Source organism: Streptomyces pseudovenezuelae (assembly GCF_029892565.1).
Taxonomy (GTDB): domain Bacteria; phylum Actinomycetota; class Actinomycetes; order Streptomycetales; family Streptomycetaceae; genus Streptomyces; species Streptomyces pseudovenezuelae_A.
In genome coordinates this window covers 56,430-112,411 of sequence record NZ_JARXVH010000004.1, presented here as the reverse complement: position 1 = coordinate 112,411, position 55,982 = coordinate 56,430, and the positions used below count along the sequence as shown (strand labels likewise).

The following is a 55,982-nucleotide window of genomic DNA, read 5'->3' as shown; positions in this document are numbered from 1 at the left end:
GCATCACCTCGGGGAGGACCAGCACTATGGGCGTCACGCTCGCCAAGGGGGGCAATGTCTCCCTGTCCAAGGCCGCACCCAACCTCACGCAGGTACTGGTCGGGCTCGGCTGGGACGCACGTTCCACCACCGGAGCCGACTTCGACCTGGACGCCAGTGCGCTGCTGTGCACCGGCGGGCGGGTGATGGGGGACGAGTGGTTCATCTTCTACAACCAGCTCAAGAGCCCGGACGGCTCCGTCGAGCACACCGGCGACAACCTCACCGGTGAGGGCGAGGGCGACGACGAGTCGATCATCGTCGACCTCCCGAAGGTGCCGCCCGCCTGCGACAAGATCATCTTCCCGGTCTCCATCCACGACGCCGACAACCGCGGCCAGACCTTCGGCCAGGTCAGCAACGCCTTCATCCGCGTCGTCAACCAGGCCGACGGCCAGGAACTGGCCCGCTACGACCTCAGCGAGGACGCGTCCACCGAAACGGCCATGATCTTCGGCGAGCTCTACCGCTACCAGGGCGAGTGGAAGTTCCGCGCCGTGGGCCAGGGGTACGCCTCCGGACTGCGCGGCATCGCCCTGGACTTCGGGGTCAACGTTTCGTAAGGTCCGCCGGGCCACGGCCCGATCCACGACGGCGCCCCCTCCGACCTGCGCCTTCCTCGGCCGGACGCCCCTACTGTTCCGGCTGGAGAGCGAAGCCCTAGACTTCGTGGTCAACAGTGAGTAAAGCCGAGTACGGCGCGGGGGAGACCCGTACATACAGGATTGGGTAGCCAGTGCTTCTGAAAACCTTCGGCTGGTCGTTCGCGATTACCGCGCTCGGCCTGGTCGCGGCGGTCTTCTACGGGGGGTGGGAGGCCTTCGGCATCGTCGCGATCCTCTCCATCCTCGAGATCTCGCTGTCGTTCGACAACGCGGTGGTCAACGCCGGGATCCTGAAGAAGATGTCCGCCTTCTGGCAGAAGATCTTCCTCACGGTCGGCGTCCTCATCGCGGTCTTCGGCATGCGGCTGGTCTTCCCGGTCGTGATCGTCGCCGTCACCGCCAAGATCGGTCCCATCGACGCGGTCGACCTCGCGCTCAACAACAAGGACCACTACCAGGAACTGGTCACCGACGCGCACCCGGCGATCGCCGCCTTCGGTGGCATGTTCCTGCTGATGATCTTCCTCGACTTCATCTTCGAGGACCGCGACATCCAGTGGCTGCGCTGGATCGAACGCCCGCTGGCCAAGCTCGGCAAGGTCGACATGCTGTCGGTCTGCATCGCCCTGATCGTCCTGCTGATCACCGCGTTCACCTTCGCGACCCACGCCCACCAGCACGGCGGCGGGCACGCCGACAAGGCACAGACGGTGCTGATCTCCGGCATCGCGGGCCTGATCACGTACATGGTCGTCGGCGGTCTCTCCGGGTTCTTCGAGGACCGCCTCGAAGCCGAGGAGGAACGCGAGCACGAGCAGGAGGAAGAGGCGGAACGCAGCGGCAAGAAGCGCCCGCCGATCGTCCTCGCCGGCCAGGCCGCGTTCTTCATGTTCCTCTACCTCGAAGTCCTGGACGCCTCGTTCTCCTTCGACGGCGTGATCGGCGCGTTCGCCATCACCAACGACATCGTCCTGATGGCGCTGGGCCTGGGCATCGGCGCGATGTACGTCCGTTCGCTCACCGTCTACCTGGTCCGCCAGGGCACCCTCGACGACTACGTCTACCTGGAGCACGGCGCGCACTACGCGATCGGCGCGCTGGCCGTGATCCTCATGGTCACCATCCAGTACCAGATCAACGAGGTCATCACCGGCCTCGTCGGCGTCGTCCTGATCGGCTGGTCCTTCTGGTCCTCCGTCCGCCGCAACCGAGCCCTGGCAGCGGCAGAGGGAAAAGCGACGGGCACGGACGAGAAGACTGAGGTCTCGTCCGGGGTGTGACACCCCTCAGGGGGCGGGAACGCTCTCAGCGGGGCGGCCGGAAGCCTCCGGCCGCCCCGCCGGTTTTTCCAAGTGAGCGCCGTGAACACGGTGGACGTAGGGGCGGGCGGGAATGGGCTTCTTTGACGGACTCATGGGTGGCCGGAAGGGCGAGTTCGACTCCGGCAGTGCGGCCACGAACGCCATCGAGCTGACCAAACGGCACCACCAGGTCTCCCTCACCAAGCAGGGAGCGGCCACCGGACACCTGCGCGTCAACCTGAACTGGCGCATGCGGACCTCCGACATAGGCGGCTCGCCCCGCGAGTCCCTGCTGCGGCACCCCTTCAAGGCCCTGAAGCCGCCGGAGGTCATGGGCCACAGCCAGAGCATGGTAAACGTCGACCTGGACCTCGGCTGCCTCTACGAACTGATGGACGGCTCCAAGGGTGTCGTACAACCCCTCGGGGGCTACCTCGGGGACACCAACGGACCGCCGTACGTCAAGCTCAGCGGCGACGACCGGTTCGGCTCCGCGTCCGGCGAGACGATCTACATCAACCTCGACCACCGGGATGAGATCAAGCGCCTGCTGGTCTTCGTCTACATCTACGACCAGACCCCGGCGTTCGACCGCACACACGCGAGCGTCACGCTCTACCCGAGCAACGGCCCCCGCATCGAGATCCACCTCGACGAACGCCACCCCCAGGCCCGCTCCTGCGCGGTCGTGATGATCGAGAACATCAAGGGCGAGCTGATCGTGCGCCGCGAGGTGAAGTTCGTCTACGGCTTCCAGGCCGAGCTGGACCGCCTCTACGGGTGGGGACTGCAGTGGGGCCGGGGCTACAAGGCGAAGGCGGAGCGCTAGTCGCCTCGCAGGTCGGGCCGGCACCCGTCCTGCCCCCTGCCTCCCTCGTCAGGGCCGGATGAACTGCGGCCCCTGGGGAGGCAGTCGGACGTCCGGGGCGGGGGCCGTCGTCACCGGGGGCGGATAGCCGTAGCCGCCGTAGGCCGGCTGGCTGGTGGGCTGCGGGTAGCCGTACGCGGGCTGGGTGGCCGGCGGCTGCTGCGGATAGCCGTAGTCCGGCTGGGCCGGGACCGTCGCCGGCCGCTCCGGGGGCAGCGGCTGGGCGGAGACGTCCGGCTGCTGGGGCGCGGACGCCGAGTCCGGCCGCTGCAGGGACGGCTCCGGCGTCGTCTCCGACTCGTCCACCGTGATGCCGTAGTCGGTCGCGAGCCCCCGCAGACCGTTCGAGTAGCCCTCGCCGAGGGCGCGGAACTTCCAGCCCTCTCCGCGGCGGTAGAGCTCGCCGCAGATCAGCACCGTCTCCTTGCCGGTCTCCGGCTTGATGTCGAAGTGGAGCAGCGGCTCGCCGTCCGCGACCGACGCGTCGTACAGCAGGATGCGTAGCCCCTGTACCCGGTCGAAGGTGACGTCCTCCGCCGAAGCGACCAGCAGAATCTGACTGATGGCGGGCTCGACACCGGCCAGATCTGTCTGGATCGTGTCGGTGGGACCCTCGGCGGCACGCTTCTTGCCGAGCCACCAGACCTTCCCGGAAGGGTGCCGGGGCTGGTTGTAGAAGACGAAGTCCTCGTCGGAGCGCGCACGACCGTCGGGGCCGAGGAGCAGCGCGGAGGCATCGACGTCCGGAACTCCCGGCCCGGGCGCCCAGCGCAGCACGGCGCGTACCGTGGTGGCTTCCAGCGGGACGTTCGACCCCTTCAGCATCGCGTGCGTCATGCGGTCATCCTGCCCTCTCGGTCCTGGTCACGACAATGCGGGGGGCCTACAGCCCACCACCGTTGTGCCCGCTGGCGTTACCAGAAATTCATGACCCACGGGAACCCTTGACATGGGTCCATACGTACTATTACCGGCCACCTGTTCTCAGAATCCACAGGCTTACCTTGCGCCACGGGGGAGTTTTATGCGTCATTTCGGGCACATCGCCCCTGGGGTGCGACAGCGCCTCTTCCATCAGGAGCCGTGCGAGTTCACCGCCGACTCCCCGGCCCGGCTGCTCTCCGTGGCCCTGGGCGCCACGCTCTACAGCCCGGCCACCAGGCCGCGACTCGCCGACGACGTCGTCAAGCAGGCGGCACTCGGCGTGGTCTCGATGGTGCTGTGCCTGGAGGACTCGATCGACGACGCGGACGTCGCCGCGGGCGAGGAGAACCTCGTCCGGCAGTTCGCCGACCTCGACGCGCGCACGGACGTGGCCGTCCCGCTGCTGTTCATCAGGGTGCGCACGCCCGAGCAGATCCCCGACCTCGTGGAGCGCATGGGCGCGACCGTCCGGCTGCTGTCCGGATTCGTGTTCCCGAAGTTCACCGAGGAGAGCGGCATCCCCTTCCTGGAGGCGCTGGAGCGGGCCGAGACCGTGAGCGGACGCCGGCTGTTCGCCATGCCCGTCCTGGAGTCGCCCGAGCTGCTCTACCGCGAGTCCCGGGTGGAGACCCTGGAGGGCATCGCCCGCGCCGTCGACAAGTACCGCGACCGGGTCCTCGCGCTGCGCCTGGGCGTCACCGACTTCTGCTCCTCCTACGGCCTGCGCCGCGCCCCCGACATGACGGCCTACGACGTCCAGATCGTCGCCTCCGTGATCTCGGACGTGGTGAACATGCTGGGCCGGGCCGACGGCACCGGATTCACCGTGACCGGGCCGGTGTGGGAGTACTTCCGCGTCCCCGAGCGCATGTTCAAGCCGATGCTCCGCACCAGCCCCTTCCTGGAGGGACAGGCGGTGGAGCTGCGGGTGAAACTGATCGAGCACGCCATGGACGGGCTGCTGCGGGAGATCTCCCTGGACCAGGCCAACGGCCTGATGGGCAAGACCTGCATCCACCCCTCCCACGTCCTGCCCGTGCACGCGCTGTCCGTGGTCAGCCACGAGGAGTTCAGCGACGCCGCGGACATCGCGCGCCCCGGACGGGACGGCGGAGGCGTGCTGAGGTCGGCGTACACGAACAAGATGAACGAGGTGAAGCCGCACCGCGCCTGGGCCGAGCGGACCATGCTGCGGGCCGAGGTCTTCGGCGTAGCGCACGAGGACGTCAGCTTCGTGGACCTGCTCGCCGCGGGCATCCCCGGCTGAGTCTCACCATCCAGGGCCTCACTATCTAGGGAATCGTCATCAACGCAGTGAACAACGGGGTCTGGTCCGGGACCTGGGTCGCCGAGCGGCTCGGGATCGAACTCGTGGGCGACACCAAGCTGACCGACCTGCTGGGGCTGGCCCTGCGCCGCAACCCCAAGCGGGCGCATCTCCTGGTGTCCAACGTGCTCGGCAAGCACGTACCGCAGGCACCGTCCGTCGTCTACGGCTACGGGTTCTCCCTCGGTCGCCGGGTACGGGATCTTCTGGGCGCCGAAGAGGCCCGCGCCGCCGTCGTCCTCGGTTACGCGGAGACGGCGACGGGCCTCGGCCACTCGGTCGCCGACGGCATCGGCCTCGCCCCGTACCTCCACTCCACGCGCCGCCCCGTCGAGGGCGTCGCGGCGGCGGGCGGCTTCGAGGAGGCCCACTCCCACGCCACGTCCCATCTCTTGCTGCCGGAGGATCCCGCGCTGCTGGTCGGCGCGGGGCCGTTGGTACTGGTCGACGACGAGTTCTCCACGGGGAACACGGTCCTGAACACGATCCGGGATCTGCACGAGCGGTATCCGCGGGGGCGGTATGTCGTGGTGGCGCTGGTGGATATGCGGTCGCCCGCCGACGCCGGGCGCCTCTCGGCGTTCGCGCGGGAGATCGGTGCGCGGGTGGATCTGGTGGCGGCGGCTTCAGGCACCGTGAGTCTGCCTGAGGGGGTGTTGGAGAAGGGGCAGGCGTTGGTGGCGCAGTACGAGGCGGAGGGTGCGGCAGCAGGTAGTCAGTCGTCTGCGGCGCCGTCTCGGCTGGTCGCGCAGTTCCCCGCGCCCCTAAAAGATGAGGGCGTTGCACTCGACGCCAACCCGGAGGCCAACCCCCCAGGGGCGCGGGGAACTGCGCGACCAGCCCCCACCGACCCGCACCCGCCCACCGAACCCCTCCTCGGCCGCATAGACCGCGTCGAACTGCTGTGGCCCCGAGGCCTCCCGGACGGTGCAAGACACGGCTTTACCCCCGCCCACCGAGCCCGCCTCGAAAACGCCCTCCCCGCCATGGCGGCCCGCCTGGCCGAGGCACTCCCCGCCGACGCGCGGAGCGTCCTCGTGCTCGGTTTCGAGGAGCTGATGTACACGCCCCTGAGACTCGCCCGCGAACTCGAACAGGTCGCCGACGCCGAGGTCCGCTACTCGACCACCACCCGCTCACCCGTCCTCGCGGTCGACGACCCCGGCTACGCGATACGCAGCCGCATAGTCTTCCCGGCCCACGACACCCCGGCCGACGGCCCGGGCGAGCGGTACGCGTACAACGTCGCCGCCGGCACGAGCACCCCCGGTTTCGACGCCGTCGTCGCCGTCGTCGACTCCACCGCCGACACCCCCGAACTGCACACGCCGGACGGCCTGTTGGCCCAGCTCGCGGCACACGCCCCGCAGATCCTGCTCGTGGTCGTCCCCTCCTACGTACCCGAGCCCCTGTACGTCCCCGAAAGGCCCCCGATGCTGCCCGAGCCCCTCCGCGGCCCCGCCTTCTCCTCGTACCCGCCCGACGAGGTCGGCTGGCTGCTCCAGGACCTCTCGGACGTGACCCTGGAAGCGCCGACCGAGGAGCGCGAGGAGGCCATCCAGAGCGGCGGCGCGCACTACGCGGAGTCGCTGCCGATGGAGTACCAGCCCAGCGAGCAGTACCAGGAGCTGTTCCAGGAAGCACTCAAGACGTCCGCCACCCGGATCGCGCAGGCGGTCGGCGCCGTCACCGAGATCGTGCTCGCCGAGCGGTCGCCCCGCCCGGTCCTCGTCTCGCTGGCCCGCGCCGGCACCCCGGTCGGCGTCCTGATGCGCCGCTGGGCCCAGTTCCGGCACGGCGTCGAACTGCCGCACTACGCCGTCTCGATCGTGCGGGGCCGCGGCATCGACGTCAACGCGCTGCGCTGGCTGGCCGCCCACCACGACCCGGCCGACGTCGTGTTCGTCGACGGCTGGACCGGCAAGGGCGCGATCACCCGCGAACTCGCCCAGGCGGTACGGGAGTTCGAGGCCTCCGACGGAGTCACCGGCTTCGACCCGGAGATCGCGGTACTGGCCGACCCGGGCTCGTGCGTGAAGACCTACGGCACCCGCGCGGACTTCCTCATCCCCTCCGCCTGCCTCAACTCCACCGTGTCCGGGCTCATTTCACGCACCGTCCTGCGCTCCGACCTGGTCGGCCCGCACGACTTCCACGGCGCCAAGTTCTACCGCGAACTCGCGGGCGCGGATGTGTCGGTGGACTTCCTGGACGCCGTCGCCGCCCGCTTCCCCGAGGTCACGGACGCGGTCGACGCCCAGGCCAAGGAGCTGCTCTCCGGCGACCGCACCCCAACCTGGGAGGGCTGGGCGGCAGTTGAGCGGATCAGCGAGGAGTACGGCATCCACGACGTGAACCTCGTCAAGCCCGGCGTCGGCGAGACCACCCGCGTGCTGCTGCGCCGGGTGCCCTGGAAGATCCTCGCCCGGGCCGGCGCGGGTGCCGACCTGGACCACGTACGCCTGCTCGCCGAACAGCGCGGCGTACCGGTCGAGGAGGTCGGCGAACTCCCGTACACCTGCGTGGGGTTGATCCACCCCCGCTTCACCCGCGGGGCGACCGGCGCCGACGGCAAGGCGGTGGCGGTCTGATGCCGGTACTGGTGGCGAGCGACCTCGACCGTACGCTCATCTACTCCGCGGGCGCCCTCGCGCTGACCATGCCCGACGCCCGGGCACCCCGGCTGCTCTGCGTCGAGGTGCACGAGAGCAGACCGCTGTCCTTCATGACGGAGACGGCGGCCGGACTGCTCACCGAACTCGGCGACGCGGCGGTCTTCGTCCCGACGACGACCCGGACCCGTAAGCAGTACCAGCGCATCAACCTGCCCGGCCCCGAACCGAAGTACGCGATCTGCGGCAACGGCGGCCACCTGCTCGTCGACGGCGTCTCCGACCCCGACTGGCATGCCCGCGTGACGGCGCGACTGGCCGACGAGTGCGCCCCGCTGGCGGAGATCGAGGACTACCTCGCGGCTACCGCCGACCCCCTCTGGCTGCGCAAGCAGCGCAACGCCGAGGACCTGTTCGCCTACCTCGTCGTCGAACGCGAACTGCTGCCCGAGGAATGGGTGAAGGAACTCGCGGCCTGGGCGGAGAACCGCGGCTGGACGGTGTCCCTGCAGGGCCGCAAGATCTACGCCGTCCCCAAGCCGCTCACCAAGAGCGCCGCCATGCACGAGGTGGCCCGCCGCACCGGCGCCGAACTGACGCTGGCCGCCGGGGACTCACTCCTCGACGCCGACCTGCTGCTCGCCGCGGATCGCGGCTGGCGCCCGGGACACGGGGAGTTGGCCGAAACCGAGTTCACGGCCCCCGGCATCACCGCCCTGCCCGAGCGAGGTGTCCTGGCCGGGGAGCGGATCCTCCGAGAGTTCTTGAAGGCGTCCGGGGGCGCTCGGCCAACGGCCAACGGCTAACGGCCAATTGCCAACGGTCAGGAGCAGCAGCCCCCACCGCAGCAACCGCCTCCGCCGCCCGTCTGGGGCGCGGGGGCGGACTTGGAGCCGCCGCCCACGGCCACCGTCGACAGCAGCTTCACCGTGTCGTCGTGGCCGGCCGGACAGTCGGCGGGCGCGGCCGACTCGGCCATCGGGCGATTCAGTTCGAACGTGTCGCCGCAGGTACGGCAGCGGTACTCGTAGCGAGGCATGCGCACAGGTTAACCGGCGGCGCGGGATCGACGTAGCCGCATCGGAGACAGCGAGAGAGACAGCCGTACGCACTCCAAGGGAGTCGTACCACTCTCAGTGGACGCCCCCGCGCTCCTCCCGGATCTGCGCGACCACGCGCGCCACCGACTGCCGTACCGCTTCCGTCTCCGTCAGGAAGTGCCAGTAGTCGGGGTGGCGGCCCTCCAGGGTGGTGATCGCGCGATCCAGCCGGGCCACGGCCTCGTCCAGCGGGCGGGCCTGGCGGGGGTCGGGGGTGTTGCGGCCGGTCATGGCCAGGCGCTGGGCGTCCCGGATGGCGAAGCGCGTACGGTCGATCTCCTGCTGCGGATCCTTCTGCACGGCGTTGAGCCGGCGCAGCCGGTCGCCGGCGGCCGAGACCGACTCGTCCGTCGTGTTCAGCAGCGCGCGGACCGTCGACAGCAGCGCGGTCGCGTCCGGCCAGCGCTGGGCGTCCCGCGCCGACTGCGCCTCCTTCAGCTTCAGCTCCGCCTGCCGTACGTTCTCCCCGGCCTGGTCGGGCACGTGCTGGAGGTCCTGCCAGCAGGCCGCGGTGAACCGGCGGCGCAACTCGCTCAGCACCGGATCGACCTGCCCGGCACGGGTGGTCAGCGCCTGCGCGCGCGTGCGCAGCGAGACCAGCCGGTGGTCGATCTCGGCGGCCTTCTCCGGCAGCCGCTCGGCCTCCACCCGGACGCCCTCGGCCTCCCGCGCCACCCGCTCGGCCCGCTCCAGGGTCTCCGGCACGCCGTGCTGCCCCGCGCCCTGGTTGAGCTTGGTCAGCTCGGGGGCGAGGGCGGCGAGCCGGGCGGCGAGGTCGTCGGCGCGCAGCCCCGACTCCCGTACTGCGTCCAGGGCGTTCGACGCGGCGAGCAGGCCCTGCCGGGCCCGTTCGACCGCCGGGGCCAGGCGGGCCAGCTGGGTCTCGGCCTTGCCGATCAGCGGCCCGAGGCTGTCGCCGAAGCGGTCCAGCTCGCGCTTGACGTTCGCCAGCTCGTCCTTGGCCTTGGTCAGCTCGGTCCGCGCGTGGGCCGCGACCGACGCCTCCAGCTCGTCCCGGTCCAGGTCGTGCGCGTCGACAGCCTCGATGTACTGCTGGCTGGCCTCGTCGATGCGCCGCCCCAGCGCCTCGAAGTCAGCGACCACGCGCCGGGCGGCCGGCGAGTCGTCCACGGCCGTGATGGTCTCTATCGAGATCCGCAGATCCCGCTGGGCGGTGTCCAGCTCGTAGAAGGCGGCCGCCGCCGCGTCCTTCGCGGCCTGCGCCTCGGCCCGCTGGCTCTCGGCCCGGCCACCGAACCAGCGCCGCGTACCGCCACCGGCGAACGCGGCGGGCAGCGCGAGAGCGACGACCAGCGGCAGCGCGAGGAGGGTGAGGGTGTCCCGCACCGACGGCGAGTACGGCTTCCCAGGTGTCGCCGTCACATGCCTCTCCCGAGCTGTCATCCGTCCTTACCGTTACCGGTGTCTCGTTTCATTCTCCCACCGGTTAAGGACGAACACACGGGCCGGTTAGTTCGCGGTCTCCAGGGTGACTTTTCCGTCACCGGTGTGGGCGGTCACCACATGCGGGCTGCCGCTGTCGCGGGGCACCGACACGTCCACCGACCCGTCGCCGGTGTCGGTGGTCACACGGTACGAGGCACGCGGCAGCGCGATGGTGACGGAGCCGTCGCCGGAGCGGGACTCCACCAGGTCCGGTACGGCGCCCAGTTCGAGGTGGACGGACCCGTCACCGGTCTGCGTACGCACCCGCCGCGAGGAGACGTCGGCGTGCACGGACCCGTCGCCGGTCCGCAGCTGAAGCGGCCCGCTGGAGTCGGTCACATGCACGGACCCATCACTCGTACGAATATTCAACGCGTCCTGGAACCCACGGGCCCGCACACTCCCGTCCCCGTCCTCGACCTTCACGGCGACCCCGCGCGGCACCTCGATCCGATGCTTGGCCTCACAGTCGGCGACGACCCCGCTGCACGTCATCCTCAGCACCAGCCGGTCACCCTTCATGGACCAGCTCACCTTGGGATCCTTACCGATGGCGACGCTCCCCTGGAACCACCGCGTCACCTCGACCTTCCCCGCCGCGTTCGAGTCCGCCGCGACGATCTCCAACGCCGAGTCGTCGGAATCGACGGTGAGCGTCTTCCCCTCCAACGCGAACGTCCGGTGATCAGGATCCTTGTCGTCCCCGGCGGACGCCCCACAGGCGGTGGCGCCCCCGACCAGAAGAGCGACGGCTCCGATGGCGACGGCGGTACGGGCGGTACGGGTACGGGCGGTGGACATGCGGTCCATGACGGGCTCCCCCTGAGGCAGTTGTGCAGGCTCTACGACCGTACGGAGCGGGGGGCCGAGGGGGGATCCGGGCCGCTCCCGGATCGGGGGTGGGGATAACCCCCGGGTGATCCCTGAGACGCCGATACGCGTTTGCGGGGCAGTGCCTCCGGCAAGGTAGGCTGTCGACTCGTCTTGTCCCGGGTGCGTAGCTCAGTGGTAGAGCGCCTGCCTTACAAGCAGGATGTCGGCGGTTCGAAACCGTCCGCGCCCACATCGGAATGACATGAGAAGGCCCCGACCGTATCGGTCGGGGCCTTCTATGTTCGAGGGCGCGTCAGTTGCTCTCGTCCCCGCGTGCATGCTTCAGCCTCGTCCGTGCCTGGACGCGCTCCCCCTCCGTGATCTCCACCCAGAAGCGGTGGGTGGTGACGAAGACGGCCAGTTCGTGTTCGCGTTGGCGGAGCTTCTCCACCTCGGCCTGTTCGTCGGACGTCCAGCCGGGGGAGGCGGGGCGTTCCACCTTGCGCCAGCCGCCCTCGTCGCTGAAGCCGTCGAGGGGTACGACCGACCAGGGCAGCCGCTTGAGCAGGGCCGACAGCTCGGACCGGACCTGATGCAGCTCCTCCTGACCGGCGAGGAGGTCACTCGGAAAGTCGTAGGTCGTAGCCACGGTGCAATGGTACGCCTGTTCGAATTTGGGATGCGAGTTCCTTCGGCGGGTTCATGCGAACGGGTGTGGCCGTACAGTGGACTGGATAGTCCACTTTTGGGGAGTTGTGGCATGCCCGGTGAGCTGACGGCGAAGGGGAGGGCGACGCGTAGCCGCATCGTCGAGGGGGCCGCGGCGGTGTTGCGGGAGAAGGGCGTGGGCTCGGCGACGCTGGACGACGTCATGGCGCGGACCCGCACCAGCAAGAGCCAGCTGTTCCACTACTTCCCGGCGGGCAAGGACGAACTCCTCGTCGCGGTGGCCCAGTTCGAGGCGGATCGGGTGCTGGAGGACCAGCAGCCGTATCTGGGTTGCCTCGACTCGTGGGAGGCCTGGGGGCGGTGGCGGGACGTGGTGATCGAGCGCTACGAGGCGCAGGGGGAGCAGTGTCCGCTCGGGTCACTGTTTCTTCAGGTCGGGCGTTCGACTCCCGGGATGCGGGCGATCGTGATCGAGCTGACGTGCCGTTGGCAGGAGAGTCTGGCGAGAGGCATCCGGGCGCTGCAGGCCGGTGGCAGGCTGCCCGCCGACCTCGATGTCGACACGAGGGCCGCGGCGCTGCTGGCCGCGATCCAAGGGGGCGTGTCGATCCTGTTGTCGACGGGGCAGTCCACCCACCTGCGGGCCGCTCTTGATCAAGGGATCGCGGATCTGCGGCGCGCGGGCAGTGGCAGTGGCAGTGTCATGGCGTGACCTGGCGGGGTGGGGCGAGGGTGGAGGCGGGGGCGGGCGGCTTCAGTGAAACCGCCCTGCTCCCCGGCGCCCTCGGACCCGTGCCGCGCCTCAGCCCGCGATGACAGCCGCGGTCGTACGACCGCCGTCGACGTCGAGCACGATGCCGTGCACGAATGAAGACTCGTCGGCGGCCAGGTACACAGCCGCGTTCGCGACGGCGTCCGGAGTGCCCATCGCGCCCGCGGGTGTGCCCTTCATCATGATCTCGGCGGGGTGGGCCCGACCCGGCGCGGGCGTCTGCACCACGCCCGGGGAGATCGCGTTCACCCGTACTCCCTGCGGCCCGAACTCCGCCGCCCAGGCCCGGGTCAGCGTCTCCATGGCGCCCTTGGTGGAGCTGTAGAGCGCGCCGATCGGGATGCCCAGGCGGGCGACCCAGGAGCCCAGGTTGATGATCGCCCCGCCGCCGGCCGCCACCATGGCGGGGGCGACGGCCGCGGTCAGGAAGAACGGTGCCTTCACGTTCACGGCGTAGACCTGGTCGAAGGTCTTCTCGTCGGTGGCCGCCGTGGTGTCGCCGGGGTAGATGCCGGCGTTGTTGACCAGAACGTCGATTCGGCCGCCGAGGACCCGCGTCGCCTCCTGGGCCAGCGCCTGTGAGGCGGCGGCGCTGCCGTCCAGGTCGGCCCGTACGAAGTCGGCGCGGCCGCCGCGGGCACGGATGCCGTCGACGACCTCCTCGCCCCGCTCGGCGCTGCGGCCGGATACGGCGACGTGTGCCCCCTGGGCGGCGAAGGCCTCCGCGGTCGCCCGCCCGATGTTGCTGGTCGCTCCGGTCACCAGGGCGGTCTTGCCCGCAAGCCGCATCGACATGTTCCACTCCGTTGCTTGTTCTCCACCGTCAATCCGAACCGGGCCCTGGGTGGTGGGGCGGCCAGGACGCGGGTGCCACTGTGCTTCGGAAAAAATGGACTAGCAAGTCCAGAAGGTGGAGGCGATCAGGGGGAGCGTGGAGCGGCGGCGCATCCCGCGGGGGCCGGAAGCGTCCGGCCCAGGCGTGCGAGTGGGGAGAGCGCCATCAGCACGGGGGAGAGCAGCATTGCCGCAGCCGTCACCAGGAGACTGGTACGCAAGGTCCACTCCTCCGCCAGGAATCCGCCGAGGAGGGAGCCGAGCGGGGTCATCCCCATGCCGGCGAACGTGATCGTCGCGGCCACGCGTGCCTGCATCCCGTCCGGAGTGACCGCCTGCCGGACGGTCATCACCGTGACGTTCACCAACTGGCCGCCGGCCCCGAACACGAAGCCGACCGCGAGGAGCGCGGCAACCGTCAGCGCGGAGGAGCCGTGCAGCGCGGGTACGCACAGGAACGCGCCGTCGCCGAGTGCCGCCGCGGACACAAGCACCGGGCCGTGGCCGAACCGGCGCGGCAGGCGCGCGGCCAGCACCGAGCCCAGGAGCGCGCCCGGTCCCGTCGCCGCGAGCGCCAGGCCGACGGCGGTGCCCGACAGGTGCAACTCCCGTGGGAGGTAGAGCAGGTAGCCGGTCATCGTGGCCGCGAAGGAGAACTGGAAGGCGGCCGAGGCGAGGCATACGGTCCGCAGCGAGGGGTCGCCGATGACGAACCGGAGGCCCTCGTGGATCCGGCACCTTATGCGCGGGGGACGTTGCGTGCGCTCCGGGAGCGATTCGCAGTGCCGGATCCGGCGGATCGACAGGAACGACAGCGCGAAGAACAGCGCGCTGGAGGCGGCGGCGATCGGCGCCGACAGCAGGGACACCAACGTGCCGCCGAGGGCGGGACCGCCGATCTGTGCCGCGGACCGGCTGCCTTCGAGGGCGCTGTTGCCCCGTACCAACTGATCGCGTGTCACCAGCCGTACGAGAGACGCCTGGTAGGCCACGTCGAAGAACACGGACAGGACGCCGACGGCGAAGGCGACCGCGAACAGGGCGGGCAGGCCGAGCAGGCCGAGCATGCCGGTCACGGCGGCGGCGCCCAGTGCCAGGGTCCGGCCGGCATCCGCCAGCACCATCACCGTGCGGGTACGCCAACTGTCCACCCACGCGCCGACGAAGAGCGAGAGCAACAGAATCGGCGCCTGTCCCACCGCGCGGAGGGCACCCAACTGGCCGGCGCCGGCGTCCAGTGTCAGGACGGCAAAGAGCGGAAGCACCAACAGGCTTGTGTGTTCGCCGAGTTGGGAGGCCGTCTGGCCGACCCAGAGGCTGCGGAAGTCGCGGCCCCGCCACAGGCTTGACGGAACAGAGGGAACGGGGGAAGGGGAGGAAGCGGACGGCACGGAGTCCTCGGGTTGCCGACGACGACAGGGGAGAAGGCTGGCTGTGCCGCGACGACAAGGGCAGCACGCGATGACGGGCCGATCACGGCCTACGACGTCAACGCGCGCTCGGACGACCGGGCATGGGTCTTCGCTCCTCGTGGCTCACTCGCCGGATCAGGATCAGAATCAGGACCCTAGACCTCAATCGGGCGGGCAGGAAAGGCGATTAGTGCCGGGACGGACCGCCGAGCGCCTCGTATCGCTCGAACGTCACCGCCGGCGGCAGCGCGGTCCGGTGCGGGCAGGCCTCGAACGCCTGGATCACGAACCCCGCGAAACGGCGGGAGGCGTTGGCCTGGAGGGCGGGCGACGTGGCGTATATCCCCTTGTTGGCCATGAGCATCAGGACGAGGTCGTCGAGCGTGAAGTCGGGCCGCAGGCGCCCCGCTTCCTTGGCTCGCCGAGCCAGTGCGGCGACCGCTTTCAACTGGTACTCACTGCTTTCCGCCACAGCCGTGATGTCCGCTCCCGGCAGCGTCGACATGAAGGCCTCGGTGAACCCCCGGTCGCGCGCGTGCAGTTCGCAGATCTTCTCGATGACCGTACGGAAGCCGCGCCACGGATCGGGGTCGGCGCAGGCCTCGTCGACGATGTCGCGGCAGGCGCGCAGTTGGTCCGCGAAGGCCGCGGTCACGAGCGCCTGCTTGGTCGCGAAATGCCGGTACAGGGTGGCGGGCCCGACCTCGGCGTGCCGGGCGACCTCCCGCATCGGCACGTCCAGGCCCTCGGCGCGGAACAGTGCTCGGGCCGCGTCGAGGATGCGTTCGCGGTTGACCTGCGCGTCGGAGCGCAGCGTGTGAGTCAAATCGTCGGTCACGCTCTCACTTTAGCCAAACGGACGGGGGCGTCCGTTAGCGTCCAAGGCTGTGGGTGCAGCCGCCTCGTGCAACCCGGAACTGGACGGAGACGACGTTGAAGGCCATCGAGATCAAGGCGTTCGGAGGGCCGGAAGGGCTGGCCGTGGTGGATCTTCCGGCACCGGCGCCCGCTGCCGGTCAGGTCCTCGTCTCCGTGGAGGCGGTGGGTGTCGGCGGCGTGGACACCCTGATACGAAGTGGTGCGCTGGCCTCCTATGGCTTCACGGAGGGGTTCGTCCCCGGCGGCGAGGTGGCGGGCACCGTCACCGCGGTCGGGGACGGCGTCGACAGGTCGTGGATCGGGTGGCGGGTGTGGGGGTCTCCCGGCGCGGGCGGCGGCTACGCCGAGCATGTCGTCGCCTCGGCGGAGGGGATCGTTCCGCTCCCCGCGGGTCTGTCCGCCGTCGACGCGGTGACGCTCGGCAGCGCCGGGACCGTCGCCCAATTCGCCCTCGTACACGCCCATTTCGTAGCCGGCGAGACGGTCCTGGTACGCGGCGGGTCCGGCAGCATCGGGCTCATGACCGTACAACTGGCGGCGCGCGGCGGGGCCGCGGCGGTGGCGGTCACGACGTCGTCGGCCGAGCGGGGTGAGCGCCTGCGCTCGCTCGGTGCGACCCACGTCCTGGACCGCTCCGGAAACGGCGGCGAGGGCGCGCCCGCCGGCTACGACGTCATCATCGACATCGTCGCCGGCGCCGACCTGCCCGCGTTCTTCGACAAGCTCAATCCCAACGGCCGCCTCATCGCCGTCGGCGCGGTCGCGGGCCAGCCCCCGGCGGACTTCGGTACGAAGATCATGGCCGCGTTCCAGCGATCGCTGACCTTCGCCACCTTCAGCCTCGCCACGGTGAGCGAGACCGCCCTGCGCGCCGAGCGCAGCGAGCAGTTCGCCGCCGCGAGCCGCGGTGAACTCAAGACGGTGGTCCATGAGGTGCTACCGCTGGACCAGGCCGTATCGGCACACCGGAAGATGGATGCCGGTGAGGTGTTCGGCAGGATCGTGCTGATCCCGTAGACCTTGCTGTGTCCGAGCACTGGGGCGATCACGAGGAGCACACCGGGCACGGCTCGCGCGTGGCCCGACCTCGGGCCGGTGGAAAACGGGGTGCGGGTGCGTGGTGCCGGCGCCTAGCGTGAGCGGTATGCGCGTTGTCTTCACCAAGGGCCCCGGTACGAGTTACGACATCGCGGTGCACCGTGAGACCGGCGCGGCGCTGGCTCCGCGCAACGGTCCCGGCGGGCATCCGTATCTGCCGCACGACCTGGTGCACTTCCTGGTCGAGGCGGAGGCGGGGATCAGGCTCGGGGTGTACGGGCGACTGGCCGCCGGTGACAACGGTCTGTTCTGGCCCGCGGATCCCGCCGAGCGGAACAAGGCGGCCCGCCGCCGCAGGTCCAAGCGGACGACACCGTCCCCGCAGGCGCACGCGGACATGGCACGCTCGGAGGAACTGGCGGCCATCGCGGTTCCTGTCTGGGAGATCCGCCGCGGCCACACGAAGACACTCCCGGCGTATGTGCGCGCCGACGAAGTCCCCCCGGTCGTCGACCACATCGTGGCCCGCTTCGACGCGTACGCGGACCGCTGGCACGCCTTGCCGGTGGGCGGGAGCCTCGAACTCAGCTGGTAGGGCTGGGTCGTTCGACCGTGTGGGCGGTTGCGGAGGTCGGTGTGCCGGCCAGGATCTGCACTCCGGCCGCCTCGTGTCCATTCATCGTGGCGACGGTGACGGGGCGGGTGTCGATGGACGTGAAGTCGGCGGGCAGGTCGGGGAACCAGTCGCTGGGGTGGGGGCAGACGGCGCCGTCGTTGGTGCGGAAGACCCCGTAGGCGCTGCCGTACCGTTCGGCGTGTCTGGTGTAGCGGTCGCGATTGCGCTGGTCGTTCTGCGACAGCAGATCGCTGAGGTAGAGCTGTCCGCGTGGTTTGAGGACGCGGCTCCCCTCGTCGATCAGCCGTCGCTGTGCCTGATCGTCGGGGAGCCCTCAGCCGGTACGCCGTGATCCTCGACTACGGCTGCGCATACGGCCGGACCATGAGCGCCCTCGAACGGCAAGGCTTCGGCAACCTTTCCGGCGTCGACACCTCGCCGGGGATGATCTCCCGCGGCCGCGACCCAGTAGGCGGTCTGATTGTTGAGGTCGGACATGGCAGGCGTCTCCGTCGGTGTCTTCAGCCTGTGAAATCGACGACCATCACAAAAAGGCAGAGGAAGAGGAGTGTGCCGGACCCGACAGCGGACGCCAAAGCCACCTTTCCGTTCGTCACATCTTTGGGCGCCACCACATTGGACGTGTCATTGGGGTCGTAGACCACCTCGATGACACCACCCACCGGGACGGGCGCCCATTCGAAAGGCCCCACACTGGTCTGAAGCCTGATCCCGGCATCCGAAGTGAACTGCACCTGGAGCCAGGTCGACCCGTTTTTGTCTGTCTTGGAGTTGACGCACGTCGCCGGAACGCGAATCCCACGCGTACGCAGCGCGCGGCCTCGTTTGTGGGCCGTGACGGAAAACCACAGGATGAAAGCCGCTATAAGGGCAATAGGGATTGCGGGCCCGCCCATGTCGTTCCCCCTCCATCGCGCAAAAAAGATCAACATCTTGTACCAGCCCACTCGCACACGCGTCAAGGATTCGAGGGGCGCGCAGGACCAGCCGTTCGGCGTAGAGGGTTAACGATTCGTCAGGTGAACAACGTGGGCGGCCCCTCAACCGGGCCGGGATGCATCGCAATACTCAGGCACGCATCCAACTGACCGCCAGGCACAAGCCTGTTCGCGTCGTCGGCCTTCACTGATCAAGGAGTTCCGCTTGCGTATTCGTCGTATGGTGACCAGCGCCCTCGGTGTCACCGCATTCGCCCTCGCCTCGCTGGGAGCGGTGACCGCCACCGCCGGTCCGGCCGCCGCCGACCCGTGCGGTTTCTACGAGACCGGAAGTGACGCCTTCTACAACCACTGCACCTCCGACGGCTCGAACGTCGTCATCAAGGTCAGGGTTGCGATGGGGCCGGACTACGAGCGGTGTGTCGGACCCGGCAGGAGCTGGCTCGGCTCCGCCGGGAGGATCCAGGGGGCCCACTACACGGGCCGTACCTGCTGACGTAACGCTCGCGGTAGTGGCATAACGGTGTCGCGCCCTGCGGTCAGTCGCAGGTGACGCCGACCACGCCTTGGCCGGTGCGTTACGGCCAAGGCGCACGGCTTACTGTCGTCGGCATGACGGAGCCAGTGGCGCAGACGCACACGCACGAGAACGCCCCGGGCGTGGGACGCCTGATCGCTTTGTCGGACGGCATATACGCCATCGCGATGACCCTGCTCGTCATCGACGTGGCGGTGCCCGCGCATCTGAACGACGCCGCCTTCCACCAGGCCCTGAGCGACGCGCTGCCCAGCCTCGGCGCCTTCGCCCTCAGCTTCACCCTCCTCGCCGGCTTCTGGCGTGACCAGCGCCGCATCCTCGCCTCGCTGCCCGTCGAGTCGTTCGTGATCACCCAGTTGATCCTTCTCGGCCTGGGCCTGGTCGCCCTGTTGCCCTTCCCCACCGGGCTCCTGGCCGAATACGCCTCTCAGCCCGAAGCCGTCGCCCTCTACGCCGGTGCCATGGCCGCGATCCACGCGGTGCACACCACCCTGCTGCTGCTCACACAACGCCAGGTGCACCCCTCGCCCGCGTCCCCCGAGGCCGTGGCCCGTCGCCGCTTCACCGCCCAACTCGCCTCCAGCGTGCTGATCTTCTGCCTCTCCATCCCCCTGGCCTTCGTCAACACGGAAGCGGCCATGTGGTTCTGGCTCGCGCTCGTCCCCGCCCACGTCGTCCTCAGGCGATTCCCCCGCCGACTCGCGCCAACGCCGTAACCACCTGGCGGAACCGGGCACGCCCTCATCCTGAGTCGGTCACTCCGCCCGCCCCACCGCCCCGCCCCCAGAGGCTCACCGCCAGCACCGCCATCCCTGTGCTCCCCGCCGCCGCGATCGCGAAGCCGCCCGCCGCGCCGAAGGTATCCACCGCCCTGCCGGAAACCGCCGCCGCGCCCGCCGATCCCGCCGCGCCGGCGGAGTTCAGCCAGGTGAAGGCCTGGGTGAGGACGGCTCGGTGGACGGTGGATTCGGCCAGGACCGAGAGGAGCACCAGGACGGGTGGGATCGCCGCGCCGGTGAGTACGATCACGGATCCCAGGGCCAGTGGTGAGTGGGCCGTGAGGAGGAGCAGGCTGCCGAGTGCCAATCCGGTGGTCGCCACGGCCAGTTGTAGCCGCGGGGTCGCACGCCAGCGCCTCACCCCGTACAGCCAACCGGCCAGCAGGCCACCGCAGTTCGACACCGCGAAGATCGGTGCGGCCGCGGCCGGCGCGTGGTGCTCGACCGCGAAGGCCGTCACCGAGACCTGTACGGCGCCGAAGTACACACCGATGGCGAGGTTGAGGCCGATCACCGCCGCGAATCCGGGGCGTAGGAGCGAGCGTCCTGCGCGGGAGCGCTCGGCGGATCCGGATCCGGAATCAGAATCGGAACCGGATGTCGACGTCAATGACGTTGGCGCGGTGCGGTGTTGGGCAGCGAGGGAGCCGCCGCCGGTCACCACAAGGGCGGCTGCCAGTACGGTGCCCAGTGCCGGATGTCCGTTCGCTCCGAGGACGCTGACCAGGGTCGGGCCGGCGAGGTAGCCCACGGCGTTGCCGAGTGACTCCAGGGAGAAGGCACTGGGCAGTTCCGCCGGTCGCTTCTCGCGCAGCAGCGCCACCCAGCGGGCCGCGGACAGGGCTCCAAGTTGGGGGATGGTGGCGCCGGCGAGTACTCCGCCGATAGCCATGAGTTCGGGTGGGCTACCGGCCGCGACCAGTGCCAGCAGCGCGGTCACCGCCGCGGCGTGGGCCAGCAGGAGGGGTGGCAGTACCCGGGTCTGGCCGAAGTGGTCGATCAGGCGGGCCAGTTGGGGCCCGACCAGGGCCTCGGCCACGGCGAAACCGCCGCTCACCAGACCGGCCGAGGCGTAGGAGCCGGTGCGGCCGTGCACCAGCCAGACGATGCCGAGGCCGGTCATCGCGATGCCGACGCGGCCGACGGTGGCGGTCAGGAAGAAGGCTGCGGCGCCAGGGGTGCGCAGCAGACGGGGATAGGGCGCCGACGACACGGCGAATCCTCTTCGCTGCCCGGCGGGGCGGACCACCCGGGGTCGTCGGCGCCCAGATTCACCGACCCGTGGTCATCACCTGGAACCGTCCAGTGTTGGCGTGGAGCGGGGACACACACCCCACGCCGACTCCATCACCGGGCAGAAATCTCTCGTACGGTCTTGTGCGGTGAGTATCGCAGCCGTCAGACGTCGAAGCGGCGGCGGGCCGCGTCGATGTGGCTGAGGTAGCGGTGGGTCCAGTCGCACATCCCGTCGACCGTGGCGCGTAGGCCCTGGCCCGATTCGGTGAGGGTGTACTCGACCCGGGGCGGCACGGTGGGGTGCACGCGGCGTTCGACCAGGCCGTTGCGCTCCAGCATGCGCAGGTTCTGGGTGAGCATCTTGTGGCTGATGCCCTCGATCTCGTTGCGCAGCTCGGTGAAGCGCAGGGTGCGCTCCCCGAGCGCCTCGATGATGAGGAACGACCACTTGTTGGCGATGTCGGAGAAGATCTCCCGCGCCAAGGAGTCCGCGCGCCTCAGGTCCGCTTCGTCGGGCGAGCCGCTGAACTGCTTGGTCACCATTCGGTTCCCCAGTCACTGAAAAGTGCGTTCTTCCATGTCAGCGGCCACTCTCCTACGGTTCCCGAGTAACCACAAGTGACCTAGAACGAGGTGTGCAACATGGCCATCACCCTGGTGAACCCCGACGGATTGCCGAAGATCCCGGTGTACCGGCAGGTCGCGATCGCGACCGGCTCGAAGCTCGTCTTCGTCGCCGGGCAGGTCGCCTGGGACGCCGACGGCGTCACGGTCGGCCCGGGCGACCTCGCCGCCCAGGTCGAGCGCAGCTACCTCAACGTCGGCACCGCACTGGCCGAGGCCGGCGCCTCCTTCGCCGACGTGGCGAAACTGACGGTCTACGTCGTCGACTGGACCCCCGACAAGATGCCCCTGTTCCTCGACGGAGTCGCCCGGGCCTCCGCGAAGCTGGGGATCACCCCGATCGCACCGGGCACGCTGATCGGGGTGGCGACCCTGGACGTCCCCGAGCATCTGGTCGAGGTCGAAGCCACCGCGATCCTCGACTGACCGAGTCCCTTACCGCTTCAGGAAGCGGTACTTCAGGTGGACGGCGAGGGGAGTGTGGACCACCCTGATCGGCTCGATCGGACGGGGACGCCGTGTTGTGCCCAGGTCCTTGTCCAGCTCCTCGAACAGCCGTAGTCCGTCTCCCAAGAGTGCGGGCACCACGTGCAGTTGGAGCTCGTCGATGAGCCCCTCCCTGAGGTACTGCTGCACCGTGCTCGCCCCGCCCGCGATGTCGACGTTCCTGTCGTCGGCGGCGGCCTTCGCCCGGTCGAGGGCGCTGTGGATGCCGTCGGTGACGAAGGTGAAGGTGGTGCCGCCCTCCTTGACGAGGGTCGGTCGAGGGCGGTGGGTGAGGACGAAGACCGGGGTCCGGAACGGCGGGTTGTCGCCCCAGAACTCCTCGCCGGTGTCGTACATCATCCGGCCCATCACCACCGCCCCCGTGGCGTCGAACCACTCGCGCATCAGCTCGGAGTCCTCGTTGTCCTCTCCGCCGGTCATGCCCTGGCGCTCCCGCCAACTCGCCAGGTTGTGGATCCACTCGAAGAGCGGCTCGGCGCCGTCGCCTCCGGGGTTGTCGGTGGTCACGTTGGTGCCGGCGATGTAGCCGTCGAGGGAGATGGCCATGTCTGCGGTGACGGTCACGGGTGCGGTCACGATGGGGTGCTCCTGATTTCTGGGCATCCTGGAAGTGCTGCCTTCACCGTCACGTCGATCAGGAACCGGCGCATTCGACACGCTTCAGCGCCCGGCTTCCCCCAATGCCCCCGACTCCCTCAACTCCCGTACCAGCCGCGCAGCGACCGGCACGCTCACCCCGTGCCGCTCCGCGGCGCGCAGCAACGCGCCGCCGATGGCGTTCAGTTCGAGCGGGCGGCCCGCCTCCGCGTCGCGTTGCATCGACGACTTGGTGCCGGGCGGGAAGGCGTCGTAGCGGGCCATTGCCTGGGCCGGGTCCGACGGGCCGCCGCAGGCCCGGCTGACGGCGGCCGTCTCCTCGACCAGGGCCGTCAGTTCGGCGCGGTGGCGGGTGCGGGCCTCGCCGAGGGGGAGGGCGTAGCGGGTGGTGAGCAGGGCGAAGGGGGCCAGGAACGACATCTTCGCCCACAGTGTCGCCGTCTCGTCGTCGAGGACGCGGGTGGTGGGGCCGGCGGCGTTCAGCGTCCGCGCGAGGGTGTCGAGCCGCTCGCGGGGGACCGGGTCGCCGGTCAGGTCGATCTCCGCGAACGGGCTCCCGTGCTCGATCACGCCCGGTGCGAGCCGCGTGGACTCGGCGCGGATGACGGCCGGGGCGACCAGGTCGGGTCGGTAGCGGGCGCGCAGGGTCGCCGGGTGTTCGACGCCGTTCAGGAACGGTACGAGGAGCGCGTGGCCCAGGGCGGCGGGCGGTACGCGCTCCAGGGCCGCGTCCAAGGTCGTGTGCTTGACCGCCACCAGACACACATCGACCGGCTCGCGCAGCACCGTGTCCGCCTCGACCCGGGCCGTGAAGTCGCCGAACAGGCCGCTGCGGACCCGGATCCCGTCCGTACGCAGCGTCTCAGTCGTCGCGTCACCGGCCAGGCAGATCACCCGGTGTCCGGCACGGGCCAGCAGCCCCGCCAGCAGGCCGCCGATTCCGCCGGGGCCGAGCACCGCCACCGTGAGTTCGTCGTTCGCCATGATGTTGTCATTCCCTTCGCCGGTCGGCCCCGTCATGGTGGCCGCCTCGGACGGGATCATCGCAGGCCTCGTCGAATCGGGGGAGACCGGAGGAGACTGGTCGCATGTGCCGAAGCATCAAGACACTCCGTCCGCCCGTGTTGCCCGAGGAGGCGACGGAGGAAGAGATAAGGGCCGCGGCCCTGCAGTACGTACGCAAGGTGTCCGGCTTCCGGGCTCCCGCCGCCCACAACCAGGAGGTCTTCGACCAGGCCGTCGACGCGATCGCCGAGGCCACGGCGGAACTGCTCGCGGGGCTCCAGGTACGGGGTCAGGGACAGAAGGCCAGCGCCTAGGCCGGCCGCCGCGGCTACCGGTCTACGACGCCTTCTCCGGCCGCCGCATCACATACGCCGCCCCCGCGCCCGCCCCGAACAACGCCAGCACGGACACCCCGGTGCCCAGCCACGTCGTACCGAGCCAGCGGCCGCCGTAGTAGCCGAGGGCGACGCTGTACGCCGCCCAGGCCAGGCCCGCCAGGGCGGACCAGGGCAGGAACTCGCGGACGCGGCGGTGGGCGGCGCCCGCGCCGAGGGAGACGACCGAGCGGCCGGCCGGGGCGAAGCGGGCGAGGATGACCAGGGCGCCGCCGCCGCGGGCCAGCGCGACGCCGAGACGTTCCTGCGCGGAGGTCAGGCGGCGGGAGCGGGCGATGGCGCGGTCCAGGCGTTCGCCGCCCCGCCAGGCCAGCCGGTACGCCACCAGGTCGCCGAGGACGGAGGCGGTGGCCGCGCAGGAGATCAGCGCCAGGATGTCGGGAACCTGGCTCGGCACCTGTCCGGTCGCCGTCCCCGCGGCGGCCGCTGTCGCGGCCGTGATCACCAGCACTCCGCTCGGCAGCACCGGCAGGAACACATCAAGCAGGACCGACAGCGCGACCATGGCGTAGATCCATGGACTGCCCGTCAGCGTCCCCACACTCTCCAGCACCGCGACTCCCCGTGAACTCCCCCGTGGCCAGACCGTGCCGCATTGTCGCGGGGGAGCGGCAGGGGCGGCCATCAACAGCCATACAGCGTACGCCTGCGGTGTGACAGGAGATTCATGGGGGGCACGTGGGATCGGCACACGACGTTCACCCGGCTGCCGTCCCCCGGCGGGCGCCGGCCGCCGGTGTCCCGTAGCACGGAGTGGGGGCGACCTTCGGCCGCAGCGGCCGTACGACGTGAGGAACGGTACAGATCATGGTGGCAGGTATATGTGCGGGCGCCGTCGCGGCGGCCGTGCTCGCGGCCGGCACCGGCGGTGCCCACGGCTACTCGATGCACACGGACGCGCGGTTCGCGCCGCCCACCGCCTTCGTCCCCTCGGCGGCGGTGACGTACGACTCGAAGCTGGTCCCGGCGGCCTCCTGGATCGAGGTGAGCCAGCGGACGGCCGAGAACGGTGCGACGACCGTGCGGCTGCGGGTCGAGGGGCTGGTGCCTGGGCACGAGTACGGCGTCCACGTGCACCAGAAGCCCTGCGCCGCCGACCCGGCCGCAGCGGGCGGGCACTACCAGCACGAGGTCGGCACGGACGCGGCCCACGTGAACGCGGCCAACGAGGTCTGGCTCGACTTCACCGCCGGTGACAAGGGCGCCGGCGAGGCGAGCGCCCGCCACGACTGGGGCTTCCGGCGGGGCGAGGCGTCCTCGGTCGTCATCCACGACATGCCGGGCACGCACGGCGCCCGCGTGGCCTGCTTCACGGTGCCGTTCGGCTGGGTCACCGGGTGACCGTGTGAGCAGCAGTTGGGCGACCGGCTGATTAGTCGACGCGGGCGAGCTGAGCGCTCGGCCACGGACCGGCCTCCACCTCAGCCTCTTGCCCCGCAGCCTCCGGCCCCACCTCGCCCGCCGCCACCCGCAGCACCGCTCTCGCCACCGCGTCCGCGTCCGCGAGCGTCACCGAGTCCACCCCGGGCCGGGCGCCCGCCGCCGTCACCCAGTGGACGCCCTCCGTCGGCACGCCGAAGGCGAACCGCCGTGCGTGGGCGTGGCCTTGACGGTCCCTCAGGCGGTACGGCCGTTCCGTCACGTCGAGGCCGCCGGTCTCGTAGCCGTCGACGGTGTGCGGTCGGCAGCGGCCCGTCTTGAGCAGTCGGGCGAGGAGGGTGTCGGCGGTGCGGCGCAGGTCCGGTTCCGGGAGGCGGGCCTCTATGAGGGTGGTCACGCGGGTCGTGGAGCCCGGCACCTCGGGGGAGCGGGCCAGCCAGGCGCCGTCCTCCTCGGTGACCTCCAGCCGGGGGCCGAGCACCTCCACCACGCCCGCCTCCACCAGCGCGGCCAGTTCCTCGATGCGACGGCGGGGCGGGCCGATGGAGAGGAAGGCGTTGAGCGGGGTGTACCAGCGGTCCAGGTGGTCGCGGCGGGAGGTGCCGGTCAGGCCGCCGTGGTCGACCACCAGCCGCAGCTCGTTGCGCAGGTCGCGCAGGACGTCGAGGGCCGCCTTGAGGGGGCCGTCCACCGTGCCGAGGGCGGCCTGCGCCGCGTCCTCGCGCAGATGTGCAAGCAGCCACTCCCGCCACTGCCCGGGATGCGTGAACTCCCGTTCCGTGTACGGCCGGGAGACCCGGTCCCAGCTCCACCTCCGGGCGCTCGCGATCCCGAACTCGTCGAGTACGTCCGCCTCTTGGGGATCGCCGTGCGGAAGGGCGAGGAAGCGCGCCGCGAACTCCGGGCGCCGGGGCCGTTGTAGCAGAGCCGTGTAGTAGACCGTCTCGACCTCCTTCGCCACCAACGGCCATATCTCGGCGAGGAAGTCGGGCGCCTCGCCGTTCTCCGCGCGCTTGCGGAAGCCGGCGATCACGTCCGAGGTGAGGACACGAGGGGTGTGGCGGCCGTACGGGCCCTTCGCGTTGTCGCCGCGGGCCTGGTAGGGGACACCGCGTCGGGAGCCGGCGTACAGGCGTGGCTCGCGGCCGGAGGGGACGTAGCGCAGACCGCGGCGGCCGGAGACGAAGCGGCCGCCGCGCCCGGTCGTCAACAGGGCTGTGTGGTCGAAGAAGTTGAGGCCGAGGCCGCGCAACAGCACGGGTTCACCGGGCGGTACGGCGGACAGGTCCACGTCGGCCGGGTTGGCGGGCGGGACATGGCGCAGGCCGTGCCGCTCGGCGTAGGCCGTGAGGCGTTGTTGCGTGCCGTCGGCGACGGTCGGCAGGTGGCCCTGCGCGAGGACCACGGCCGTCAGGCCGGTGAGGATCCGGCCGTCGTCGAGGGTGAGGACCTGGCGGCCGTCGGAGGAGTCGTCCAGCCGCACCGCGCGCGCCCGGTGCGGGACGACCCGGACCGCCGCCGGGGCCTCGCGCACGGTCTTCGCGAAGACCCACTCCAGGTACCGCCCGTAGTGCGCGCGGGTCGGGTACTGGTCCGGGCCCAGCTCGCCGTCCGCCCACTCGTGCAGGCTCGGACCGGGCCGTACGGGGCCCGAGCAGTCCACGCTGTCGTCGGTGAAGAGGGTCACCTGGCAGGCCACGGTGTTCATCAGCAGCTCGGGCGACTGCCCGGTGCGCCACACGCTGCCCGCGCCCGGCGGGGCGGGGTCGACGACGTGCACGGTCAACCGGACGCCGGGCGGGAGGAGTTCGGGCACCGAGGAGCAGAGGCGTTCCAGGACGCTGGTACCGCGCGGGCCGGCGCCGACCACGGCGAGGGAGACGGAGGGCTGATCCGCGGTCGGTGCAGACAAAACGGTGACTCCCGGGCGTGTGGGGCGCTTGGCAGCAAATCGCCTACTGGAAGCGGACGGTCCGCATCATCATGCCTTCGGGAGTCACGGAAGCCAACGTGAGCCCCGCACGCCCCAATTGCCCCTCATGCGGTGGTGGGGACGGATGTCGGGATGGTGAGGGCGGGACTACTCGGTGGTGAGGGTGGACTCCGTCACCGTCTCCAGAGTGCCGACCGACCCCAGCCGAGCCCCAGCGCCAGCCCCCGCTCCCGTCCTCGCCCGCGCCTGCTCCAGCCGCAGCCCGGCCGAACGCCCGCGCAGCGTCAGCGTCATGAGCTGGTTGCCGAACCAAGGCCCGCCCCTCTTGCGCCACTTGACCGGCAGCGGCGCGCACCGGCCGTGGCGCAGGAACCGTCGGCCCAGCGCGCGGGCCACGGCGCTCCAGCCGAAGCGGAAGCCGACGCGCATGTACGCGGGTACGGAGTTGTGGACCGGCGAGCAGGTCAGCTGCAGCACCCGGGCGTCCGGCGAGCCCTCGGCCCAGGTCGCCTCGGCCACGTACGCGTGATGTACGTCTCCCGACAGCACGAGCACCGTCGCCGGCGCCGTCGGCCCGGAACCGACCTCGGCTATCAGCTCGGCCAGGGCCGCGAAGGACGTCGGGAAGGCCGCCCAGTGCTCCAGGTCCGCCGTGCGCCGCAGATTCTCCCCGAACCGCGCCCAGCGCGCCCCGCGCTCCCCCCGGCACAGGGCCGAGTCCCACTGCTCGGCGTCGTGCACCAGATGCGGCAGCAGCCAGGGCAGGGAGGTGCCGATCAGGAGATGGTCGTACGACTCCCGCTCCTGAAGCGCCTGTTCGCGCAGCCACTGCTCCTCGCCGGGGTCGAGCATCGAGCGGGACTCCTCGTCCAGGACGCGGGCCGCGCGGCTGTCCACCATCAGCAGCCGGACCCGGCCGAAGTCGCGCCGGTAGCTCCAGCGCACCGAGGCCGGGTCGGTGTCGGCCTTGGAGGCGAAGGCGCGCACGTCGTCGGTGCCGTCGGGGACGGCGCGGACGGCCGCGTAGAGCGGGTCGGCGGCCAGCTCGTCGGGCGAGAGGTTGCCCAGGTGCTGGTGGACCCAGTACGACATCAGCCCGCTCAGGATCCGCTCCCGCCACCAGGCGGTGGCGCGCATGTCCGCAAGCCAGGCGGCGGAGGTGTTCCAGTCGTCGATCACGTCGTGGTCGTCGAAGATCATGCAACTGGGCACGGTGGACAGCAGCCAGCGCACCTCGGGGTCGAGCCAGGACTCGTAGTAGAGCCGCGTGTACTCCTCGTAGTCCGCGACCTCGCTGCCGGGGGCGTCGCCCAGATCGCGCCGGGCCGCCAGCCACCGCTTGGTCGCGTCCGAGGTCTCGTCCGCGTACACCTGGTCGCCCAACAGCAGGAGCACGTCCGGGCGTTCGCCGTCCGGGTCGGCCGCCATGCGGGTGGCGAGCGAGTCCAGGGCGTCGGGTCCGACGGGGTCGTGACCGCCGGCCGGCGGGGCGGCCCAGCGGCAGGAGCCGAAGGTGACGCGGACGCCGTCGTCGAGGACGCCGGTGCGGATCACGGAGGGCGGGAAGCGGGAGTCCGGCAGCGGCCACACGCGCGTGCCGTCCAGGAACACCTCGTACGCGGTCGTCGTACCGGGGCTCAGCCCGGTCACCGGCACCAGGGCGTAGTGATGGCCCGCGACCTGGAAGGTGCGGGCCTCTCCGGCGCTGCCGTCCGCGCAGCGCACCTCGGCGGTGCACGGACGGCTCGCTTCGACCCATACGGTCGCGGACGAGCCGTCGGCGTACCTCAGCAGTGGTCCCAGGCGCAGTTCGGCCACGTTGATCGCCCCTCCTCCGTCGCACCGTACGGTATTGAACGACGGGGGAGGGCGGACAGTGTCCGGCGATCATCATTGCCGAATCGGCACCCGGTGCCTCCGGCGGATCAGCGGTCGGTGCTCAGCAGCCGGAGAGGTAGCTGGTCAGTGCGGACTTCTCGGCCGAGTCGACGGAGAGGTCGTAGTAGTACTTCACCTGCACCCAGGCGCGGACGTAGGTGCAGCGGTAGGACGTGAGGGACGGCATCCAGGTGGCCGGGTCCTGGTCGCCCTTGGACTGGTTGACGTTGTCCGTGACCGCGAGGAGCTGCGGGCGGGTGACGTCGTTGGCGAAGCCCTGGCGCTGGGCGGTGGTCCAGTTGCGGGCGCCGGAGTCCCAGGCCTCGGCCAGCGGCACGAGGTGGTCGATGTCGACGTCCGAGGCGGCGGTCCAGGTGGCGCCGTCGTAGACCGAGTACCAGCTGCCGCTGGTGGCGGTGCACGCGGAGTTGGTGACGACGTTCGTACCGTCCCGCTTGAGGATGTACTCGCGGGTGTTGCAGGTGCCGCTGATGGTGATCCAGGTCGGGAACAGGTCCCGGTCGTAGCCGGTCCTGACCTCGGTCGCCACGCTCAGGGAGGCGAGGTAGGTGCGGGCGGTGGCGGCGCTGACGGGGGTGGGGAGGGCGGCGGAGGCGTTCGGACCGTTGAAAAGCGCGACGGAGGCTATGAGTCCGGTGAACGCCGCGAGTATGCTCAGCCGTCGACGCGCGTAGAACTTCGGCATACGAACTCCCTTGGGGTGGGGGGACGTTGGAGTGCGAGCGAAGGAATGCTTGCGGTGCCGTGTTGCGGCCGGGTGTGCGTTGGGTAAGAAGCTAGTGACGTGAGCATGACAAGGCAATGCCTTGAGGGTCACGTACTATGGACGGCGCAGAAGGGGAGTAGCTCTTCGCCGGACCGTCGACATACTGCTCAGCTCGTCTGAGCCGGCGCCCGGAGGCAGGTCCACTGCGGACCGGCCAGCGAGACCTTCGGTAAGCAGTGCACCGGTTTGTTCTGTGTGTGCTGCCGTGCCGAGGTGTCCGCGGACAGCAATCACACTCTCGGTGGGGCAGCCCCGACCGATTGAGGAACCTTGATCACCTTCAGCGTCACGGCGGTCGTCTTCGGCGTCGTCTTCCTGGCCGAACTCCCCGACAAGACCGCGCTCGCCGGGCTCGTCCTGGGCACCCGCTACCGCGCCTCGTACGTCTTCGCCGGGGTCGCCGCGGCCTTTCTGCTGCATGTCGTGCTCGCCGTGGCGGCGGGCAGCGTGCTCACGCTGCTGCCGCAGCAGCTCGTGGCCGCGGTGACCGGTGTGCTCTTCCTGGGCGGGGCCGCGGTGCTCCTCTTCAAGAAGGACGACGACCAGGAGGAGGTCCGCAAGCCCAAGGACCAGTCCTTCTGGAAGGTGTCCGGCGCCGGATTCATGCTCATCCTGGTCGCCGAGTTCGGCGACCTGACCCAGATCATGACGGCCAACCTCGCGGCCCGCTACGACGACCCGCTCTCCGTCGGCCTCGGTGCGGTGCTCGCCCTGTGGGCGGTCGCCGGTCTCGGCATCGTCGGCGGAAAGGCGCTGATGAAGCGGGTGCCGTTGGCGCTGATCACGAAGATCGCGGCGATGCTCATGCTGGCGCTCGGGGTGTGGAGTCTGTGGGAGGCGGTGGCGGGCTGAGGCTCGGGATCAGGGGTCGGCCGAGCTGAACGTTCGGTGAACTGTTCCCGGAGTCGCTGGCGGATGCGGGCGATGTTTTGTACCGTGGAGAAACAAAGTGGCTCCCGCCCGTTCTCCCTGACCGGCGGGCGGGGCGCTTTGTTCCTCCGGCTGTACGGCCGGGTTGTACCTCCGGGGCCCGACCCGCAGGCCCCTTGCCGCCCCTTCCCGCTGCTTTGGAGCTGCCGATGACGGCCACCACCGTGCCCACCGTCCTCACCGCCCACGCCCTCCTGCTGGACATGGACGGCACCCTCGTCAACTCGGACGCCGTCGTCGAGCGCTGCTGGCGGCGCTGGTCCGAGCGGCACGGTCTGGACGCGGGCGAGGTCATGAAGGTGGTCCACGGCCGCCAGGGGTACGCCTCGATGGCACTCCTGCTGCCCGACCGGCCCATGGAGCAGAACCTGGCCGACAACGCGCGCATGCTCGCCGAGGAGACCGCCGACCTGGACGGCGTCGTCCCCGTCCCGGGCGCCCCGGAGTTCCTCGCGTCCCTGGCGGGCCTCCCGCACGCCCTGGTGACCTCGGCCGACGTGGCTCTCTCGACGGCCCGCATGGCCGCGGCCGGCCTCTCCCTCCCGGACATCCGCGTCACGGCCGAGTCGGTCGGCGCGAGCAAGCCGGACCCCGAGGGCTTCCTCAAGGGCGCCGCCGAACTGGGCGTCGACCCCGCCGACTGCATCGTCTTCGAGGACTCGGCGGCCGGCATCGCGGCGGGGCGCTCCGCGGGGATGCGGGTGGTGGGGGTGGGCCCTCGGGCCGACTTCCACGAGCCGGACGTGGTGGTGCGGGATCTGCGGCAGGTGCGGGTCGAGGGCGTTGCGGGTGGCGGGATTCGGCTTTACGTGGCGTAAGGCGCCGGTCCGGGGGCGGCGGCCCCCGGTGACGCTCGCCTCACGGTTCCGTCGTCTCGGACTCCAGCTTCGCCCGCGTGGCCGCCCCGTACACCCCGGACTCGTCCCCGGTGATCCCCCGCGCGACCTGGAACGTCCGTACCGAGCTCTCGACCGTCGTGCTGAAGTTCCCGTCGTCCTTGCCGACGTACAGGTTCAACTGGTGGAGCCGTTTCTGGAGTTCGACCACCTCGGCGCCATGGTCGCCGCGCCGCAGTACCGGCGGCGTGGTGCTGTCGCCGCCGCCCTCCTGGATCGTGCCGGTCGCGCCGACGGTCGACGGCGTGTGCGTCGGCTCGGTCGACCGGGTCGGCCTCGGTGAGACGGCGGTCGCCGACGGGGACGTAGAGGGCGTCGGACTCGTGCTGACGGACGGTGACGGCGATGCGGACGTCGGCGACGCGGAACCGGTCTCCTCCGACGGCGACACGGACGCCGTCGCGCTCGACGCGCCCGGCACACTAGCCCGTACCCCGCCCGAGGCCGCGTTGTCGCGGGACGGCGTCTGGTACGACAGCCACCCGCTCGCCAGGCCGGTCGCGGTCACCACGGCGACCACGGCCCCGCCGGCCGCGAGCAGGACGGTACGGCGCCGACGTAGGGGCCGGACGCCCTCCTCGGCCAGAGGCTCCTCGTCCGAAGGCGGCAACGGCGGCAGCAGGGACGTGGCGTCCACGGCCTGCAACGGCACCGTCTCGTCGACCGGTAACGCCGATGGCACCGGCGGCGCGGACGGCACCGTCCCGCCACCTCCATCGCTTCCGTCCCCCGCGTCCCCGCGGAGCGCCCCGTCGCCCGCCAGCTCCACATACGGGCGTATGCGCAGCGGGTCGAAGTCCTCCGCCGCGGCCGCCTCCGCCGTGCGGGCATCACGCAGGGCGTCGGACGCCCGCTGTGTGCAGCCGCACGACGGGGTGTTGTCGGCCCCTCTCGGTGCCCCGCACTCCGGGCACTCGTGGCCTGTCGGCTCTGTCACGCGTCGTCCCTCCCTCCGCACTTCCCCCACGAACTCCAGAGATTATGCAGACCGTCTCCACAGCCGCCGTCGGAAGCCCCCCGGGGAGGGTCCCGGTAAATGGGCGCCAACAGGACTCGACAGGCCATAACGGGTCACACCGATCACCATGGGATGTGTGGACGAGAGCAATGTGTAACGAGAGCCTCTGGAGGTCTTCATGGCCGAGGATGCGCGCGGTATGACGGGAAATATGCGAGACGCCCCGAAGAAGCACAGTGCCCCGAATAGCGACAACGCTCCCAAGAAAGGCAGCGCCGCCCAGGAGCACGTGTCCGGAAACGTCCTCGTCTCGATCGGCGCCCTGCTCCTCGGCATGCTGCTCGCCGCCCTCGACCAGACGATCGTGTCGACCGCGCTGCCCACCATCGTCAGCGACCTCGGCGGTCTGGAGCACCTGTCCTGGGTGGTCACCGCGTATCTGCTGACGTCGACCGCCGCGACCCCGCTGTGGGGCAAGCTCGGCGACCAGTACGGGCGCAAGCGGCTCTTCCAGATGGCGATCGTGATCTTCCTCATCGGTTCGGCGCTGTGCGGGATGGCGCAGAACATGCCGCAACTCATCGCGTTCCGCGCGCTGCAGGGGCTCGGCGGCGGTGGCCTGATGGTGCTGTCGATGGCGATCGTCGGGGATGTCGTGTCGCCGCGCGAACGCGGGCGCTACCAGGGGCTGTTCGGTGCGGTGTTCGGGGCGACGAGCGTCCTCGGTCCGCTGCTCGGCGGGCTGTTCACCGAACACCTCAGCTGGCGCTGGGTGTTCTACATCAACCTGCCCGTCGGCCTGATCGCCCTCGCGGTGATCGCGACCGCGCTGCGCATCCCGCGCAAGTCGACGCAGCACGTCATCGACTACCTCGGTACGTTCCTGATCGCGTCGGTCGCCACCTGCCTGGTGCTGGTCGCCTCGCTGGGCGGCACGACCTGGGGCTGGAGTTCACCGCAGATCATCGGCCTGGCGGTCCTGGGAGTGGTCCTGGCGGTCGTCTTCGTACAGGTCGAGCGCAAGGCCGCCGAACCGGTCCTGCCCCTCAAGCTCTTCACCATCCGCACCTTCACCCTCTCCGCGGTCATCAGCTTCATCGTCGGCTTCGCGATGTTCGGCGCGATGACGTATCTGCCAACATTTCTCCAGGTGGTGCAGGGCATCTCGCCGACCATGTCCGGCGTGCACATGCTGCCGATGGTGATCGGCATGCTGCTGTCGTCCACGGCGTCCGGGCAGATCGTCAGCCGGACGGGCCGCTGGAAGGTGTTCCCGGTCGCGGGCACGGGCGTCACGACGATCGGCCTGCTCCTGCTGCACCGGCTCGACGAGAACAGTTCGACGGCCGAGATGAGCGCGTACTTCTTCGTCTTCGGCCTCGGACTCGGCCTGGTCATGCAGGTATTGGTCCTCATCGTGCAGAACTCGGTCTCGTACGAGGATCTCGGCGTCGCCACCTCGGGCGCGACCTTCTTCCGCTCGATCGGCGCCTCCTTCGGCGTGGCCATCTTCGGCACGGTCTTCGCGAGCCGCCTCGCCGACAAACTCACGGACGCCTTCCAGGGCACCCAACTGCCCACCGGCATCTCGGCGGACACCCTCAAGTCCGACCCGCGCGGCATCGGCTCCCTGCCGGCCGCACTGCGCGAATCGGCGGTGCACGCGTACGCGTCGTCCATCACCGACGTGTTCCTGTACGCCGCCCCCGTCGCCCTCCTCGGCTTCGTACTGGCGTGGTTCCTCAAGGAGGACCCCCTGCGCGGCTCGGTCACCGCGCCCGACCTCACGGAGACGCTGGCCAGCAACCCGGTCGAGCGCTCCTCCTACGACGAGGTGTGCCGCGCCCTCTCCGTGCTCGGCACGCGGGACGGCCGGCGCGAGATCTACGAGAGGATCACCGACCGGGCGGGCTACGACCTTCTCCCGGCCGCCAGTTGGCTGCTGCTCCGCATCCGGCGCAACGGCTGGGCGGAACCGGCGATCCTCGCCGAACGCAGCACCGTGCCCCTGCCGGTCATCCTCGCCGCGGCCCGCCAGGTCGAGGAACGCCGGCTGGTCACCCGCGAGGGCCTGGACCTGGTCCTGACCGCCGAGGGCCGCGAAACCGCCGACCACCTCGCCAAGGCCCGCGAGGAGTCCCTGGCCGACCTCCTGGGCGACTGGTGGACCCCCGACCGCCCCACCGACCTCACCCAACTGGTCAGCGAACTCACCGACGAACTCTGCGGCTCGGACAGCGAACAGCCCCACAACGGCTCGACGACCCGCATCAGTTGACGATCAAGCCCCTCAACCGGCCAGCTTTTTCCGGAACCAGTGCTCGGCGTACCGGTCGTCGTTGTGCGGCCCGGTCTCCGCGTACCCGAGCCGCGCGTACAGGGCGCGGGCCTCGACGAGGTCGCCGCGGGTGTCGAGGATCAACTCCTCGGCGCCCAGGGCGCGTGCGGCCTCCTCGGCGGCCCGCACGAGGAGCGCGGCGCCGCCCTTGCCGCGCATCTCCTCGTACACGAACACGCGGGTGAGCTCGGCGGTCGTCGACCCCGACAGCCGCACCCCCGCCGACCCGGCCGCCTCATCCCCGTACCACCCGACCAGCAACTGCCCACCCGGCGGCACGAGGTCGGCACCGGTGTGTGCGGCGATCTCGCGCTCCAGCTCGGCGGGTTCGGTCCGGTGTCCCTCGTGCAGGAGGTACCAGCGGTCGCTGACCTCCGTGTAGTACGCCCGCCACAGGGCGACGGCGACGGGCGAGTCGAAGGGCTCCGGGGCGACGGTCCAGTCCATGCCGGCATTCTCAGCCGCTCGCGGTCACCTTCCGCAACCGAATATGCGTGACCCCGGGGGAGTCCAGCACCTGGGTCTTCTCCCACTCGATGTGCTGGTCGCCGAGGTCGTCGAACAGGCGGCGGCCACCGCAGGCCAGGACCGGGACCACGTGCAGGAGGAGTTCGTCCAACCACCCGGCCCGGATGAACTGTTGGACCAGGTCCGCGCCGCCCGCCAGGGAGACGTCCTTGCCGCCGGCCGCCTTCCGGGCCAGTTCCAGCGCGCGTTCCGGGCCCTCGGTGACGAAGTGGTAGGTGGTGCCGCCCTCCTTGACGACGGACTCGCGGGGATGGTGGGTGACGACGTACACCGGGGCGTGGAAGGGCGGGTCGTCGCCCCAGGGGATCTCGCCTGTGACGTACATGCCGTGGCCCATGACGACCGCGCCCGGCCGCTCGGCCCACTCCGCGAGCAGGTCGTCGTCGGGACCACCCGTACCGCCCGTCATCCCCTGCATCCGCCGGAACGTCCGCAGTCCGAACACCCAGGAGTGCAACCGTTCCCCACCGATCCCCAGCGGATGCTCCCGCCCCGACTCCGGTCCCGCGATGTACCCGTCCAACGACATCGCCAGCCGTGCGACAACCTCACCCATGACGCCAACCTCCGCAGTCACGGCACTCTTTCGGTGCCTTCACCCCTGCGTCGATCGGCCGACGGGCGGATCGACACACCGGGCGAAGGATTTGGTGCCCGCTGCCATCGGCACCGGACGCCCGCAGTTTGAGTGGCGGGTTCCGGGCAACCCGGAGGGAGAACCGGCCCGTTGGGCCGAAGCATCCGGAAGGCACCCATGTCCACAGGCATGATCATCATCGTTATCGTGATCGTGGCGGCCGTGGTCGTTGTTGCGGCCGCCCTCACCCTGCGTAGCCGCGGCGGCGTCGGCGGTCGGGATCTGAAGCACCGCTTCGGACCCGAGTACGACCGCGCGGTGACTCGCCACGACGGCGACACCAAGGCCGCCGAACGTGAGCTCGCAGAGCGCGTGGAGCGGCACGGATCGCTGCGCGAGCAGCCGTTGGAGCCGGCCAGGCGCGAGCAGTTCGAGGCCCGTTGGGCGGCCGCGCAGGAGCGGTTCGTCGACTCGCCCCGAGAGGCCGTCGCTGAGGCGGACCAGCTGCTCGGCGAGCTCGCCACCGTCCGTGGTTTCCCGGACGGCGCCCAGTACGAGGAGCAGCTCGCCGCCCTCTCCGTCCACCACGCGCCCGACGTAAACGGCTACCGCCACGTGCACAGCGTGGCCCGCGCGGACGACACGCGCGCCGACACGGAGGAACTGCGCGAGGCGATGGTCGAGGCCCGCGCGCTCTTCGGGTCGCTCATCGACGGCGCCCGCAAGGCACCGGCCACGTCCCACGACAGGTCGCACGGCAAGACGTCTCACAAGCTGTCCGACAAGCTCCCTGGCATGACGGCCAGGCGGTCGCACGACAAGACGCACGACAAGACGACGGATACGTCATCCGACGCGTCATCCGACAAGCAACAGACGATCAAGGGGGGTTGACCCAGCCATGGCTGAAGAGACCAAGGGATCCACACCCGCATCCACACCCACGCCGATACCCATGTCCGCGCGTTCTTCGGAGCGTTCGGAGCGTTCGGAGACATCCACGCGTCCGGGGACGGGCACCGGTACGGACGAGACCAAGACGCCCGGGCGCACCACCGAGGAGAGCAGGACCGCCTCGCGCGCCGACGAGAACAAGGTCCCCGCACCCACACCCACCTCCGCGCGTACGGAGACCCCCGGCCGCACGGAGAGCCCCGTGACCCCGGCGCGTACCGAAGAGAGGCGTACCGACGAGAGCAGGACCTCGGCGCGCACGGAGACACCCGCGCCGACGTCCACGCAGTCGACCGACGGCAGGACCCCGGCGCAGACACCCTCGCGCCCGACGTCCTCGCCCACCTCGTCGTCCTCGTCGTCCTCGTCCGTGACGTCGTCCTCGTCCCCCCTGCTCCCCAAGGATGAGACCGACAAGCTCGCCGAGCGCCTCCAGCACGCCCTGTCCGGGTTCGTCGACGACCCTCGCACCTCCGTCGAAGAGGCCGACCACGTCGTGGAGGAGATCACCGGCCGCTACACGGACGCGCTGACCCAGCGCCGCCGCACCCTGCGCAAGTCCTGGCAGGAGGGTGACGCGGCCAAGTCCGACCACTCCGACACCGAGCAACTCCGGCTGGCCCTGCGGGACTACCGCGAACTGGCGGACCGCCTCCTCCAGAGGTAACCGTCCTCTCCGGAGGCAGAGGTAGAGGCTGAACACGCAGGCGGCTGCACGCCGAGGGAGTCATCAACTCCCCTCGCGGCAGCCGCCTTCGCATTTGCCCCAGATCCGGCACCTGGCTCGGCTACCCTCGGTCAGCAGGGGGACGAGCAACGGGGGGCGCGGTGGACGACCGCGAGGAGTCGGGGCGGACCGACGGCAGGATGGCGCTGGCCCGTCGGCTGGCCGGTCTGGTCGAAGAGGTCCGGGAGATACCGGGGTTCGCGGGGTTCCAACGCCCGCTGCCCGCATCGGAGTTACGCCGAGTCGCCGCGCAAGGCCCGGTCGTCGCCGTCAATGTGACACAACGGCGAGCAGACGCGCTGATCGTGACGCCGGACGAGGTCTCCTCGGTTCGGCTGGACCTCACGCTTGACGACGTCCACAGGGTCGCGGGCGACTACGTGGGCGTGATCGAGCGGCACCAGAGCTGTCTTGAAATGCTGGATGCGGCGGACGCCGCCACCCGGGAGGCGCCGGGCGCCAAGAGCCACGCGGAGTATCGGCAGGCGACGGACGCCCTGATCGAGGCCGTGGTGGCGATGGAGAGCACGCTCACCACGACCTTGGAGTGGTTGTGGGACACGATCAGCCGGCCTGTGCTCGACGCCTGCGGCTTTCGTGAACCGCCTCCGCAGGGACAGCCGTGGCCCCGACTGTGGTGGTGCCCCACCGGCATGCTGAACCTGCTCCCACTGCACGCCGCCGGGCGTCACGGTGAGGCGGGCCGCAGTTCACTGGACCGGGCGGTGGTCTCGTACACGCCCTCCCTGCGCGCCCTGATCGAATCACGGTCCAGGGGCCGGTCGGCGGCGCCGGGCGCCATGCTCCACGTGGCGCTGCGCGAGACTCCGGGTCAGCGTGACCTCAAGCACGTCGGCTGCGAGGAGCAGCTGCTGACGTCGCTCTTCGGGGCGGCCCTCACGACACTGAAGGGCGCAGCGGCGGACCGGGCGTCGGTGCGGCGCGAACTGGTCGCCCACCGCAGCGCCCACTTCAGCTGCCACGCGACGTCCGATCCGCTCCGTCCCGCCTCGGGCGGAGTGCTGCTCGGCGACGGCCTGCTGACCACCGGCGAGATCGCTGAAGGACACCGGCACCGCGACTTCGCCTTCCTCTCGGCCTGCAAGACGGCACTGGGCGGTCTGCTCCTGCCAGATGAGTCGATGACTCTGGCCGCTGCCCTGCACTACACGGGTTACCGCCATGTGATCGCGACCCTGTGGTCCATCCATGACGAGGTCGCCGCCGAGGTGGCCGAAGGTGTGTACCACAACATGTGGCAGGACGGCACCTTCGACGCCGACCGCGCTGCCGTCGCGCTGCACTGTGTCGTGCGCCGACTGCGGGACTCGTCACCAAAAGAGCCGAGCCACTGGATTCCCTTCACCCACACAGGTCCCTGAGCCAGGAGAGCCGCCATGCCCGTTCCGCCGTCCCCGGCGCTCGCCTACTCCGATTCGTCCGACCCCGCCTACGAGCAACACGTCGCCAACACCTGGGAGTTGCGGCCGTTCGCCAAGGGTGTCCTCCTCGCCTCGGGCACCTGCCCGCGCTGCGCCGTCGAGCTGGAGATCCCTGCGGTCCTCACCACCGTCCGCCTGACGTTCCGACGCACGGCGGCCCGCAATGGTCCGGCGGAGATCCCGATGACGTGCAACTGCGACGAGGAGCACGGCGACCGCCCCCCGGACGTCGGCGGCTGCGGTGCGTTCTGGTTGCTCAGAGTGCCGGAGGACTTGGCGTGACGCCGCGTCGCCCACTGCCTCCCACGCGTGCGGCGAATGCCTCCGACCTGCGGCGGGCCCGGGAGCACCGCGAGATGCTCAGGGAGGCCGTACCTCGTGTGCGCGAAGCCGCCCTCGCCTGGCGCAACGGCCTTGCGGCCCTCCTCGCGGCGCTGTTGGGCTTCAGCCTCGTCAAGGGGCGCTCGGACGTGGGCCAGTTGACCGATCGCTGGGCCGCGGCCGTGGGGCTGCTCCTGCTGGCCGCGCTCGTCTGCGGTGGCTTCGGGGCGACGCAGCTGCTGTTGGCGGCACACGGCAGGCCACGCGTCGTCGACCTGGCCTCGGCGCCGCCCCGGGCGCTCCAGGAGCAGCAGGAGGCTGTCGACGCGGCACGGCAGCTGCGCCGGGGCATCGCCCTCACCCTGCTGTGCACGGCCCTGCTCGTGACGGCGGTCGCCGCCACCTGGTACGGACCGGCCGAGGAGACCGGCCTGATGCGGTTCGACAGCCCCGGGGCCAAGGTGTGCGGCACTGTGCGACGCGTCGCGGAGGGCGAGGTTCTGGTCAAGACGAGCGATGGGGAGGTCGCGGTGCCGCTCTCCACGCTGCTGTCGATGGCACCCGTGACCGACTGTCCCAAGGGGTGACGAAGATGTCCGTGGAAGACCCTGCCCGAACCTATGCGGAGCTGCACGAGACGTATGAAAGGTTCACTCGGGACGAGGACGTGTCCCTGTTGCTCGCACCGGAGACGACACGGCGGCTGCAGGAGCTCATGGAGTGGCTCGGCCGGTCGAAGGGGACTGACGACAGGCCCCTGATGATCCGCGTGGCCAGGCTCATGGCCTGGGTCCACCTGACCCGCTGGCGTGACGACCCCAAGCGCGCGGGTGCCTCGGGGGAGCTCGACCGGGCCCTCGCGATGACCTTCGCCCTGCCCTACGGCCAGGGTGCGCCGGAGCCGCTCCGGTCGCTCGTCGAGCGTGGGCACCAGGCACTCCAGGCCGAGTCGACGGACCCGATGCTGCTCCAGGACTTCGCCGGGGCGCTGGTGACCATGGCGGACCGCTACGGCTCCGCAGGCGCTCTCGAGCACGGCCTCCGCTACCAGACGCGAATCCTGGACCGGCTCTCCGAGGACGATCCGCAGTGGCCCGCTGTCGTCATGAACCACTGCGCCGCGGTTTTGGTGGAGTGGCGGCTGACCGGTGCCTCGGCGCACCTCGACCTCGCACTGGCCAGAGGCCGACGGGCACTTGGCCGACTGGAAGACGCGCCGAACATCGAACTCGCGCAGTTCTGCTTCCAGTTCAGCCGCCTCGTCCTGGCCCGCCATGCCGGGAGCCCCTCCCTCCGGGACGTGGACGAGGCGATCGAGCTGGCGGCGAGGGCGGTCGGGTTGGAAGGCGTGTCGGAGGCGCTCGGCAGGCAGTTCCTCGTCGGTCTCGGCGGTGCCTGGTACGTGCGTCATCTGACGAGTGGACGGGGTGACGACCTCGACAGGGCGATCGACACGCTGAGTGGCGTGGTGCCTGACCAAGACCCCTTGGGGGGCACGTTCCACGAACCGGCAGGTGTGCTGGCCTCCTGCTGGTTGTCTCGGGCCAGGCTCGCCGACGGCGAGGACGATCTGCGCCGCGCCCTGCGTCTGAGGCTGCTCCTCGCCACGGAGCGGGGCACGTCGGACGACCTCGTCGATCTGGCGGGCGTACAGGAGCAGCTCTACCAGCGCTCGGGGCAGGCCGGACTCCTGGACGAGGCCGTCGGCAATTACGCCAAGGCCACGGCGAACGATGCCGAGGACGTTACCGCGCTCATCGGCCTGGCGTGGGCGCTCAACGTGCGCTTCGAGAGCTTCGGCGACCAGGCCGACCGCGACGACGCGATCACGGCGGCTCGTCGCTCGGTCGACCTGACTCCACTCGACCACGGCTCTCTCGGGCGCAGACTGGCGATTCTCGCCGCAGCCCTGACATCCCGGACCAGGACGACGGGCAGTACACCGGATCTGGTCGAAGGCTTGTCCGTCATCGATCGGGCGCTGGCTCTGCCGGACGAGTCGGACGAGGACCGAGCGCAGCAGCTCTTCAACAAGTCGGCGCTGATCGCCGTGAGTTACGGCATGAGCGGTGATCCCGCGGCCAATGACCTCCACGTCGACCTGTGCCGCGAGGCCGTGGCCCTGCTCCCCGGCGGACATCCGAAGAAGGCGATGTATCACACGAACCTGGTCGCGGCGTACCTGGAACGTTATCGCCGTACCGAGGACCTCCGGGACCTGGACGATGCTCTCCGGGCCGGGGACGTCGGGCTCGCCGAGATCCCACTCGATCACCCGCGTCGCGCCCCGATCCTGTCCAACCAGGCCCTCGCGCTGTTCCAGAGCGTCGGGGAAGGCTTCGACGAAGGCAGACTTCGGAGTGCCGTCCAGCTGTTCACCGAGGCCCTGGCGCTGACCCCCTCCGGGCAACCGGTGGATGCCCTGATCCTCGTCAACCGGGGATCGGCCCTCTTCAGGTGTGGTGAACCCGCGGACGTCGAACTCGCCTTGCGGGACTGGCGCACCGCCGCCAGCAACGAATCGGCCTCGCCCGGAGTGCGGTTGGCGGCGGCGACCGGATGGGCCAGAAGGAGCGCCGAACTCGGCCGGTGGGACGAGGCCGTGGGTGCCTACACCCTCGCCGTCGAACTGGTGACGTCCGTCGCTGGCCTGCAACTGGAGCGTGAGGACAAGGAGACGCAGCTGACCGGTTGGGTCCCGGTCCCCGCGGAGGCCACGGCGGCCGCCCTGGAGGTGGACGACCCCGAAAAGGCGCTGGAACTCCTGGAGGCCGGCCGTTGCGTGCAGTGGAACCACCAACTGCGCAACGCCGCCGAACTCGCCCTGCTGACCGATGTCCGGCCCGATCTCGCTGCGGAGATCGAACGGTCGTCGACGGCCCTCGGGGTCGTTTGGTCCTCGGCTCCGGAACTGGCGTCCCTGGAGGGCGTACTCGCCGAGACCGGAACCTGAACTACCCCTCGGCCGGCCGCCGCTCCCGCCACTCACGGACGACGTCCTCGACGTCATAGGGCTTCATGCCCAGGGGAGGGCCGGGCGGCGGCTTGAACATCATCTCGCGGATCCTGGCGTTGACTTCGGTGATGATCTTGCGGGCGATCCGTTCCGAAGGGGCCGAGTACGCCGCCGTGAGCGCGTCCTCGGCCTCCTTGCGCAGGGCCAGGGTGGGTGGCAGGACCGAGTAGCCCTCGCGGGCCAACTTCTGTCTGATCCACCAGAGTTCGTCGTACGAGGTGTCCGCGCCGTTCGGCAGGGGCTTGCCGGCGCCCGGCAGCTTGGCGAAGTCGTCGCGTGCCTCCGCGTCGCGGATCTGCCTGTCCACCCAGGAATCGAACGGTACGCCGGGAGGCTTTCGCTCGGTCATGAGTCCATTGTGCCGGACGCGACATGGCCGGGCGATTTATCATGCGGCGGCTGCATAAGGACACTTCAGGAGGAGCGCCGCGTGCTCGAACTCACCATGGCCACCGTCTCCGGGACGGAAGAGGGGGCCACGGCCGGCATGCTCATGGCCGATGCGCCGAGCGAACCCGGTGCCGTGCTCCGGGTGGGGCGGGACAAGTCCGTGTGCCGGCTGGTGACGCCGGACGACTGGCTGTTCGTCTCACGGGTCCATCTGGAGTTCCTGTGCGGCCCCGAGGGCGTCTGGCAGGTCTCCTGGCTGCGCGGTTCGCAGCCCGACCCGTCGTCCGAAGTCCGCCTGATCGTGGGGGAGTACGCACAGCCCCTGGTCTACGGCGGCAGCGTGACGCTGCCCCGGGGCGGCAGCGGCGAGATCGTCGTCCAGGACCGCACCGCCCCGCGCAGCGTCAACGTCGGCTTCTATCACGAGGGTTGAGGCCCCCGAGGGCCTGAAGTCCACCGCCCGTGAAGCTCACGTGGGCGCCGAGCGCTACGCCAGCACCCGCGCCAGCGCGAAGCCGTCGTAGCCCTTGGCGCCCACCGTCTGGATCGCCGTGGCGCTCAACTTCGGGTGCGCGCCGATCAGTTCGATGGCGGCGCGGGTGCCCACCACGTCCGCCGCGGTGCTGTCGGTGTCGGTGACCCGGCCGTCCCGGACGACGTTGTCGACGACGATCAGGCTGCCGGGGCGGGTCAGCTTGAGCGCCCACTCGACGTAGTGCGGGTTGTTGCCCTTGTCGGCGTCGATGAAGACCAGGTCGAAGGGGGCCGGGTTCTCGTCGACCAGCTTGGGCAGCGACTCCAGGGCGGGGCCCACCCGCACCTCGACGAGGCCGTCGAGGCCGGCCCGCGCGATGTTGCGGGTCGCGACCTCGGCGTGCTTCGCGCTGAACTCCAGGGAGATCAGGCGGCCGTCGGCGGGCAGCGCGCGGGACAGCCAGATGGTGCTGTAGCCGCCCAGGGTGCCGATCTCCAGGATCCTGGTGGCGCCGTGGATCTGGGCGAGGAGTTGCAGGAGCTTGCCCTGGGGCGCGGTCACCGCGGCGTGCGGCAGCCCGGCGGCCTCGCTGTCGCGGGTGGCCGCCGTCAGGGCGTCGTCCTCCGGGGCGAGGTGGGTGGTGAAGTAGTCGTCGACGGCATCCCAGACCTGCGACTCGCTCATGAGTCCGCGCCTCCCGTATGACGTATGGCTAGTTAGAGTTTCTAACTAGGTGCGCTAACGAATATAGCCCTGTACGGGTTCCCCGTCAGTGCGTCGGCAGTGCGTCGTCAGCGCTTCATCACCGCGGTTCCACCGAGGGTGCCGAGCCCGGCAACGGTCGGCCCGCCGACTCGGTCATCCGCCAGACGGCGAAGCCGCCGATCACGGCCGCCGCCATCATGTAGTAGGCGGGCATCATCAGGTCGCCGGTCGCGCCTACCAGGGCCGTGACCACCAGCGGGGTCGTGCCGCCGAACAGCGACACCGACACGTTGAAGCCGATGGAGAGGGAGCCGTAGCGGACCCTCGTCGGGAACAGAGCCGGCAGCGCGGACGGCATCGCCGCCGTGAAGCAGACCAGGAGCAGGCCCAGGGCGGCCATGCCCAGCGCGACCGCCACCAGGCTGCCCTGGCGGATCAGGAGCAGGGCCGGGACCGACAGGAGCAGGAAGCCCGCGCAGCCCGCCGCGATCACCGGGCGGCGGCCGATGCGGTCCGTCAGGGCGCCGGCGAAGGGCTGGACGATCATCATCAGCGCCATCACGCCCAGGACCACGAGCAGGCCGTGCGTCTCGTCGTACTTGAGCTCGCTGGTGAGGTAGCTCGGCATGTACGACAGCAGCATGTAGTCGGTGACGTTGAAGACCAGGACCAGGCCCATGCACAGCAGCAGCGCCTTCCACTGGCCCGTCACCATCTCGCGCAGCGGCACCTTCGGGCGGTTCGCCTCGGCCTTCTCGACCTCGGCGGCGAAGGCCGGGGTCTCCTCCAGGCGCAGTCGCAGATACAGGCCGATGATCCCCATCGGGCCCGCGATCAGGAACGGGATCCGCCAGCCCCAGGACGTCAGGTCGTCCGTGGACAGCAGGGCCGTCATCACCGTCACCAGGCCCGCGCCGCCGATGTAACCGGCCAGTGTGCCGAACTCAAGCCAGCTCCCCAGGAACCCGCGCCGCCGGTCCGGCGCGTACTCGGCGATGAAGGTGGACGCGCCCGCGTACTCACCGCCCGTCGAGAAGCCCTGGACAAGCCGCGCGGCCAGGAGCAGCAGCGGGGCGCCGACGCCGATCGACCCGTACGACGGAATCAGGCCGATCGCGAACGTGCCCGCGGCCATCATGATCATCGTCAGCGCGAGGACCTTCTGGCGGCCGATCCGGTCGCCGAGCGGGCCGAAGACCATGCCGCCGAGCGGGCGGACCAGGAAGGCCGCGGCGAAGGCGCCGAAGGTGGACAGCAGCTGGGCGGTGGGGTTGCCGGACGGGAAGAAGACCTTGCCCAGCGTCACCGCGATGTAGCTGTAGACGCCGAAGTCGAACCACTCCATCGCGTTGCCCAGCGCGGCGGCCTTCACGGCCCGCCGGACCAGCGCGGGATCGGTGACGGTGACGTCCGACGCGCGGGTGGCGGTCGGGGAGTGGGCGGGGGACGGGGACGGGGGAACGGAGTTTGTTTCCAGGAGGGACATATCAAATCGACGATAGGGGCACTTCGGGCACCTACCTGGCGTGTGCACGGGGTCGCGCAGGGTACTCAAACGCGGTGTACGCAGGCCCGTCCGGGCGTTCCGGAGCGGTTCCCGGTGGCTTCCGCTGTGATCCATCTCGCGTCTCGCCCAGGCAACCCAACCTCCGGCGCACTATCGTCGTCCAGACAAAAGGAGAACGGACGACAGGTGAAGCCGGGGTAGCCTGCGTCTCTCTGTGGGGGTACACAGAAAACGGGGCGGGAGGCCTACGAGGCGTGGCGAACGTGGAGCACAGCGGGCGACCGGCGGATGCCTTCCGGGCGACGACCGCCGGAGCCGTCAGAGGGCGACTGCGGGCGGCACGCCTGGGTCTGTGGCTGGTCGCCGCGGTCCTGGCGGTCCGCCAGGTGGTCGTCGTCCTGAGCACTCCCGAGGGCGATCGGCTGACGGATCTGGAGACCTGGGTCGGTCCCAACGGTGTCCTGCACGTGAACGGGTCGCTGTACGACTCGACGCGCTTCACCGGTACCCCCTTCGGTGGACTCGTCCTCAAGCCCCTGACCAAGGCCGCCGAACAGGCCCTCGGCTGGGGCTGGACCTTCGGCACCCTGCTCCTGGTGGTCGCCCTCGGCCTGATCGCCGCCCGCGCCCTGCCCAAGCCCGTCACCCGCCGCAGCTCGCTGCTGGCCGCGCCCGTCGCGATCAGCCTGCTCATGCTGTCGCTGCCGGTGCGCAACACGCTCTGGCTCGGCCAGACCAGCATCATCCCGGTCCTGCTCGTGCTGCTCGGCTGCTTCGCCGTACGCGGCGAGCGGACCGGCGGCCTGCTGATCGGCATCGCCGCCGCCCTCCAGCCGACCGTGCTGCTCTTCGCGCCGCTCCTGTGGTTCACCGGCCGCCGCCGCGCCGCCGTCTCCGCGGGGGTCACCTTCGTCGCGTGTACGGCGATCGCCTGGGCCGCGATGGCGCACGACTCGTACACCTACTGGGTGCACCACATGGCGGGCACCGGCCTCGGCGGGCCCGCCGACGACCTCGCCAACCAGTCCCTGCACGGCGCCCTGCTGCGCCTGGGCCTGTCCGGGCCGCTGGAGATCGCGCTCTTCCTGACGCTCGGCGCCGCCGTCGCCGTCCTCGGGGTGCGCCGCGCCGTGCACTACGCGCGCGACGGACAGCTGCTCCTCGCGGTCGCCGTCACCGGCTGCGCGGCCATCGCCGTGTCCCCGACCACCTGGCAGCACCAGCTGCTGTGGGTGCTGCTCGCGGTCGTCGGGCGGGTCGGCAAGCGCGCCTCCGACCGGTACGTGTGGCCGGTCGCCGTCGTCCTGGTGATGACGCTGCCGGCCAAGATGATGCTGCCGAACATGTCGGCGATGTACGCCCTGCGTGACAACGTCGTCCTGCTCGCCGCCCTCGCCGCGGCCACCGTCATCCCGTTCCTGTCCCGCACCTCGCCGTACTACCGCTCACCGATCCCGACCGAGTACGCCGCCCCCGTGCCGGCCCGCCTCAAGCACGTACCGCTGCTGCCGTTCCTGCGCCGGGTCCTCACCCGCCCGAACCTCCTGCTGGAACTGCTCCTCATCCGCGTCACCTACGCCGCCTACCAGAAGGTCCGCCTCGCGGCGACCGGCGGCTCCAACTCGGCGGGCCGGGTGCGGGCGGAGGAGCACGGGCACCAGATCCTCGACATCGAGCGCTTCCTGCACATCGACATCGAGCACTGGGTCAACCACGCGGTGGTGAAGGTCGACTTCCTGCGGAACTTCTTCGACTTCTACTACGAGTCCTTCCACTTCGTCGTCCCGCTGAGCGTCATGGCCGTCCTGTATGTGCGCCGCCCGGTCGACTACCGCTGGGCCCGTACGTCCCTGGGCTTCGCGACCCTGCTCGCCCTGGTCGGCTTCTGGCTCTACCCGCTGGCCCCGCCGCGGCTGCTGCCCGGCCTCGGCGTCATCGACACCGTGCACGGCGTCCAGGACTTCTCCAAGCCGGACTACGGCACGCTGACGGCCCTCACCAACCAGTACGCGGCGATGCCGTCCCTGCACTTCGGCTGGGCGCTGTGGTGCGGTGTCGTCATCGCGATCATCGCGCCGAAGTGGTGGATGAAGGCGCTGGGCCTGCTGCACCCGTTCTTCACCGTCTCGGCGATCGTCGCGACCGGCAACCACTGGGTGCTGGACGCGGTCGGCGGCGCGGCGGTCGTCGGCGCCGGGTTCGGGCTGTCGTACCTGCTCCAGGGACCGCGGGCCGAATTCACGCGGAAGGCGGCCGAGAAGGCCGACGAGCGGCGAGAGCCCGCGAAGGAGCCGGCTCCGAGCACGTGAGATCCGGGGTACGTGGGACCCGAGCACGCGAGACGGGCCGACGGCGCCGGGAAGGCCGCCGGCCCGAGTGTGTCGGGCCAGGTCAGACGGTGCGGACCTGGAGGTGCTTCACGCCGTTGATCCACGCGGAGCGCAGCCGGCTGGGGTCGCCCGCCAGGGTGAGGTCCGGGAGGGCGTCGGCGATCGCGTTGAAGATGAGGTCGATCTCCAGGATGGCCAGCGACTTGCCGAGGCAGTAGTGCGGGCCTCCGCCGCCGAAGCCGAGGTGGGGGTTGGGGTCGCGGGTGATGTCGAAGGAGTCGGGGTCGGTGAAGACCTCGGGGTCGTGGTTGGCCGAGGCGTAGAAGACGCCGACCCGGTCGCCCTTCTTGATCAGTTTGCCGCCGAGTTCGGTGTCCTGGGTCGCGGTGCGCTGGAAGGCGTTGACCGGGGTGGCCCAGCGGACGATCTCCTCGGCCGCCGTCGCCGGGCGGTCCCGCTTGTAGCGCTCCCACTCCTCGGGATGGGTGAGGAAGGCGTGCATCCCGTGGGTGATCGCGTTGCGGGTCGTCTCGTTGCCGGCCACCGCCAGCATCAGGACGAAGAAGCCGAACTCGTCGGAGTTCAGGTTCCCTTCGTCCTCCGCGGCCACCAGCGTGGTGACGATGTCCTTGGCCGGGCACTGCTTGCGGTCGGCGGCCATGTTCATCGCGTAGGCGATGAGTTCGGTGGCCGACTCGGCGCCGACCTCCTCGGTGATCGCGTACTCGGGATCGTCGTACGAGATCATCTTGTTGGACCAGTCGAAGATCTTGGTGCGGTCGTCCTGCGGGATGCCGATGAGTTCGGCGATGGCCTGGAGGGGCAGTTCGCAGGCGACCTCGGTGACGAAGTCGAAGGGGCCGGGGTGGGTGCGGGCGTTCTGTGCGATCGAGTGGGCGCGGTCGCGCAGGCGGTCCTCCAGGGCGCGGATGGCCCGCGGGGTGAAGATGCGCTGCACGATCTGGCGGACCCGGGTGTGTTCCGGCGGGTCCATGTTGAGCAGGATCAGGCGCTGGGCGTCGATCGCGTCGCGCTCCATGTGCTCGTGGAAGCGGATGATCGCCGTGTTGGTGGTCGAGGAGAACAACTCCGGGTGCGTGGACACGTACTTGACGTCGGCGTGCCGGGTCACGGCCCAGTAGCCCTCGTCCTGGAAGCCGGCGATGTTGGCCCGCTGGGGGATCCAGCAGACCGGTTCGACCCGGCGCAGTTCGGCGAACTCCGGTAGGGGAACGCGGTGGTGCAGCACGTCGGGGTCGGTGAGGTCGAACCCGTCGGGGAGAGCTGGACAGGGCATGGGTGTCTCCAGCTGAGTTCTGACGGTCCATCAGGAATTGCCGTGAAGGTAGTAACGGGTTCTACAAGAGGCAAGGGGTATGGCAGCCCTAATTACCTGCACGCCCCTTGCGGTTGGGGACGGACTGTCAGCAGACTGCACAAAGAACTAGAACACGTACTAGTTCTGCGTGGCGGGTGGGCCGGGACGCCCGCGCCGCGCGGGTACCGGATGGAGAGGATCCACCCCCATGGCCGCGGAACCCGTGATCGTCGAAGCCGTACGCACTCCCATCGGCAAGCGCGGCGGCGCGCTAGCCAATCTGCACCCCGCCTACCTTCTTGGCGAGACCTACCGCGAACTCCTGGGCCGCACCGGCATTCCCGCCGACGCGGTCGAGCAGATCGTCGGCGGCACCGTCACCCACGCCGGCGAACAGTCCATGAACCCCGCGCGCACGGCCTGGCTGACCGTGGGCCTGCCGTACGAGACGGCGGCGACGACCGTCGACTGTCAGTGCGGCTCCTCGCAGCAGGCCTCGCACATGACCGCCAACATGATCGCGGCCGGCGTCATCGACGTCGGCATCAGCTGCGGTATCGAGGCGATGTCCCGTGTCCCGCTGGGCTCGGGCTCCAAGCACGGCCCGGGCAAGCCGTTCCCCGACGAGTGGAACGTCGACCTGCCCAACCAGTTCGAGGCCGCCGAACGCATCGCCCGCCACCGTGGGTTGACCAGGGAGAACGTCGACTCGCTCGGCCTCATCTCGCAGGAGCGGGCGGCCAACGCCTGGTCCGAGGAACGCTTCAAGCGCGAGACGTTCGCCGTCCAGGTGCCGACCACGGAGGAGGAGCAGCAGGCCGGTCAGGGCATGTGGCGGCTCGTCGACAAGGACGAGGGGCTGCGCGACACGTCCATGGAGGCGCTGGCCCGCCTCAAGCCGGTGATGCCGACGGCGATCCACACGGCGGGCAACTCGTCGCAGATCTCCGACGGAGCGGCGGCCATCATGTGGGCGTCGAAACGGATGGCTCGCGCCCTGAAGCTGAAGCCCCGGGCGCGGATCGTCGCACAGGCTCTGGTGGGTGCCGACCCGCACTTCCACCTCGACGGGCCGATCGATGCCACGCGGGCCGTGCTCGGCAAGGCGGGCATGACGCTGAAGGACATCGACGTCGTCGAGATCAACGAGGCGTTCGCGTCAGTGGTGTTGAGCTGGGCACAGGTCTTCGAGCAGGACCTGGAGAAGGTCAACGTGAACGGCGGTGCGATCGCGCTCGGGCACCCGGTGGGAGCGACGGGTGCCCGGCTCATCACGACGGCCCTGCATGAACTGGAGCGCGCGGACAAGGAGTTCGCGCTGGTGACGATGTGCGCGGGTGGCGGTTTGGCCACCGGCACGATCATTCAGCGGCTGTAGACGTCCAGTTCAGGAACGTGGTGAATGCGGCGGGGTCGATCTTGACGGTTGGCCCCGCCGGGTTCTTGGAGTCGCGGACGGCAACGGTTTCGCCGGGCGATTCGGCGACCTCGACGCAGGAGCCGCCCTGGTCACCGCTGTAGCTGGACTTACGCCACTGAGTCGCGTTGTTCCCCATAGCGTTCCTCAATCACTCGCCGGATCAGCTCCGCCGAGTCCTTCAAAGACAGCGCGGCGGCCCGGAGATGATCGTAACGGAGTGAGCAGTCCTTGACGGTGTCTGGGTTTGCGGTCGGATGGCCGCTGCCGTAGCCCTCCGTATAGACGATGGTCGGGTCGCTCGCGAAGCGGAAGATGTCGAACGAGCCTTGTAGTCCCGCGTGTACCCCGGCTGAGAACGGCAGGATCTGGATGTTGATCCTGGAGTTGTGCTCGAAGGACAACAGGTGCGCCAGTTGAACTCGCATGACCTCCGGACCGCCGATTTCCTGGTGCAGTGCGGCCTCGCTGAGCACCAGCCAGTAGACCGGCGGAGTCTCCTTCTCGAAGATGCTCTGCCGAGCCAACCGGACGGCTGTGCGGTCGTCGAGGTTCGTGCTGTCGAGCACTCCGAGCACGGCACGCGCGTAGGACTTCGTCTGCAGAAGACCGTGGATCAGGTGCGTGTGGAAGCTGCAGATCTCAGTGGCCCGCACCTCCAGCTCCGCCACTTGCTGAAACCAGGCCGGGAGTTGACTTCGCAGTACCAGCTCCACGAGCCGGGAAAGCGCCCCGCCCGTCCCCAACGCCGCGTCCACCCGCTCGCTGAACTCCCGCGTCGGCAACTTCCTCGCCGTTTCGATCTGGCCGACCAGTGACCCGGTGTAGTTGACGATGTCGCCGAGCTGCCGTTGGGTGAGGCCCGCCGCCTCGCGGTAACGGCGCAGTTCGAAGCCGTAGTAGTCGAGTGGCGAGGCGCCGGGGTCGAGGACGTTGATGTTGGTCACGCAGGGCCCCCTCAGGCAACTCGGCCCACAATCGGACCGGTTGTGTCCATTCGGTAGCCCAGGGTAGTCAGTCGGCGTCACTCTCGTCCTGTGAACGGATACCTTCCCCCCACGTACCGTATGCGCCTGACCGTAGGCGAGCACTCGGTACGTCACATTCGCCGTATCGTGCGCTCCCTGCTCGACGAGTGGGAGCTGCTGGAGCTGTGTGACGCCGCGGAGTTGGGCGTCAGCGAGCTGATCACCAACGTCGTCCGCCATGTCCCGGACCGCCGTTGCACCGTACTGATGCTGCGGGTGGCGGCCGGGATGAGAGTGGAGGTGTCCGATGGGGTGCCCGAACTGCCGGTGATGGCAGCCGAGTTGTCCATGGACGCGGAGGGCGCTCGTGGGCTCGTACTGCTCGATGCCGTGGCCGACAAGTGGGGTGCGGAGCGGGTGAGCGAGGGCGGGAAAAGAGTGTGGTTCGAGTGCTGGAAACGGTGACGGGCCAGGTTATCGGCCGATGAGGATGGCCAGCAGGTCGGCCAGCGCGAGCGCGCCCTCGGGGTCGTCGGCGTGACGTTGGATGCGGCGGACGGGGCCGACCTGTTCGAGGGTGACGCCGGCGCGGGCCAGCACGTACGTGAGGGTCAGGAAGGCCGAACGGGCGTTGCCGTCGTCGAAGGGGTGGAAGAAGCAGACGTCGAGGTAGGCACGGGCCGCGCGGGCGGTGAGGGGGAGGGGAGAGGCCTCGGCACCAACTCCCGCACCAACTCCCGCACCGGCTTCCGCCTCGGCCAGGCAGGCGTCCAGCAGGGGCGGGAGGTCCGTGCCGATCCCGTACCGCTCGCGGCCCGCCTTCGCGTAGGCCGGGTGTCGGCGGAACGGGGCCTCGGGGACGTCCAGGACGCGCCGCTGCCAGGCGCTGAGCGTGGCGAACGTCAGCGGCGTACCGGATTCCGCGTCGGCGCGGGCCAGGGTGAGCGCGGTCAGCAGGGAGTCCGCGCGGTGCGGGGAACGGGCGTGGTCATGGGTGCGGATGTCGTGGACGGCGCCGTCGCGGGCGGGGCGGCGGGTGGGGAGGGCGACCGGTCGGGCCTGGTGCCAGGGCACCTGGGTGCGGAGGGTGAGCCAGGTGCGGAGGTGGTCCGGGGTGGTGGGGCCGACGGTCATTCGTCGAGGTGGGACTGGATGCGGGCGGACGTGTAGGTGTACGTGCCGCTGGGGTCGGCCGGTTCTTCGGCGCCCAGCGCGGTGGCGAGCTGTTCCGATACGTCGTCCAGCAGCTTCCCCTCCGGCCTGGTCCAGCTCTCGAACCGGCCGCCGATCGCCTCCTCGACCAGCGCGCGGGCGGTCGTCGGGTCCGTGTCCCAGCGAGTGAGGTACCAGGTCAGGACCTGTCGGCAGTGGGCGTACCAGGCGTCTCCCGAGCCGGTGCGGTCCAGGACCTGGAGGATCAGGTGGTGGGTGGCGGGCGCGGGCAGCATGTCCAGGGGATAGCGGTCGAACCACCTCGCCAGGTACTCCAGCCACTCCCGCCACTCGCACAGCGCGGCGGCGACCCGCTCCAGGGTCTCCTCGGGCGTGGTGATCGAGTGCAGGGTGCAGCACCAGGCGCCTACGGGTCCGCCGCCCAGGTCCCCCTCGTCGTGCGCCCACCGCCAGCCCGTGCTCCACCTGCCGTACCGCTCGACCAGAGCCTCGGTCATGTCGTCGGCCCAGCTCCAGCCCTCGTTGTGGGACCAGTGGCAGAGCCTGCGGTACTGCTCGGCGGCCTCGACGGGTTCGGACGTACGTTTCTGGGTCGGCCGTACCGGGACCCGGCTCGCCGGGTCCAGCGCGCGCACGATGTCCGGCGCGTCGGCGTGGTCGAAGGCGTGCGTGCGGGGGTCGACGTCGGTCCAGGCGAGGTCGTGGGGGCGGAGCTCCAGGGTCACCGCACAGACGTTCCATGAAGGGCGCCCCCGCGCTCAACCCAATTAGTCCCGTCCCGACGCCACGAGCGCCAGTACCCCGGTCACCCCGGCGGCGATCAGGAGGGGGATGCCGAGGCCGTGGTGGATCACCAGCCAGCCGCCGAGGAAGGCGCCGAGCGACAACGAGATCACGGAGGCCGTACGGCGCTGGGCATGGGTGCCGGGGCCGCCGCCCACGCGGGACTCGGCGGCGAGACCGGTCAGGGTGGTCGTGAGGACGACCGTGGTCGTCAGGCCGGGAACGCCGAGTTTCTGGACGGTCGCGGTGCGCAGGCCCATCGCGAAGGCGGTGAGGCCGATCGCGGTGTAGCGGGTCCCGCCGGCGTGCGGCGCGGCGAAGACTACGGCCGCCGCGGCGCCGACGAACAGTGCCTCGGCGGCCAGCGTGAGCCGTGCCCACCGCCGCCGCGACCCGCCACCCAACCGCCCCTCGACCCGCCCTCCGACGACCGCGCCGGCCAGAAAGCACCCCAACGAGGTCGCCGTGTGCGGCACCGAGAACCCGGGCGCCCCGGCCGCCGCGAAGCCCAGCACCACCACGTTGCCGGTCATGTTGGCGGTGAAGAGATGCCCGAGCCCCAGATAACTCACCGCGTCGATCACGCCACTGACGACGGTGAGCCCCAGCAACACGAGCACGAGCCGCAGGCCGCGGGCTTCGGGGTCGGGCCCCTTGGCCGTCTCCGGTGACTCGGGCGTCTCCGGTGTGTCAGGCGTCTCAGGCGTCTCGGGACTGGCGCTCATCGACCCAGACAACCACGAAGTGCCCCCCTGGTCGGTCCGACCTGGAGGGCACTTTTACTTGGGCGGCTGTGCGCGAAGCCACTGGGGGACGGCTCAGTACCAGCCGTTCGCCTGCCAGAAGGCCCACGCGCCGCTCGGGCTGCCGTAGCGGGAGTTCATGTAGTCGAGGCCCCACTTGATCTGGGTCGCGGCGTTGGTCTTCCAGTCCGATCCCGCCGAGGACATCTTGGAGCCGGGGAGGGCCTGGACCAGGCCGTAGGCGCCGGAGGAGGAGTTGCTGGCGTCGACGTCCCAGCCGCTCTCGTGCTCGACGATGTTGCTGAAGGCGTTGTACTGCGCGGAGCTCGGGATCAGCTTGTGCGCGATCGCCTTGGCCTCGGTGGCCGAGTCGGCGGTCGCGGCGTGGGCGGGAGCCGCGGTCAGCACCATGCCGGCGGTGGCGGCGGCCACGGCGGCGGAGGCGAGGGCCTTCTTCGGGGACGCGATGCTGCGGGCGATGCGGGAGACGATCACGAGGAACCTTTTCTTCGGGGACGGGACGGTCGCGCACACCTTCGGCATGCGTCGGCGCCGAGGCCCTGAGGGGCACGTCGGCGCCGTGCGACGTTGTCCAGAGAAACAGGCTTGGAGGGCGTCCGCAATGACCCCTTTTACTAGTTGTGGTCGAATCGGGTGGATTGGGGGGTCGTGTGACCTGGCTCTCAAAGTGCAGGTCAGGGCGGGTTATGGCATGCGCATGGCGTCCGATATGCCCTACGAGGTGAGATAGTTGGTGATGTGGGTCATGTGGGGTGGTTCACCGCTCAACCGACCTCGAATGTGACCGCGGTCTCGAACGCGGCCCGCCGGGTGGCTCTGCGTAGCGCCTTGAGCACGGCCGGGCCGACGGTGAGGGTGAGGACGACGGTGACGACCGCCCGGCCCAGGTCCCAGCCCAGCGAAGTCGCCACGCAGTACGCGACGAAACGGGCCAGGTTGGCCGGGACCGCGGCCTGCGGATCGAAGCCGATGCCCGAGGCGAGCGCGCTCATGAAGGGCCACCCGGCGAGATTCATGATCGTGCCGTAGGCGAACGCGGCCAGGAAGCCGTAGCAGGCCAGCAGCGCCAGCTCGCTACGGCCCCGCAGCCGGTCCTGGCCCGGCAGCAGCCCCGCGCCCATCGTGAACCACCCCATCGCCAGCATCTGGAACGGCAGCCACGGCCCCACCCCGCCCGTCAGCAGCGCCGACGCGAACATGGTGACCGAGCCGAGGGTGAACCCGAAGCCGGGCCCCAGTACCCGCCCGCTCAACACCATCAGAAAGAACATCGGCTCAAGGCCGGCGGTCCCGGCCCCGATCGGTCGCAGCGCGGCCCCGGTCGCCGCCAGCACGCCCAGCATGGCGACCGCCTTCGGGCCCAGCCCGGACTCCGAGATCGTCGCCGCCACGACCCCGACCAACAGCACCAACAAACCGGCGAACAACCAGGGCGCATCCTGCGCATGCGCCCCGACCTGAGACCCGGGCGGCGCGAGAAAGGGCCAACCGAACCCGACGACTCCGACGGCACTGACGAGGACGAGGGCGGCGACGGAACGGGGGCCGAGGCGGACGGCCCGGGCCTGGCGGGTCGTCGTGGTGCCGGGTGG

58 protein-coding genes and 1 tRNA gene (1 of these 59 only partly in view) are annotated in these 55,982 nt (G+C 70.2%); 28 read left to right on the top strand and 31 right to left on the bottom strand.

The annotated features are described in order from the left end of the window. The first annotated feature begins 26 nt into the window (after positions 1–26). From M2283_RS13350 to M2283_RS13340, 3 genes are all read left to right on the top strand, one after another. Positions 27–602 (top strand): TerD family protein, encoded by a 576-nt coding sequence (locus tag M2283_RS13350; protein WP_280876390.1) that lies wholly within the window; start codon positions 27–29, stop codon positions 600–602. A gap of 173 nt (positions 603–775) precedes the next feature. Continuing rightward, entirely contained in the window at positions 776–1,924 is a 1,149-nt protein-coding gene (locus M2283_RS13345) for a DUF475 domain-containing protein (protein WP_280876389.1), read from the top strand. Between the two features lie 112 nt (positions 1,925–2,036). After that, a complete protein-coding gene (locus tag M2283_RS13340; protein ID WP_280876388.1) occupies positions 2,037–2,774 on the top strand; it encodes a TerD family protein in 738 nt (245 codons plus the stop codon). A 48-nt stretch (positions 2,775–2,822) separates the two neighbouring features. Here M2283_RS13340 and M2283_RS13335 read toward each other — a convergent pair whose 3' ends face one another. After that, the gene (locus M2283_RS13335; protein ID WP_280876387.1) at positions 2,823–3,650 is read right to left on the bottom strand and encodes a TerD family protein; all 828 of its coding nucleotides are present in this window, start codon (positions 3,648–3,650) and stop codon (positions 2,823–2,825) included. Between the two features lie 187 nt (positions 3,651–3,837). Here M2283_RS13335 and M2283_RS13330 point away from each other — a divergent pair, with 187 nt between their 5' ends. Genes M2283_RS13330 through M2283_RS13320 form a run of 3 tightly spaced genes read left to right on the top strand, consistent with a single transcriptional unit; the run spans position 3,838 to position 8,482 of the window. After that, complete coding sequence (locus M2283_RS13330) at positions 3,838–5,004, top strand: HpcH/HpaI aldolase/citrate lyase family protein (RefSeq protein WP_280876386.1); 1,167 nt, start codon at positions 3,838–3,840, stop codon at positions 5,002–5,004. 47 nt (positions 5,005–5,051) lie between these two features. Continuing rightward, complete coding sequence (locus tag M2283_RS13325; protein ID WP_280876385.1) at positions 5,052–7,655, top strand: phosphoribosyltransferase; 2,604 nt, start codon at positions 5,052–5,054, stop codon at positions 7,653–7,655. Next, the gene (locus M2283_RS13320; RefSeq protein ID WP_280876384.1) at positions 7,655–8,482 is read left to right on the top strand and encodes an HAD family hydrolase; all 828 of its coding nucleotides are present in this window, start codon (positions 7,655–7,657) and stop codon (positions 8,480–8,482) included. The genes M2283_RS13325 and M2283_RS13320 overlap by 1 nt, the downstream gene beginning before the upstream one ends. A gap of 17 nt (positions 8,483–8,499) precedes the next feature. Here the strand turns inward: M2283_RS13320 and M2283_RS13315 are convergent, their stop codons facing one another. From M2283_RS13315 to M2283_RS13305, 3 genes are all read right to left on the bottom strand, one after another. Then, the gene (locus M2283_RS13315) at positions 8,500–8,715 is read right to left on the bottom strand and encodes an FmdB family zinc ribbon protein (RefSeq protein ID WP_280876383.1); all 216 of its coding nucleotides are present in this window, start codon (positions 8,713–8,715) and stop codon (positions 8,500–8,502) included. 94 nt (positions 8,716–8,809) lie between these two features. Next, complete coding sequence (locus M2283_RS13310) at positions 8,810–10,159, bottom strand: hypothetical protein (RefSeq protein ID WP_432423068.1); 1,350 nt, start codon at positions 10,157–10,159, stop codon at positions 8,810–8,812. Positions 10,160–10,246: 87 nt separating this feature from the next. Continuing rightward, positions 10,247–11,032: a DUF4097 family beta strand repeat-containing protein gene (locus M2283_RS13305; protein ID WP_432423067.1), complete on the bottom strand. Its 786-nt coding sequence runs from the start codon at positions 11,030–11,032 to the stop codon at positions 10,247–10,249. A gap of 181 nt (positions 11,033–11,213) precedes the next feature. Here M2283_RS13305 and M2283_RS13300 point away from each other — a divergent pair. Next, positions 11,214–11,285: transfer RNA gene (locus M2283_RS13300), tRNA-Val, on the top strand. Between the two features lie 63 nt (positions 11,286–11,348). On the opposite strand, the gene M2283_RS13295 is transcribed toward M2283_RS13300, so the two are convergent. Then, positions 11,349–11,684 (bottom strand): hypothetical protein, encoded by a 336-nt coding sequence (locus M2283_RS13295; protein WP_280876381.1) that lies wholly within the window; start codon positions 11,682–11,684, stop codon positions 11,349–11,351. 111 nt (positions 11,685–11,795) lie between these two features. Between M2283_RS13295 and M2283_RS13290 the strand changes: the two genes are divergently transcribed. Next, the gene (locus tag M2283_RS13290) at positions 11,796–12,416 is read left to right on the top strand and encodes a TetR/AcrR family transcriptional regulator (RefSeq protein ID WP_280876380.1); all 621 of its coding nucleotides are present in this window, start codon (positions 11,796–11,798) and stop codon (positions 12,414–12,416) included. A 90-nt stretch (positions 12,417–12,506) separates the two neighbouring features. Here the strand turns inward: M2283_RS13290 and M2283_RS13285 are convergent, their stop codons facing one another. The 3 genes from M2283_RS13285 to M2283_RS13275 all read right to left on the bottom strand — a co-directional run bounded on the left by M2283_RS13285 (position 12,507) and on the right by M2283_RS13275 (position 15,560). Beyond that, positions 12,507–13,271 carry an SDR family NAD(P)-dependent oxidoreductase gene (locus M2283_RS13285; protein ID WP_280876379.1) on the bottom strand — a complete coding sequence of 255 codons (765 nt, stop codon included), beginning with the start codon at positions 13,269–13,271 and terminating at the stop codon, positions 12,507–12,509. Between the two features lie 125 nt (positions 13,272–13,396). After that, complete coding sequence (locus M2283_RS13280) at positions 13,397–14,701, bottom strand: MFS transporter (RefSeq protein ID WP_432423066.1); 1,305 nt, start codon at positions 14,699–14,701, stop codon at positions 13,397–13,399. A gap of 208 nt (positions 14,702–14,909) precedes the next feature. After that, positions 14,910–15,560, bottom strand: coding sequence for a TetR/AcrR family transcriptional regulator (locus tag M2283_RS13275; RefSeq protein ID WP_280876378.1), 651 nt, complete (start codon positions 15,558–15,560; stop codon positions 14,910–14,912). Positions 15,561–15,655: 95 nt separating this feature from the next. On the opposite strand from M2283_RS13275, the gene M2283_RS13270 reads away from it, so the two are divergent. Together M2283_RS13270 and M2283_RS13265 are read left to right on the top strand one after the other, a co-directional pair. Continuing rightward, positions 15,656–16,618, top strand: coding sequence for a zinc-dependent alcohol dehydrogenase family protein (locus tag M2283_RS13270; RefSeq protein ID WP_280876377.1), 963 nt, complete (start codon positions 15,656–15,658; stop codon positions 16,616–16,618). Positions 16,619–16,745: 127 nt separating this feature from the next. After that, positions 16,746–17,234 (top strand): hypothetical protein, encoded by a 489-nt coding sequence (locus tag M2283_RS13265; RefSeq protein WP_280876376.1) that lies wholly within the window; start codon positions 16,746–16,748, stop codon positions 17,232–17,234. Positions 17,235–17,776: 542 nt separating this feature from the next. Here the strand turns inward: M2283_RS13265 and M2283_RS51635 are convergent. Continuing rightward, the gene (locus tag M2283_RS51635) at positions 17,777–18,172 is read right to left on the bottom strand and encodes a DUF3592 domain-containing protein (protein WP_348538911.1); all 396 of its coding nucleotides are present in this window, start codon (positions 18,170–18,172) and stop codon (positions 17,777–17,779) included. A gap of 247 nt (positions 18,173–18,419) precedes the next feature. Between M2283_RS51635 and M2283_RS13255 the strand changes: the two genes are divergently transcribed. Then, entirely contained in the window at positions 18,420–18,710 is a 291-nt protein-coding gene (locus M2283_RS13255; RefSeq protein WP_280876375.1) for a DUF6355 family natural product biosynthesis protein, read from the top strand. Between the two features lie 116 nt (positions 18,711–18,826). Next, on the top strand, positions 18,827–19,468 hold the full coding sequence (locus tag M2283_RS13250; protein WP_280876374.1) for a TMEM175 family protein: 642 nt from the start codon (positions 18,827–18,829) through the stop codon (positions 19,466–19,468). A gap of 25 nt (positions 19,469–19,493) precedes the next feature. Here M2283_RS13250 and M2283_RS13245 read toward each other — a convergent pair whose 3' ends face one another. After that, complete coding sequence (locus tag M2283_RS13245) at positions 19,494–20,744, bottom strand: MFS transporter (protein ID WP_280876373.1); 1,251 nt, start codon at positions 20,742–20,744, stop codon at positions 19,494–19,496. A gap of 185 nt (positions 20,745–20,929) precedes the next feature. Continuing rightward, the gene (locus M2283_RS13240; protein ID WP_280876372.1) at positions 20,930–21,310 is read right to left on the bottom strand and encodes a winged helix-turn-helix transcriptional regulator; all 381 of its coding nucleotides are present in this window, start codon (positions 21,308–21,310) and stop codon (positions 20,930–20,932) included. Between the two features lie 99 nt (positions 21,311–21,409). Here M2283_RS13240 and M2283_RS13235 point away from each other — a divergent pair, with 99 nt between their 5' ends. Then, a complete protein-coding gene (locus M2283_RS13235) occupies positions 21,410–21,817 on the top strand; it encodes a RidA family protein (RefSeq protein WP_280876371.1) in 408 nt (135 codons plus the stop codon). Between the two features lie 9 nt (positions 21,818–21,826). On the opposite strand, the gene M2283_RS13230 is transcribed toward M2283_RS13235, so the two are convergent. After that, a complete protein-coding gene (locus M2283_RS13230; RefSeq protein ID WP_348538913.1) occupies positions 21,827–22,462 on the bottom strand; it encodes a dihydrofolate reductase family protein in 636 nt (211 codons plus the stop codon). Between the two features lie 96 nt (positions 22,463–22,558). After that, positions 22,559–23,479 carry a ketopantoate reductase family protein gene (locus tag M2283_RS13225; protein ID WP_280876369.1) on the bottom strand — a complete coding sequence of 307 codons (921 nt, stop codon included), beginning with the start codon at positions 23,477–23,479 and terminating at the stop codon, positions 22,559–22,561. Between the two features lie 104 nt (positions 23,480–23,583). On the opposite strand from M2283_RS13225, the gene M2283_RS13220 reads away from it, so the two are divergent. After that, positions 23,584–23,814: a DUF2277 domain-containing protein gene (locus tag M2283_RS13220; RefSeq protein WP_280876368.1), complete on the top strand. Its 231-nt coding sequence runs from the start codon at positions 23,584–23,586 to the stop codon at positions 23,812–23,814. Between the two features lie 22 nt (positions 23,815–23,836). On the opposite strand, the gene M2283_RS13215 is transcribed toward M2283_RS13220, so the two are convergent. Further along, positions 23,837–24,448, bottom strand: a complete 612-nt coding sequence (locus M2283_RS13215) for a DedA family protein (RefSeq protein WP_280876367.1) — start codon at positions 24,446–24,448, stop codon at positions 23,837–23,839. A gap of 254 nt (positions 24,449–24,702) precedes the next feature. Between M2283_RS13215 and M2283_RS13210 the strand changes: the two genes are divergently transcribed. Further along, positions 24,703–25,236: a superoxide dismutase family protein gene (locus M2283_RS13210; protein WP_280876366.1), complete on the top strand. Its 534-nt coding sequence runs from the start codon at positions 24,703–24,705 to the stop codon at positions 25,234–25,236. A gap of 31 nt (positions 25,237–25,267) precedes the next feature. On the opposite strand, the gene M2283_RS13205 is transcribed toward M2283_RS13210, so the two are convergent. The 3 genes from M2283_RS13205 to M2283_RS13195 form a co-directional block, all read right to left on the bottom strand. Continuing rightward, positions 25,268–27,187: an FAD/NAD(P)-binding protein gene (locus M2283_RS13205; RefSeq protein WP_280876365.1), complete on the bottom strand. Its 1,920-nt coding sequence runs from the start codon at positions 27,185–27,187 to the stop codon at positions 25,268–25,270. A gap of 168 nt (positions 27,188–27,355) precedes the next feature. Then, entirely contained in the window at positions 27,356–29,026 is a 1,671-nt protein-coding gene (locus tag M2283_RS13200; RefSeq protein WP_280876364.1) for an alkaline phosphatase D family protein, read from the bottom strand. A gap of 121 nt (positions 29,027–29,147) precedes the next feature. Continuing rightward, a complete protein-coding gene (locus tag M2283_RS13195) occupies positions 29,148–29,792 on the bottom strand; it encodes an HNH endonuclease family protein (protein ID WP_280876363.1) in 645 nt (214 codons plus the stop codon). Positions 29,793–30,143: 351 nt separating this feature from the next. On the opposite strand from M2283_RS13195, the gene M2283_RS13190 reads away from it, so the two are divergent. Both M2283_RS13190 and M2283_RS13185 read left to right on the top strand, forming a co-directional pair. Beyond that, entirely contained in the window at positions 30,144–30,725 is a 582-nt protein-coding gene (locus M2283_RS13190; protein WP_280876362.1) for a TMEM165/GDT1 family protein, read from the top strand. A gap of 227 nt (positions 30,726–30,952) precedes the next feature. Further along, a complete protein-coding gene (locus M2283_RS13185; protein WP_280876361.1) occupies positions 30,953–31,621 on the top strand; it encodes an HAD family hydrolase in 669 nt (222 codons plus the stop codon). Positions 31,622–31,661: 40 nt separating this feature from the next. Here the strand turns inward: M2283_RS13185 and M2283_RS13180 are convergent, their stop codons facing one another. Next, a complete protein-coding gene (locus M2283_RS13180; protein ID WP_280876360.1) occupies positions 31,662–32,636 on the bottom strand; it encodes a peptidoglycan-binding domain-containing protein in 975 nt (324 codons plus the stop codon). 199 nt (positions 32,637–32,835) lie between these two features. On the opposite strand from M2283_RS13180, the gene M2283_RS13175 reads away from it, so the two are divergent. Further along, entirely contained in the window at positions 32,836–34,935 is a 2,100-nt protein-coding gene (locus M2283_RS13175; protein ID WP_280876359.1) for an MDR family MFS transporter, read from the top strand. Between the two features lie 12 nt (positions 34,936–34,947). Here M2283_RS13175 and M2283_RS13170 read toward each other — a convergent pair whose 3' ends face one another. Then, on the bottom strand, positions 34,948–35,442 hold the full coding sequence (locus M2283_RS13170; RefSeq protein WP_280876358.1) for a GNAT family N-acetyltransferase: 495 nt from the start codon (positions 35,440–35,442) through the stop codon (positions 34,948–34,950). Between the two features lie 10 nt (positions 35,443–35,452). Then, positions 35,453–36,079, bottom strand: coding sequence for a dihydrofolate reductase family protein (locus M2283_RS13165; RefSeq protein WP_280876357.1), 627 nt, complete (start codon positions 36,077–36,079; stop codon positions 35,453–35,455). 198 nt (positions 36,080–36,277) lie between these two features. Here M2283_RS13165 and M2283_RS13160 point away from each other — a divergent pair, with 198 nt between their 5' ends. The 6 genes from M2283_RS13160 to M2283_RS13135 all read left to right on the top strand — a co-directional run bounded on the left by M2283_RS13160 (position 36,278) and on the right by M2283_RS13135 (position 42,497). Next, positions 36,278–36,994, top strand: coding sequence for a hypothetical protein (locus tag M2283_RS13160; protein WP_280876356.1), 717 nt, complete (start codon positions 36,278–36,280; stop codon positions 36,992–36,994). Between the two features lie 61 nt (positions 36,995–37,055). Next, entirely contained in the window at positions 37,056–37,721 is a 666-nt protein-coding gene (locus M2283_RS13155; RefSeq protein ID WP_280876355.1) for a hypothetical protein, read from the top strand. Positions 37,722–37,882: 161 nt separating this feature from the next. Beyond that, a complete protein-coding gene (locus M2283_RS13150; protein ID WP_280876354.1) occupies positions 37,883–39,163 on the top strand; it encodes a CHAT domain-containing protein in 1,281 nt (426 codons plus the stop codon). A gap of 15 nt (positions 39,164–39,178) precedes the next feature. Further along, positions 39,179–39,505 (top strand): hypothetical protein, encoded by a 327-nt coding sequence (locus M2283_RS13145; protein ID WP_280876353.1) that lies wholly within the window; start codon positions 39,179–39,181, stop codon positions 39,503–39,505. Positions 39,506–39,603: 98 nt separating this feature from the next. Further along, positions 39,604–40,131, top strand: coding sequence for a hypothetical protein (locus M2283_RS13140; protein WP_280876352.1), 528 nt, complete (start codon positions 39,604–39,606; stop codon positions 40,129–40,131). A gap of 5 nt (positions 40,132–40,136) precedes the next feature. Beyond that, positions 40,137–42,497 (top strand): hypothetical protein, encoded by a 2,361-nt coding sequence (locus tag M2283_RS13135; RefSeq protein WP_280876351.1) that lies wholly within the window; start codon positions 40,137–40,139, stop codon positions 42,495–42,497. Position 42,498: 1 nt separating this feature from the next. Here the strand turns inward: M2283_RS13135 and M2283_RS13130 are convergent, their stop codons facing one another. Continuing rightward, complete coding sequence (locus M2283_RS13130; protein ID WP_280876350.1) at positions 42,499–42,909, bottom strand: DUF1992 domain-containing protein; 411 nt, start codon at positions 42,907–42,909, stop codon at positions 42,499–42,501. Positions 42,910–42,990: 81 nt separating this feature from the next. Between M2283_RS13130 and M2283_RS13125 the strand changes: the two genes are divergently transcribed. Beyond that, positions 42,991–43,383, top strand: coding sequence for a hypothetical protein (locus M2283_RS13125; protein ID WP_123999553.1), 393 nt, complete (start codon positions 42,991–42,993; stop codon positions 43,381–43,383). A gap of 54 nt (positions 43,384–43,437) precedes the next feature. Here the strand turns inward: M2283_RS13125 and M2283_RS13120 are convergent, their stop codons facing one another. Both M2283_RS13120 and proP read right to left on the bottom strand, forming a co-directional pair. Continuing rightward, positions 43,438–44,109, bottom strand: coding sequence for an O-methyltransferase (locus tag M2283_RS13120; protein ID WP_280876349.1), 672 nt, complete (start codon positions 44,107–44,109; stop codon positions 43,438–43,440). A 118-nt stretch (positions 44,110–44,227) separates the two neighbouring features. Then, entirely contained in the window at positions 44,228–45,607 is a 1,380-nt protein-coding gene (gene proP, locus M2283_RS13115) for a glycine betaine/L-proline transporter ProP (RefSeq protein WP_432423083.1), read from the bottom strand. A 284-nt stretch (positions 45,608–45,891) separates the two neighbouring features. Between proP and M2283_RS13110 the strand changes: the two genes are divergently transcribed. Next, positions 45,892–47,946: a bifunctional glycosyltransferase 87/phosphatase PAP2 family protein gene (locus tag M2283_RS13110; RefSeq protein ID WP_280876347.1), complete on the top strand. Its 2,055-nt coding sequence runs from the start codon at positions 45,892–45,894 to the stop codon at positions 47,944–47,946. Positions 47,947–48,028: 82 nt separating this feature from the next. Here the strand turns inward: M2283_RS13110 and M2283_RS13105 are convergent, their stop codons facing one another. Next, positions 48,029–49,264: a cytochrome P450 gene (locus M2283_RS13105; protein WP_280876346.1), complete on the bottom strand. Its 1,236-nt coding sequence runs from the start codon at positions 49,262–49,264 to the stop codon at positions 48,029–48,031. Between the two features lie 229 nt (positions 49,265–49,493). Here M2283_RS13105 and M2283_RS13100 point away from each other — a divergent pair, with 229 nt between their 5' ends. Then, positions 49,494–50,663, top strand: a complete 1,170-nt coding sequence (locus M2283_RS13100; protein ID WP_280876345.1) for a steroid 3-ketoacyl-CoA thiolase — start codon at positions 49,494–49,496, stop codon at positions 50,661–50,663. Here the strand turns inward: M2283_RS13100 and M2283_RS13095 are convergent. Continuing rightward, positions 50,647–50,841 carry a DUF397 domain-containing protein gene (locus M2283_RS13095; protein ID WP_280876344.1) on the bottom strand — a complete coding sequence of 65 codons (195 nt, stop codon included), beginning with the start codon at positions 50,839–50,841 and terminating at the stop codon, positions 50,647–50,649. The genes M2283_RS13100 and M2283_RS13095 overlap by 17 nt on opposite strands. Next, positions 50,813–51,649, bottom strand: coding sequence for a helix-turn-helix domain-containing protein (locus M2283_RS13090; protein WP_280876343.1), 837 nt, complete (start codon positions 51,647–51,649; stop codon positions 50,813–50,815). Before M2283_RS13090 ends, M2283_RS13095 begins: the two co-directional genes overlap by 29 nt. A 120-nt stretch (positions 51,650–51,769) precedes the next feature. On the opposite strand from M2283_RS13090, the gene M2283_RS13085 reads away from it, so the two are divergent. After that, entirely contained in the window at positions 51,770–52,135 is a 366-nt protein-coding gene (locus M2283_RS13085; RefSeq protein WP_280876342.1) for an ATP-binding protein, read from the top strand. Positions 52,136–52,144: 9 nt separating this feature from the next. Here M2283_RS13085 and M2283_RS13080 read toward each other — a convergent pair whose 3' ends face one another. The 5 genes from M2283_RS13080 to M2283_RS13060 all read right to left on the bottom strand — a co-directional run. Then, complete coding sequence (locus tag M2283_RS13080; protein ID WP_280876341.1) at positions 52,145–52,804, bottom strand: Fic family protein; 660 nt, start codon at positions 52,802–52,804, stop codon at positions 52,145–52,147. After that, positions 52,801–53,568: a hypothetical protein gene (locus M2283_RS13075; RefSeq protein ID WP_280876340.1), complete on the bottom strand. Its 768-nt coding sequence runs from the start codon at positions 53,566–53,568 to the stop codon at positions 52,801–52,803. Before M2283_RS13075 ends, M2283_RS13080 begins: the two co-directional genes overlap by 4 nt. Before the next feature lie 42 nt (positions 53,569–53,610). Then, entirely contained in the window at positions 53,611–54,351 is a 741-nt protein-coding gene (locus tag M2283_RS13070; RefSeq protein ID WP_280876339.1) for a YoaK family protein, read from the bottom strand. A 93-nt stretch (positions 54,352–54,444) separates the two neighbouring features. Beyond that, a complete protein-coding gene (locus M2283_RS13065) occupies positions 54,445–54,864 on the bottom strand; it encodes a transglycosylase SLT domain-containing protein (protein ID WP_280876338.1) in 420 nt (139 codons plus the stop codon). 290 nt (positions 54,865–55,154) lie between these two features. After that, positions 55,155–55,982: the 3' portion of an ECF transporter S component gene (locus M2283_RS13060; protein WP_280876337.1), read on the bottom strand. The gene runs 36 nt beyond the window's last position; 828 of the gene's 864 nt are visible here — the last part of the coding sequence; its start codon lies beyond the right edge, outside the window — the gene reads right to left on this strand; its stop codon occupies positions 55,155–55,157.

Excerpts from the sequence above, each read along its gene's own strand:
- M2283_RS13350 (WP_280876390.1), top strand. The coding sequence starts at position 27 with ATGGGCGTCACGCTCGCCAAGGGGGGCAATGTCTCCCTGTCCAAGGCC.
- M2283_RS13340 (WP_280876388.1), top strand. The coding sequence starts at position 2,037 with ATGGGCTTCTTTGACGGACTCATGGGTGGCCGGAAGGGCGAGTTCGAC.
- M2283_RS13335 (WP_280876387.1), bottom strand. The coding sequence starts at position 3,650 with ATGACGCACGCGATGCTGAAGGGGTCGAACGTCCCGCTGGAAGCCACC.
- M2283_RS13330 (WP_280876386.1), top strand. The coding sequence starts at position 3,838 with ATGCGTCATTTCGGGCACATCGCCCCTGGGGTGCGACAGCGCCTCTTC.
- M2283_RS13320 (WP_280876384.1), top strand. The coding sequence starts at position 7,655 with ATGCCGGTACTGGTGGCGAGCGACCTCGACCGTACGCTCATCTACTCC.
- M2283_RS13315 (WP_280876383.1), bottom strand. The coding sequence starts at position 8,715 with ATGCCTCGCTACGAGTACCGCTGCCGTACCTGCGGCGACACGTTCGAA.
- M2283_RS13305 (WP_432423067.1), bottom strand. The coding sequence starts at position 11,032 with ATGGACCGCATGTCCACCGCCCGTACCCGTACCGCCCGTACCGCCGTC.
- M2283_RS13290 (WP_280876380.1), top strand. The coding sequence starts at position 11,796 with ATGCCCGGTGAGCTGACGGCGAAGGGGAGGGCGACGCGTAGCCGCATC.
- M2283_RS13285 (WP_280876379.1), bottom strand. The coding sequence starts at position 13,271 with ATGTCGATGCGGCTTGCGGGCAAGACCGCCCTGGTGACCGGAGCGACC.
- M2283_RS13265 (WP_280876376.1), top strand. The coding sequence starts at position 16,746 with ATGCGCGTTGTCTTCACCAAGGGCCCCGGTACGAGTTACGACATCGCG.
- M2283_RS51635 (WP_348538911.1), bottom strand. The coding sequence starts at position 18,172 with ATGGGCGGGCCCGCAATCCCTATTGCCCTTATAGCGGCTTTCATCCTG.
- M2283_RS13250 (WP_280876374.1), top strand. The coding sequence starts at position 18,827 with ATGACGGAGCCAGTGGCGCAGACGCACACGCACGAGAACGCCCCGGGC.
- M2283_RS13240 (WP_280876372.1), bottom strand. The coding sequence starts at position 21,310 with ATGGTGACCAAGCAGTTCAGCGGCTCGCCCGACGAAGCGGACCTGAGG.
- M2283_RS13235 (WP_280876371.1), top strand. The coding sequence starts at position 21,410 with ATGGCCATCACCCTGGTGAACCCCGACGGATTGCCGAAGATCCCGGTG.
- M2283_RS13225 (WP_280876369.1), bottom strand. The coding sequence starts at position 23,479 with ATGGCGAACGACGAACTCACGGTGGCGGTGCTCGGCCCCGGCGGAATC.
- M2283_RS13220 (WP_280876368.1), top strand. The coding sequence starts at position 23,584 with ATGTGCCGAAGCATCAAGACACTCCGTCCGCCCGTGTTGCCCGAGGAG.
- M2283_RS13210 (WP_280876366.1), top strand. The coding sequence starts at position 24,703 with ATGGTGGCAGGTATATGTGCGGGCGCCGTCGCGGCGGCCGTGCTCGCG.
- M2283_RS13195 (WP_280876363.1), bottom strand. The coding sequence starts at position 29,792 with ATGCCGAAGTTCTACGCGCGTCGACGGCTGAGCATACTCGCGGCGTTC.
- M2283_RS13185 (WP_280876361.1), top strand. The coding sequence starts at position 30,953 with ATGACGGCCACCACCGTGCCCACCGTCCTCACCGCCCACGCCCTCCTG.
- M2283_RS13175 (WP_280876359.1), top strand. The coding sequence starts at position 32,836 with ATGGCCGAGGATGCGCGCGGTATGACGGGAAATATGCGAGACGCCCCG.
- M2283_RS13170 (WP_280876358.1), bottom strand. The coding sequence starts at position 35,442 with ATGGACTGGACCGTCGCCCCGGAGCCCTTCGACTCGCCCGTCGCCGTC.
- M2283_RS13165 (WP_280876357.1), bottom strand. The coding sequence starts at position 36,079 with ATGGGTGAGGTTGTCGCACGGCTGGCGATGTCGTTGGACGGGTACATC.
- M2283_RS13160 (WP_280876356.1), top strand. The coding sequence starts at position 36,278 with ATGTCCACAGGCATGATCATCATCGTTATCGTGATCGTGGCGGCCGTG.
- M2283_RS13155 (WP_280876355.1), top strand. The coding sequence starts at position 37,056 with ATGTCCGCGCGTTCTTCGGAGCGTTCGGAGCGTTCGGAGACATCCACG.
- M2283_RS13145 (WP_280876353.1), top strand. The coding sequence starts at position 39,179 with ATGCCCGTTCCGCCGTCCCCGGCGCTCGCCTACTCCGATTCGTCCGAC.
- M2283_RS13135 (WP_280876351.1), top strand. The coding sequence starts at position 40,137 with ATGTCCGTGGAAGACCCTGCCCGAACCTATGCGGAGCTGCACGAGACG.
- M2283_RS13130 (WP_280876350.1), bottom strand. The coding sequence starts at position 42,909 with ATGACCGAGCGAAAGCCTCCCGGCGTACCGTTCGATTCCTGGGTGGAC.
- M2283_RS13120 (WP_280876349.1), bottom strand. The coding sequence starts at position 44,109 with ATGAGCGAGTCGCAGGTCTGGGATGCCGTCGACGACTACTTCACCACC.
- M2283_RS13105 (WP_280876346.1), bottom strand. The coding sequence starts at position 49,264 with ATGCCCTGTCCAGCTCTCCCCGACGGGTTCGACCTCACCGACCCCGAC.
- M2283_RS13100 (WP_280876345.1), top strand. The coding sequence starts at position 49,494 with ATGGCCGCGGAACCCGTGATCGTCGAAGCCGTACGCACTCCCATCGGC.
- M2283_RS13095 (WP_280876344.1), bottom strand. The coding sequence starts at position 50,841 with ATGGGGAACAACGCGACTCAGTGGCGTAAGTCCAGCTACAGCGGTGAC.
- M2283_RS13085 (WP_280876342.1), top strand. The coding sequence starts at position 51,770 with ATGCGCCTGACCGTAGGCGAGCACTCGGTACGTCACATTCGCCGTATC.
- M2283_RS13080 (WP_280876341.1), bottom strand. The coding sequence starts at position 52,804 with ATGACCGTCGGCCCCACCACCCCGGACCACCTCCGCACCTGGCTCACC.
- M2283_RS13070 (WP_280876339.1), bottom strand. The coding sequence starts at position 54,351 with ATGAGCGCCAGTCCCGAGACGCCTGAGACGCCTGACACACCGGAGACG.